56 protein-coding genes and 1 riboswitch (2 of these 57 cut by a window edge) are annotated in these 55302 nt (G+C 65.1%); of the genes, 20 read left to right on the top strand and 36 right to left on the bottom strand.

Features of this window, described 5'->3' with window-relative positions:
* A protein-coding gene (upp, locus tag ACP2WS_RS07780) for a uracil phosphoribosyltransferase (RefSeq protein ID WP_374492284.1) crosses the window boundary here: on the top strand, window positions 1–615 show its 3' portion. The gene continues 15 nt to the left of window position 1, outside the view; 615 of the gene's 630 nt are visible here — the last part of the coding sequence; its start codon lies off the left edge, out of view; it ends in the stop codon at window positions 613–615.
* A gap of 164 nt (window positions 616–779) precedes the next feature.
* On the opposite strand, the gene ACP2WS_RS07775 is transcribed toward upp, so the two are convergent.
* The 6 genes from ACP2WS_RS07775 to ACP2WS_RS07750 all read right to left on the bottom strand — a co-directional run bounded on the left by ACP2WS_RS07775 (window position 780) and on the right by ACP2WS_RS07750 (window position 6197).
* Window positions 780–1115 carry a signal protein gene (locus tag ACP2WS_RS07775; protein WP_374492283.1) on the bottom strand — a complete coding sequence of 112 codons (336 nt, stop codon included), beginning with the start codon at window positions 1113–1115 and terminating at the stop codon, window positions 780–782.
* A gap of 192 nt (window positions 1116–1307) precedes the next feature.
* Window positions 1308–2123, bottom strand: coding sequence for an ABC transporter permease (locus ACP2WS_RS07770; RefSeq protein ID WP_426460283.1), 816 nt, complete (start codon window positions 2121–2123; stop codon window positions 1308–1310).
* Complete coding sequence (locus tag ACP2WS_RS07765; RefSeq protein WP_426460282.1) at window positions 2120–2722, bottom strand: ABC transporter ATP-binding protein; 603 nt, start codon at window positions 2720–2722, stop codon at window positions 2120–2122. The genes ACP2WS_RS07770 and ACP2WS_RS07765 overlap by 4 nt, the downstream gene beginning before the upstream one ends.
* Before the next feature lie 205 nt (window positions 2723–2927).
* Complete coding sequence (gene clpA, locus ACP2WS_RS07760; protein ID WP_426460281.1) at window positions 2928–5273, bottom strand: ATP-dependent Clp protease ATP-binding subunit ClpA; 2346 nt, start codon at window positions 5271–5273, stop codon at window positions 2928–2930.
* Between the two features lie 113 nt (window positions 5274–5386).
* Entirely contained in the window at window positions 5387–5758 is a 372-nt protein-coding gene (gene clpS / locus ACP2WS_RS07755; protein WP_374492279.1) for an ATP-dependent Clp protease adapter ClpS, read from the bottom strand.
* 280 nt (window positions 5759–6038) lie between these two features.
* On the bottom strand, window positions 6039–6197 hold the full coding sequence (locus ACP2WS_RS07750) for a hypothetical protein (RefSeq protein WP_426460280.1): 159 nt from the start codon (window positions 6195–6197) through the stop codon (window positions 6039–6041).
* Between the two features lie 88 nt (window positions 6198–6285).
* Here ACP2WS_RS07750 and ACP2WS_RS07745 point away from each other — a divergent pair, with 88 nt between their 5' ends.
* Window positions 6286–6609, top strand: a complete 324-nt coding sequence (locus ACP2WS_RS07745; protein WP_374492278.1) for a cold shock domain-containing protein — start codon at window positions 6286–6288, stop codon at window positions 6607–6609.
* Between the two features lie 489 nt (window positions 6610–7098).
* Here the strand turns inward: ACP2WS_RS07745 and icd are convergent, their stop codons facing one another.
* On the bottom strand, window positions 7099–8352 hold the full coding sequence (gene icd / locus ACP2WS_RS07740; RefSeq protein ID WP_374492277.1) for an NADP-dependent isocitrate dehydrogenase: 1254 nt from the start codon (window positions 8350–8352) through the stop codon (window positions 7099–7101).
* A 372-nt stretch (window positions 8353–8724) separates the two neighbouring features.
* Between icd and ACP2WS_RS07735 the strand changes: the two genes are divergently transcribed.
* The 10 genes from ACP2WS_RS07735 (at window position 8725) to ACP2WS_RS07690 (ending at window position 17660) form a co-directional block, all read left to right on the top strand.
* A complete protein-coding gene (locus tag ACP2WS_RS07735) occupies window positions 8725–8916 on the top strand; it encodes a hypothetical protein (RefSeq protein ID WP_374492276.1) in 192 nt (63 codons plus the stop codon).
* 151 nt (window positions 8917–9067) lie between these two features.
* Window positions 9068–9577 carry a DUF192 domain-containing protein gene (locus tag ACP2WS_RS07730; protein ID WP_426460279.1) on the top strand — a complete coding sequence of 170 codons (510 nt, stop codon included), beginning with the start codon at window positions 9068–9070 and terminating at the stop codon, window positions 9575–9577.
* A 19-nt stretch (window positions 9578–9596) separates the two neighbouring features.
* Window positions 9597–10436: a tRNA pseudouridine(38-40) synthase TruA gene (gene truA, locus ACP2WS_RS07725; RefSeq protein ID WP_374492324.1), complete on the top strand. Its 840-nt coding sequence runs from the start codon at window positions 9597–9599 to the stop codon at window positions 10434–10436.
* A gap of 45 nt (window positions 10437–10481) precedes the next feature.
* Window positions 10482–11165 carry a phosphoribosylanthranilate isomerase gene (locus ACP2WS_RS07720; protein WP_374492274.1) on the top strand — a complete coding sequence of 228 codons (684 nt, stop codon included), beginning with the start codon at window positions 10482–10484 and terminating at the stop codon, window positions 11163–11165.
* A gap of 159 nt (window positions 11166–11324) precedes the next feature.
* Complete coding sequence (gene trpB / locus ACP2WS_RS07715; RefSeq protein WP_374492273.1) at window positions 11325–12569, top strand: tryptophan synthase subunit beta; 1245 nt, start codon at window positions 11325–11327, stop codon at window positions 12567–12569.
* Window positions 12570–12571: 2 nt separating this feature from the next.
* Window positions 12572–13402, top strand: coding sequence for a tryptophan synthase subunit alpha (gene trpA / locus ACP2WS_RS07710; protein WP_426460277.1), 831 nt, complete (start codon window positions 12572–12574; stop codon window positions 13400–13402).
* Between the two features lie 31 nt (window positions 13403–13433).
* Window positions 13434–14336 (top strand): acetyl-CoA carboxylase, carboxyltransferase subunit beta, encoded by a 903-nt coding sequence (gene accD / locus ACP2WS_RS07705; RefSeq protein ID WP_374492270.1) that lies wholly within the window; start codon window positions 13434–13436, stop codon window positions 14334–14336.
* A gap of 200 nt (window positions 14337–14536) precedes the next feature.
* Entirely contained in the window at window positions 14537–16093 is a 1557-nt protein-coding gene (gene lysS, locus ACP2WS_RS07700) for a lysine--tRNA ligase (protein ID WP_426460276.1), read from the top strand.
* Window positions 16094–16292: 199 nt separating this feature from the next.
* Entirely contained in the window at window positions 16293–16994 is a 702-nt protein-coding gene (gene serB / locus ACP2WS_RS07695; RefSeq protein ID WP_426460275.1) for a phosphoserine phosphatase SerB, read from the top strand.
* A gap of 75 nt (window positions 16995–17069) precedes the next feature.
* A complete protein-coding gene (locus ACP2WS_RS07690; RefSeq protein WP_426460274.1) occupies window positions 17070–17660 on the top strand; it encodes a protein disulfide oxidoreductase in 591 nt (196 codons plus the stop codon).
* A gap of 48 nt (window positions 17661–17708) precedes the next feature.
* On the opposite strand, the gene ACP2WS_RS07685 is transcribed toward ACP2WS_RS07690, so the two are convergent.
* A complete protein-coding gene (locus tag ACP2WS_RS07685; protein ID WP_374492266.1) occupies window positions 17709–18905 on the bottom strand; it encodes an aminotransferase-like domain-containing protein in 1197 nt (398 codons plus the stop codon).
* A gap of 124 nt (window positions 18906–19029) precedes the next feature.
* On the opposite strand from ACP2WS_RS07685, the gene nth reads away from it, so the two are divergent.
* A complete protein-coding gene (nth, locus tag ACP2WS_RS07680) occupies window positions 19030–19680 on the top strand; it encodes an endonuclease III (RefSeq protein ID WP_374492264.1) in 651 nt (216 codons plus the stop codon).
* A 103-nt stretch (window positions 19681–19783) separates the two neighbouring features.
* Here the strand turns inward: nth and ACP2WS_RS07675 are convergent, their stop codons facing one another.
* Entirely contained in the window at window positions 19784–20479 is a 696-nt protein-coding gene (locus ACP2WS_RS07675; RefSeq protein ID WP_374492263.1) for an FABP family protein, read from the bottom strand.
* Between the two features lie 128 nt (window positions 20480–20607).
* Here ACP2WS_RS07675 and ACP2WS_RS07670 point away from each other — a divergent pair, with 128 nt between their 5' ends.
* Both ACP2WS_RS07670 and ACP2WS_RS07665 read left to right on the top strand, forming a co-directional pair.
* Complete coding sequence (locus ACP2WS_RS07670; protein ID WP_374492262.1) at window positions 20608–21270, top strand: chromate transporter; 663 nt, start codon at window positions 20608–20610, stop codon at window positions 21268–21270.
* Window positions 21267–21866 carry a chromate transporter gene (locus ACP2WS_RS07665; RefSeq protein WP_426460272.1) on the top strand — a complete coding sequence of 200 codons (600 nt, stop codon included), beginning with the start codon at window positions 21267–21269 and terminating at the stop codon, window positions 21864–21866. The genes ACP2WS_RS07670 and ACP2WS_RS07665 overlap by 4 nt, the downstream gene beginning before the upstream one ends.
* A gap of 9 nt (window positions 21867–21875) precedes the next feature.
* Here ACP2WS_RS07665 and cobT read toward each other — a convergent pair whose 3' ends face one another.
* The 9 genes from cobT to ACP2WS_RS07620 all read right to left on the bottom strand — a co-directional run bounded on the left by cobT (window position 21876) and on the right by ACP2WS_RS07620 (window position 31561).
* Window positions 21876–22919 carry a nicotinate-nucleotide--dimethylbenzimidazole phosphoribosyltransferase gene (cobT, locus tag ACP2WS_RS07660; protein ID WP_426460271.1) on the bottom strand — a complete coding sequence of 348 codons (1044 nt, stop codon included), beginning with the start codon at window positions 22917–22919 and terminating at the stop codon, window positions 21876–21878.
* A gap of 45 nt (window positions 22920–22964) precedes the next feature.
* Window positions 22965–24587: a cobyric acid synthase gene (locus ACP2WS_RS07655; RefSeq protein ID WP_426460270.1), complete on the bottom strand. Its 1623-nt coding sequence runs from the start codon at window positions 24585–24587 to the stop codon at window positions 22965–22967.
* Window positions 24584–25633, bottom strand: a complete 1050-nt coding sequence (locus ACP2WS_RS07650) for an aminotransferase class I/II-fold pyridoxal phosphate-dependent enzyme (RefSeq protein ID WP_426460269.1) — start codon at window positions 25631–25633, stop codon at window positions 24584–24586. Before ACP2WS_RS07650 ends, ACP2WS_RS07655 begins: the two co-directional genes overlap by 4 nt.
* Complete coding sequence (gene cbiB, locus ACP2WS_RS07645; protein WP_426460303.1) at window positions 25630–26688, bottom strand: adenosylcobinamide-phosphate synthase CbiB; 1059 nt, start codon at window positions 26686–26688, stop codon at window positions 25630–25632. Before cbiB ends, ACP2WS_RS07650 begins: the two co-directional genes overlap by 4 nt.
* Before the next feature lie 99 nt (window positions 26689–26787).
* Window positions 26788–27843, bottom strand: a complete 1056-nt coding sequence (gene bioB / locus ACP2WS_RS07640; protein WP_426460267.1) for a biotin synthase BioB — start codon at window positions 27841–27843, stop codon at window positions 26788–26790.
* Window positions 27844–28062: 219 nt separating this feature from the next.
* Window positions 28063–28806, bottom strand: coding sequence for a 5,6-dimethylbenzimidazole synthase (bluB, locus tag ACP2WS_RS07635; protein ID WP_426460265.1), 744 nt, complete (start codon window positions 28804–28806; stop codon window positions 28063–28065).
* A 3-nt stretch (window positions 28807–28809) separates the two neighbouring features.
* Window positions 28810–29379 carry a cob(I)yrinic acid a,c-diamide adenosyltransferase gene (gene cobO / locus ACP2WS_RS07630; protein ID WP_374492254.1) on the bottom strand — a complete coding sequence of 190 codons (570 nt, stop codon included), beginning with the start codon at window positions 29377–29379 and terminating at the stop codon, window positions 28810–28812.
* A 95-nt stretch (window positions 29380–29474) separates the two neighbouring features.
* The gene (locus tag ACP2WS_RS07625; RefSeq protein ID WP_426460264.1) at window positions 29475–30092 is read right to left on the bottom strand and encodes a bifunctional adenosylcobinamide kinase/adenosylcobinamide-phosphate guanylyltransferase; all 618 of its coding nucleotides are present in this window, start codon (window positions 30090–30092) and stop codon (window positions 29475–29477) included.
* The gene (locus tag ACP2WS_RS07620; protein ID WP_426460263.1) at window positions 30089–31561 is read right to left on the bottom strand and encodes a cobyrinate a,c-diamide synthase; all 1473 of its coding nucleotides are present in this window, start codon (window positions 31559–31561) and stop codon (window positions 30089–30091) included. Before ACP2WS_RS07620 ends, ACP2WS_RS07625 begins: the two co-directional genes overlap by 4 nt.
* Before the next feature lie 113 nt (window positions 31562–31674).
* A riboswitch (cobalamin riboswitch) is annotated at window positions 31675–31919 on the bottom strand.
* A gap of 258 nt (window positions 31920–32177) precedes the next feature.
* Here ACP2WS_RS07620 and ACP2WS_RS07615 point away from each other — a divergent pair.
* From ACP2WS_RS07615 to ACP2WS_RS07605, 3 genes are all read left to right on the top strand, one after another.
* Window positions 32178–32522, top strand: a complete 345-nt coding sequence (locus tag ACP2WS_RS07615) for a cell division protein ZapB (protein WP_374492251.1) — start codon at window positions 32178–32180, stop codon at window positions 32520–32522.
* Window positions 32509–32916, top strand: a complete 408-nt coding sequence (locus ACP2WS_RS07610; RefSeq protein WP_426460262.1) for a cell division protein ZapA — start codon at window positions 32509–32511, stop codon at window positions 32914–32916. The genes ACP2WS_RS07615 and ACP2WS_RS07610 overlap by 14 nt, the downstream gene beginning before the upstream one ends.
* A gap of 332 nt (window positions 32917–33248) precedes the next feature.
* The gene (locus ACP2WS_RS07605) at window positions 33249–34079 is read left to right on the top strand and encodes a sulfite exporter TauE/SafE family protein (RefSeq protein WP_374492249.1); all 831 of its coding nucleotides are present in this window, start codon (window positions 33249–33251) and stop codon (window positions 34077–34079) included.
* Between the two features lie 97 nt (window positions 34080–34176).
* On the opposite strand, the gene ACP2WS_RS07600 is transcribed toward ACP2WS_RS07605, so the two are convergent.
* Both ACP2WS_RS07600 and hemN read right to left on the bottom strand, forming a co-directional pair.
* Window positions 34177–34875: a sulfite exporter TauE/SafE family protein gene (locus tag ACP2WS_RS07600; RefSeq protein WP_374492322.1), complete on the bottom strand. Its 699-nt coding sequence runs from the start codon at window positions 34873–34875 to the stop codon at window positions 34177–34179.
* Window positions 34876–34885: 10 nt separating this feature from the next.
* Window positions 34886–36283 carry an oxygen-independent coproporphyrinogen III oxidase gene (hemN, locus tag ACP2WS_RS07595; RefSeq protein WP_426460261.1) on the bottom strand — a complete coding sequence of 466 codons (1398 nt, stop codon included), beginning with the start codon at window positions 36281–36283 and terminating at the stop codon, window positions 34886–34888.
* Between the two features lie 333 nt (window positions 36284–36616).
* Here hemN and fnr point away from each other — a divergent pair, with 333 nt between their 5' ends.
* Window positions 36617–37354, top strand: coding sequence for a fumarate/nitrate reduction transcriptional regulator Fnr (gene fnr / locus ACP2WS_RS07590; RefSeq protein ID WP_374492247.1), 738 nt, complete (start codon window positions 36617–36619; stop codon window positions 37352–37354).
* Between the two features lie 136 nt (window positions 37355–37490).
* Here fnr and ACP2WS_RS07585 read toward each other — a convergent pair whose 3' ends face one another.
* The 15 genes from ACP2WS_RS07585 to ACP2WS_RS07515 all read right to left on the bottom strand — a co-directional run bounded on the left by ACP2WS_RS07585 (window position 37491) and on the right by ACP2WS_RS07515 (window position 50905).
* Window positions 37491–37778: a nitrogen fixation protein FixH gene (locus ACP2WS_RS07585; RefSeq protein ID WP_374492245.1), complete on the bottom strand. Its 288-nt coding sequence runs from the start codon at window positions 37776–37778 to the stop codon at window positions 37491–37493.
* A gap of 65 nt (window positions 37779–37843) precedes the next feature.
* Complete coding sequence (ccoG, locus tag ACP2WS_RS07580; protein ID WP_374492244.1) at window positions 37844–39307, bottom strand: cytochrome c oxidase accessory protein CcoG; 1464 nt, start codon at window positions 39305–39307, stop codon at window positions 37844–37846.
* A gap of 145 nt (window positions 39308–39452) precedes the next feature.
* Window positions 39453–40361, bottom strand: a complete 909-nt coding sequence (gene ccoP / locus ACP2WS_RS07575) for a cytochrome-c oxidase, cbb3-type subunit III (protein ID WP_374492243.1) — start codon at window positions 40359–40361, stop codon at window positions 39453–39455.
* Window positions 40358–40534, bottom strand: a complete 177-nt coding sequence (locus tag ACP2WS_RS07570) for a cbb3-type cytochrome oxidase subunit 3 (protein WP_374492242.1) — start codon at window positions 40532–40534, stop codon at window positions 40358–40360. The genes ccoP and ACP2WS_RS07570 overlap by 4 nt, the downstream gene beginning before the upstream one ends.
* A 27-nt stretch (window positions 40535–40561) precedes the next feature.
* Complete coding sequence (gene ccoO, locus ACP2WS_RS07565; protein ID WP_374492241.1) at window positions 40562–41242, bottom strand: cytochrome-c oxidase, cbb3-type subunit II; 681 nt, start codon at window positions 41240–41242, stop codon at window positions 40562–40564.
* A gap of 13 nt (window positions 41243–41255) precedes the next feature.
* A complete protein-coding gene (gene ccoN, locus ACP2WS_RS07560; RefSeq protein ID WP_374492239.1) occupies window positions 41256–42695 on the bottom strand; it encodes a cytochrome-c oxidase, cbb3-type subunit I in 1440 nt (479 codons plus the stop codon).
* 67 nt (window positions 42696–42762) lie between these two features.
* Window positions 42763–42900: a cbb3-type cytochrome oxidase assembly protein CcoS gene (gene ccoS, locus ACP2WS_RS07555; RefSeq protein ID WP_374492238.1), complete on the bottom strand. Its 138-nt coding sequence runs from the start codon at window positions 42898–42900 to the stop codon at window positions 42763–42765.
* 49 nt (window positions 42901–42949) lie between these two features.
* The gene (locus ACP2WS_RS07550; protein ID WP_426460259.1) at window positions 42950–45238 is read right to left on the bottom strand and encodes a heavy metal translocating P-type ATPase; all 2289 of its coding nucleotides are present in this window, start codon (window positions 45236–45238) and stop codon (window positions 42950–42952) included.
* A gap of 196 nt (window positions 45239–45434) precedes the next feature.
* Complete coding sequence (locus ACP2WS_RS07545; RefSeq protein ID WP_374492236.1) at window positions 45435–46235, bottom strand: enoyl-CoA hydratase/isomerase family protein; 801 nt, start codon at window positions 46233–46235, stop codon at window positions 45435–45437.
* Window positions 46232–47086 carry a prolipoprotein diacylglyceryl transferase gene (gene lgt, locus ACP2WS_RS07540; RefSeq protein WP_426460258.1) on the bottom strand — a complete coding sequence of 285 codons (855 nt, stop codon included), beginning with the start codon at window positions 47084–47086 and terminating at the stop codon, window positions 46232–46234. Before lgt ends, ACP2WS_RS07545 begins: the two co-directional genes overlap by 4 nt.
* A 154-nt stretch (window positions 47087–47240) precedes the next feature.
* Window positions 47241–47489, bottom strand: a complete 249-nt coding sequence (locus ACP2WS_RS07535; protein ID WP_374492234.1) for a TIGR04438 family Trp-rich protein — start codon at window positions 47487–47489, stop codon at window positions 47241–47243.
* A gap of 50 nt (window positions 47490–47539) precedes the next feature.
* A complete protein-coding gene (locus ACP2WS_RS07530) occupies window positions 47540–48511 on the bottom strand; it encodes a S49 family peptidase (protein WP_426460256.1) in 972 nt (323 codons plus the stop codon).
* Window positions 48512–48580: 69 nt separating this feature from the next.
* Window positions 48581–48961 (bottom strand): Rieske (2Fe-2S) protein, encoded by a 381-nt coding sequence (locus ACP2WS_RS07525; RefSeq protein WP_426460255.1) that lies wholly within the window; start codon window positions 48959–48961, stop codon window positions 48581–48583.
* Window positions 48962–49000: 39 nt separating this feature from the next.
* Window positions 49001–49696 (bottom strand): HAD family hydrolase, encoded by a 696-nt coding sequence (locus ACP2WS_RS07520; protein WP_426460253.1) that lies wholly within the window; start codon window positions 49694–49696, stop codon window positions 49001–49003.
* Window positions 49697–49888: 192 nt separating this feature from the next.
* Window positions 49889–50905: an RluA family pseudouridine synthase gene (locus tag ACP2WS_RS07515; RefSeq protein ID WP_426460252.1), complete on the bottom strand. Its 1017-nt coding sequence runs from the start codon at window positions 50903–50905 to the stop codon at window positions 49889–49891.
* 695 nt (window positions 50906–51600) lie between these two features.
* Between ACP2WS_RS07515 and ACP2WS_RS07510 the strand changes: the two genes are divergently transcribed.
* A complete protein-coding gene (locus tag ACP2WS_RS07510; RefSeq protein WP_426460251.1) occupies window positions 51601–54651 on the top strand; it encodes an Rne/Rng family ribonuclease in 3051 nt (1016 codons plus the stop codon).
* Window positions 54652–55074: 423 nt separating this feature from the next.
* On the opposite strand, the gene ACP2WS_RS07505 is transcribed toward ACP2WS_RS07510, so the two are convergent.
* Window positions 55075–55302, bottom strand: the end of a protein-coding gene (locus ACP2WS_RS07505) for a uroporphyrinogen-III C-methyltransferase (protein ID WP_426460250.1). The gene runs 828 nt beyond the window's last position; only the last 228 of its 1056 coding nucleotides appear in the window; its start codon lies beyond the right edge, outside the window; the stop codon is at window positions 55075–55077.

Genomic DNA, 55302 nt, shown 5'->3' with positions numbered 1-55302 from the left:
CACATCACCCACCCCCTCGTGCAGCACAAGCTCACCCTCATGCGCAACAAGGAAGCCAGCACCAACAGCTTCCGGCGCCTGCTCGGCGAGCTCAGCACGCTCATGGCCTATGAAATCACCCGGCACATGCCCCTGCAGGAGGTTCCCGTCGAAACCCCGCTGGAGCGCACCACCGGACACGTCATCGACGGCAAGAAACTCGTGCTCGTCAGCATCCTGCGAGCCGGCAACGGCCTGCTCGACGGCATGCTGAGCGTCGTTCCAGGCGCCCGTGTCGGCCATATCGGGCTCTACCGCGATCCCGACACCCTGCACCCGGTCGAGTACTACTTCAAGATGCCCTCACAGATGGAGGAACGCGACGTCATCGTGGTCGACCCGATGCTCGCCACAGGCAACTCGGCCGTGGCAGCCATTGACCGAATCAAGAAGCTGCGCCCCCGCTCCATCCGATTCATGTGTCTGCTCACCTGCCCGGAAGGCCTGGCCACCCTGCAGCAGGCCCATCCCGATGTGGACATCTATACGGCAGCCATCGACCGCGGCCTCAATGCCCACGGCTACATCGTGCCCGGCCTCGGCGATGCCGGCGACCGCATCTTCGGCACGACCTGAGCCGTCATTTTCTCTGCCCCCTTCCGCTTCGCGCCATGTGCCCATGGATGCGGGGGGCACCAAGGCTCCAGAAACAGAAACGCCCGCTGCATGCGGGCGTTTCTGTTTCTGCTGATTCTGGGGCGGCTGCCGTCTCAGCGACGGGAACCGCCTGCAGCGTCAGCTCACTTGGAGCAGGACTTGCCGTGGTTGGCGTGAGCACCGGCAGCCTGGGCAGCGGCCTCGGTCATGTACTGACCCTTCTTGGTCTTGCCGAAATACTTGGTGCCCGGGCAGTGATAGACCTTGCCGTTCACCCACACCTGACCCGGTGCCGCTGCGGCAGCCGGCGTCACGGGTGCCGGCTTGACTGCCGGAGCAGGCTTGGCAGCAGGTGCCATCTTGACGGCAGCAGGCGCTGCAGCCGGCACGCCAGAAGCGGACACAGCCGCAGGAGCCTTGGCAAAGGCACTGCCAGCCAGCAGACCAGCCACCAGAAGCACACTCAGGGATTTCTTCATGATCGATATCCTTTCAGCATAAAAACCGGAGACCGCACCCGCAGCCCCCTTCTGAAAACCAGATTGGTTAACCAATCTTGACGGAACACTGACTAGTGTAGCCACGCGGCTCTGTCTGCGCACACCAACTTGTATCCGTGTGTACAAACAACTCTCCGCTCCGCCACTTCCGCGGGGGGCCACACCACGTCTTCAGGCCGCATCGTCCTGTGCCGGACTTTCGAGCCGATCCAGCCGCAGCCGGTCCCGCTCGTCACTGACACGCTGCGCCATCCACCCGCTCACCGCGATGGCTCCGAGCGCGGCACCGCCCCCGATCAGGAACAGCACCAGAATCTGGTACTTGGCAGCTTCGAAGGGCGACATGCCCGCCAGAATCTGGCCCGTCATCATCCCCGGCAGCGTGATGATGCCCGCCGCACTCATCTGGTTGAGGGCCGGGATCACGCCCGCATGCACCGCCCGGCGCTGCAGGCTGCCCAGCGCCTGCTGACGGGTAGCCCCGAGCGCCAGCCGCGCCTCGATCGCGGAACGCTCGCGCACCAGCCCGGAAGAAAACGCATTGAGCGTCAGACTCACGCCGTTCATGATGTTGCCCAGAACCAGCCCCACCAGAGGAATCAGCACCTCCGCGCTCCACCACGGGTGCGGCCGCAGCACCAGCAACCCCAGAAAGGTGGCCAGCACCATGGCCACCATGGTGGTCCCCGCTCCGATGCCGAAGCCCCACAGCCCCTTGAGCTTGCGCTGCTGGCGCGCATACACCTCGCGGCTCGCCGATGCGAACATGAACAGCGCCACCAGCCCGATGAGCCAGGGCGACTGCAGGGCAAACACCGTGCGCAGCACCATGCCCACCAGCAGAAGCTGCACCAGCGCCCGGACAGCGGCCACGAGCAGCGATCGCGCCACCCCCAGACGCAGCGCCAGCGAAATGCCGGCATTGGCGAGCAGCAGCGCCGAGCTGATGGCCAGGTCCGTTGTGGAAATCAGCGCTTCGCCCGTCATGCCCGCACCTCCGTGATCTGTCCGTTCTCAATCCGAAACTGCCGCTGCGCCATGCGGTCGGCCTGCCGCTGGTCATGGGTCACCATGACAATGGCACCCCCCTGCGCCAGATGGCTGCGCAACAGCCCCTCCACCCGTTCGATCGAATCCGGGTCCAGTCCCGAAGTCGGTTCATCGAGCAGCAGCACCCGAACTCCCGGCCGCAGCGCCCGCAGCAGGGCCATGCGCTGGCGCTCGCCAGTGGACAGCCGCGCCACAGGCCAGGCACTCGCCTCTGCGCTGATGCCCACTGCAGGCAGCATGGCCGCAAAGTCATAATCCGCTGCAAAATGGGGCGCCACCGTCTCCTCCCACCAGCCCGAATCGGCCGCCACATAGGTCACCTGTCGGCGCCAATGTGGCGCCGGCATGGCCGAACAGGCCTCTCCGGCCAGTGCCGCATCCCCGCCATGGGGATCCAGATCGGCCACCATGCGCAGAAACACACTCTTGCCCGCCCCGGAATGCCCCATGAGCGACACGCACTCCCCGCCCTGCACCTGCAGGTGCACCGGGCCCACCTGCATGCGCTGCAGACCGCGCACATCAAGCAGGGGCATGGAGGAAGAAGGGGATGAGTCCCTGTCGGAGTGAGGCACCGGAACGTGCGCTGCCTGCGTCGCCTGCACGGATTCCGTGTGCACCGGCGCAGCAGAAGGGGATGAAATCTCGGCTTGCATCTGCGCAGTATGCCTGAATGAAACATGAAAAAAGGCCAGCCGCACAAAGCGGCTGGCCTGGGCAGGAGACCCGAAGCGGCGCGCGTCAGTCTGCCGGCACCTGCTCCTCGGGCTCGGCCTTGCCTGGACGGGTGCTTTCCTTGCGCGGCAGGGGCTGGATATCGAGCATGATGCCGTTGTTGTCGGCCTGCTTCTCGTCGTAGTCCACGGTGACACGCCCCCCGTCGGTGAGCCGGCCAAAGAGCAACTCGTCGGCCAGTGCCTTGCGGATGGTGTCCTGGATCAGCCGCTGCATGGGACGTGCCCCCATGAGGGGATCGAATCCCTTCTTGGCCAGATGCTTGCGCAACGCATCGGTGAAGGTGGCTTCCACCTTCTTTTCCATGAGCTGGTGCTCGAGCTGGAGCAGGAACTTGTCCACCACCCGCAGGATGACCTGCTCATCAAGCGGCTTGAAGCTCACGATGGCATCGAGCCGGTTGCGGAACTCGGGCGTGAACAGCCGCTTGATGTCGGCCATCTCGTCTCCGCTCTCGCGCTTGGTGGTGAAGCCTATCGTCGACTTGTTCATGGTCTCGGCTCCCGCATTGGTCGTCATGATGATGACCACGTTGCGGAAGTCGGCCTTGCGCCCGTTGTTGTCCGTGAGCGTGCCGTGGTCCATGACCTGCAGCAGCACATTGAAGATGTCGGGATGCGCCTTCTCGATCTCGTCGAGCAGCAGCACGCAGTGCGGCTTCTTGCTGATCTGTTCGGTCAGCAGCCCCCCCTGGTCAAATCCCACATATCCGGGAGGTGCACCGATCAGGCGGCTCACCGCATGGCGCTCCATGTACTCCGACATGTCGAAGCGCACGAGATCCACGCCCAGAATGTAGGCCAGCTGGCGTGCTGCCTCGGTCTTTCCGACCCCGGTGGGACCGCTGAACAGGAAGGCCCCGATGGGCTTGTCGCGGCGTCCCAGCCCGGAGCGCGCCATCTTGACGGCTCCCGCCAGCACTTCCAGCGCCTTGTCCTGCCCGAACACCACGCTCTTGAGGTCGCGTTCGAGCGTCTGGAGCTTGCCCCGGTCGTCGCTGCTCACGCTGGCCGGCGGAATGCGCGCGATCTTGGCCACGATGTCCTCGATCTCGCCCTTGCCGATGGTCTTCTTGCGCTTGCTCGGCGCCAGAATGCGCTGCGCAGCACCCGCTTCGTCGATCACATCGATGGCTTTGTCGGGCAGCTGGCGATCATTGATGTAGCGCGCACTCAGCTCGGCAGCTGCCTGCAGCGCAGCATTGGCGTACCTGACGTTGTGGTGCTCCTCGAACCGGGACTTGAGCCCCTTGAGAATGTCCACGGTCTGCTCGACGCTGGGCTCGGCCACATCGACCTTCTGGAACCGACGAGAAAGCGCAGCGTCCTTCTCGAAGATGCCACGGTATTCGTTGAACGTGGTGGCGCCGATGCACTTGAGCTGTCCGCTCGACAGGGCGGGCTTGAGCAGGTTGCTCGCATCCATGGTCCCACCCGATGCAGCACCTGCGCCGATGAGGGTATGAATCTCGTCGATGAACAGCACGGCCTCGGGTTTTTCCTTGAGTGCCTTGAGCACGGCCTTGAGCCGCTGCTCGAAGTCGCCCCGGTACTTGGTGCCGGCCAGGAGTGCCCCCATGTCGAGCGCATAGACCTCGGCCTGTGCCAGGACTTCCGGCACACTTCCCTGAGTGATGCGCCACGCCAGCCCCTCGGCAATGGCCGTCTTGCCCACGCCTGCCTCGCCGACCAAGAGCGGGTTGTTCTTGCGCCGGCGGCAGAGAATCTGGATCACGCGCTCCACCTCGGCATCGCGACCGATGAGCGGATCGACCTTGCCCTCCCGCGCAGCCTGGTTCAGGTTGTGGGTGAACTGTTCGAGCACCGAGCCCTTCTCGGCACGCTCGCCCGGCCCTTCCTCGCCGCTGTCTGCGGCAGCGCCTTCCTCGGGCTTGGCAGGCTCCTCGCCTTCGCCGGATTTGCGAATGCCGTGCGCGATGTAGTTGACCACATCGAGACGGGTCACGCCCTGCTGGTGCAGGTAGTACACGGCATGGGAATCCTTTTCGCCGAAGATCGCCACGAGCACGTTGGCGCCGGTGACTTCCTTCTTGCCATTGCCGGTGCTCTGCACGTGCATGATGGCGCGCTGGATCACGCGCTGAAAGCCCAGCGTCGGCTGGGTATCCACCTCTTCGGTGCCAGGCAGCTGAGGACTGTGGTCCTTGATGAAATTGGTGAGGGACGTGCGCAGATCATCCACGTTGGCCGCGCAGGCATGCAGAACCTCACTGGCCGTGGGGTTGTCCAGCAAGGCGAGCAGCAGATGCTCCACGGTCAGGAACTCATGGCGCTGCTGACGAGCCTCGACAAACGCCATGTGCAGGGTAACTTCAAGCTCTTGTGCAATCATTTCTTTCCTTTCGCCCAAGGGGACATGGCTGACCGGCACCCCCATATTACAGGGATTGCAGCCGGGGGTTGGAAACCCTCGCGCCCTGGTAGAGATATGGGTGTCCGCAATCCTTATTCAACGGGCTCGCACACACACTGCAACGGATGTCCGGCCGCCCGGGCCGCCTCCATGACCTGCCCCGTTTTGGTTTCCGCGATGTCGCGCGTGAACACGCCACAGATTCCCCGCCCCTCGGTATGGACCTTGAGCATGATGCTCGTGGCCGCCTGGCGATCCTTGCCGAAGAAGTCCTGCAGAATCAGCACGACAAACTCCATGGGCGTGAAGTCGTCGTTGAGCAGCACCACCTGGAACATCGACGGAGGCTGCACCTCCAGCCGGCGTGGACGCACGGCAACTGCATCCCCATCCTCGACCAGCGGGGTGGTCTTGGCCGGAGATGCGGGACGAAAGGGAGCTTGGGCAAGAACGATGTCAGACATGGAAAAGGCGGCAACACACGTCCAGGGCAGCAGAAAATTTCCGAAGACCCCCATGGCCTTCGGATGCACTTCCACCACTCGACGTGGATGCATGAAACAGAGATGGCGCCATTGTCCCGTGATTCAATCCCGCGTGCCCGCCTGACACCGGCGCCCCCTTCGCCCAGCGCCCCCCTCTGCCCATTCGTCCCTGTTTGTTGCGATAAAGAGACGTCCTTCTCCTCTTCTCCCCCCCTTGTCTGGAAACCCTCAGCATGCCCGTCTTTACGGGCCTCGCCCCTCAAAATTTCGCATCATGACAAACAGGCACCCCAAATGCATGTAACGCCTCCCTGTTTGTCATGGATATGACAAATTTCTCTCTGGCGAACACAGGCAGCGCCTGACGCGGAAGGACGGAGCATTCCATGACCTCGCGCAAGCTTTCCGCGATGGTCATTTGCCGCCACTGCTTTCATTCTTTTTACTGATAGCATCTCGCATGTAACAAGGTTCTTCCCAAATGCCATACGTGACAGGAGAAAATCGTGAGCATTGGCACGGTCAAATGGTTCAGTGATGCAAAAGGATATGGATTCATCCAGGCGGATGACGGAGGCGATGATATCTTTGCGCATTTCACCGCCATCCTGATGGATGGATACAAAAGTCTCAAGCCGGGCATGCGTGTCCAATATGAATTGCACGAAGGCCCCAAAGGAGTGCATGCTCGGGATATTCAACCCGTGGAAGAAAAAACGCACCAGCACGATGCTTTTTCGAGCACTTCTGGTGAATCTGCGCCCCATTCCGATGCTTCGGTAAATACCGATACGTATTTTCCCCCTGCTTTCCCCGCTCCGGCATATTGATGCCAAAGCCGATGATGATAGGCTGACCGGGAAACAGAAAATTTCTCCACGCAGTTTCACGTGAACATTCAGAAAAGAGCGCCAGAGAACACGGAATTCTCTGACCCGACTTTCTCTGCCCCAACTGCATGACAAGGGCTGTTTGCCCATCGGTTCCTGGTCCGCCCTCGCGGCGCTCCTCCACCCCCTCCTCTCTACGCGCCACGATAGACAAAGAGGCACCTCCTTCGCCGGGAGCAGTGCCTCTTGTGCTGCGCGCTGCCTGCGAACTGCAGATGTCGGAGGCAAGTGTCCTGACCATGGTCCCGCGTTCGACCGGTCACGCCCCACAGGCCCCTCTGGCGCTGCACGACTGGCGGCAAGCACACAGGCATAAAAAAACCCGGACAGGCTGCTGCCTCTCCGGGTACAGGGAAGACACGCAGAATGCCATGCCTTCCCGGGGAAATGCCCCACGCCGCCACAGAGCAGGCGCGGAGAAGGTCCGTCTTACATGTGGTCGATCATGACCTGACCGAACCCAGAGCAGCTGACCTGGGTAGCGCCTTCCATCAGGCGTGCAAAGTCATAGGTGACCTTCTTGCTCTTGATGGACTTGCCCATGCTGCTGATGATGAGGTCGGCTGCTTCGGTCCAGCCCATGTGGCGGAGCATCATTTCTGCGGAGAGGATTTCGGAACCGGGGTTCACGTAATCCTTGCCGGCGTACTTGGGAGCCGTGCCATGGGTGGCCTCGAACATGGCCACGTTGTCGCTCAGGTTGGCGCCCGGGGCAATGCCGATGCCGCCCACCTGGGCTGCCAGTGCGTCAGACACATAGTCGCCATTGAGGTTGAGCGTGGCAATGACGCTGTACTCGGCCGGGCGCAGCAGTATCTGCTGCAGGAAGGCGTCGGCGATGCTGTCCTTGACGACGATATCCTTGCCCGTCTTGGGGTTCTTGATCTTCATCCAGGGGCCGCCGTCGATGAGCTCGCCGCCGAATTCGTTCTGGGCCAGGGCATAACCCCAGTCACGGAAGCCACCTTCGGTGAACTTCATGATGTTGCCCTTGTGCACCAGGGTCACGCTGGGCTTGTCGTTGTCGATTGCGTACTGGATGGCCTTGCGCACCAAGCGCTCGGTGCCTTCGCGGGACACGGGCTTAATGCCGATGCCGGAGGTTTCCGGGAAGCGGATCTTGGTGACGCCGAAATCCTCGCGCAGGATGCTGATGAGCTTGCGGGCCTTTTCGGAGCCGGCTTCGAATTCGATGCCGGCGTAGATGTCTTCGCTGTTTTCACGGAAGATGACCATGTTGGTCTTCTGCGGTTCCTTGACGGGAGAGGGCACGCCGTCGAAATACTGGATCGGGCGCAGGCACACATACAGGTCGAGTTCCTGACGCAGAGCCACGTTCAGCGAACGGATGCCACCGCCCACGGGCGTGGTCAGCGGGCCCTTGATGGACACGACATAATCGCGCACGGCGTCCAGGGTTTCCTGGGGCAGCCACACGTCGGGGCCGTACACCTTGGTGGACTTTTCCCCTGCATACACTTCCATCCAGTGGATCTTGCGCTCGCCGCCGTAGGCCTTGGCGACGGCAGCGTCCACCACCTTGAGCATCACCGGAGTAATGTCGAAGCCCGTTCCGTCTCCCTCGATGTAGGGAATGATCGGATTGTTGGGGACATTCAGCGTCATATCGGTGTTGACGGTGATTTTCTGGCCCTCTGCGGGCACTTTGATATGCTGATACATGGTTGCTCCGGTGTGGTTATTAGCAGACTTGTGTGCAAACGGCATGCTGCAGCCCCGGTCAGGCCGCGCATCCAACCGGGAATTCTATCGACAAAAGCCTTGCTCACCCTTACAGAGCCGGGTAATCCCGCCCCTGGCAGTCGGATGCCCCTCGCACGGATTGCACCCCGGGGTTTCTCGCGTTTGCGATCGAGACACACAGCCCCTGATTCGCATGGACTGGAACGGCTGCGGGTGTGGCTACAAAACACCGCCCCGGCGTTTTTTCGCAAAAAAAAAGGGGGGGCCTGTCAATTTCCTGACTGTAGGCGTACACTCCGATCTGCCCTGTAACAAGGGCACCGTTTACAACCCCACTCAAGGATGAATGAAATGAAAAAGATCGTTGCTGCTCTGATCGCTGCTGGTTTCACCGCTGGTGCCTTTGCTGCTGCTTCCGCTCCGGTTGCTGCTGCTTCCAAGGCTGCTCCCGCCAAGGCTGCCAAGAAGGCTCCTGCTAAGAAGGTTGCCAAGAAGGCTGTGGCCAAGAAGGCTCCTGCTGCCAAGGCTGCTGCTTCCAAGTAAGCACACCGGCTTCTTCATGAAAAGACCCGTCTGCGCTCGCGCGCAGGCGGGTTTTTTCATGTCTGACGGCTGGGAGAGGCACGCCTACAATGCAGGCACCCTGACTGATGCAGCCCTGCTGCAGCAGTCCGTCCCCATTTTCCTGTCTGCCATGAAAACCATCCGCTCTTTCGTCTCCTCGGTGCTGCTGACGCTTGCCACGGCCGCATGCGCCCAGATTCCCGTCTCTCCGGTGGGCACGCCCCAGATGCACCTGCCCCGGGCCACCATGCAGGTAGGCCGGCAGTCTTTCAGTGTGCAGCTCGCGCGCACCGAGCCCGAGAAAGAAACCGGTCTCATGTACCGCACCCGCATGCCGGCCAACGAAGGCATGCTGTTTCTGTTTGACCGCCCCGGCATTCAGTGCTTCTGGATGCGCAACACGCGTCTGCCGCTGACGGCCGCGTTCGTGGCCGATGACGGCACCATCGTGAACCTGGAAGACATGCAGCCCATGACCGAGACCAACCATTGTTCGGCCCGCCCGGTGCGCTATGTGCTGGAGATGAACCAGGGCTGGTTCGCCCACCACCATGTGCGTGCCGGCATGCGGATCCGCCATGCGCTGTTCCGCCCGGCTGCGGCAGCTCGCACTCCCGCTCGCACAGCGCACGGCGCCTAAGCCCAGGTCGCTCGTCCCCATGCGCATCGCCCTGGGAATCAGCTATCTCGGCACCGCCTATGCCGGCTGGCAGAGTCAGCCGGATGGCCGTACCGTGCAGGACCGGCTGCAGCAGGCGCTGCAGCGCTTCACGGATGGCCCCCCTGTCCATACGCTGTGCGCCGGCCGCACCGATGCAGGGGTACACGGACTGATGCAGGTCGTGCATTTCGACACCCTCCTGCAGCGCCCGGCAATGTCGTGGGTGCGCGGCACCAACACCTTTCTGCCGCCCGACATCGCAGTGCAGTGGGCCGCCGAGGTCCCAGTGGATTTCCATGCGCGGGCCTGTGCCACGGGGCGGCGGTACATCTACATTCTCATGGAAGCTGCCGTGCGTCCGAGCCTGGAGGCCGGCCGAGTGGGCTGGGTGTTCCGGCCGCTGGATGCCGCAGCCATGCGCGCCGCAGCGGACAAGCTGCTCGGCGAACACGATTTTTCGTCTTTCCGCGCAGCGGCCTGCCAGGCCCTGAGCCCGATCAAGACGCTGCGCCGCATCGGCATCAGCCGCCATGGCGCCTACTGGCGCTTCGAGTTCGAGGGCAACGCCTTTCTGCATCACATGATCCGCAACATCATGGGGTGCCTGATCGCGGTGGGACAGGGCAACCGCCCGCCCGAATGGATCGAGGACGTTCTGGCCGCACGCAGCCGCGATGCCGCCGCCCCCACCTTCGCCCCCGATGGCCTGTACTTTGCGGGCCCCCTCTATGATGCACACTGGCAGCTGCCCGCGCGCACGGCGGCCTTCGACTGGCTGCCAGGCGGACAGGAACAGGAAGCACCGCCTACCGGTGGTGCAGCGCATTCCGCCGCCTGATCCCTGCCTGGCTTCGTGCCCCTCTTCTTTTCTTCAGGAGCCTCCATGCGTACCCGCGTCAAGATCTGTGGACTCACCCGCGAAGCGGACGTGGATGCCGTGGTGCAGGCCGGTGCGGATGCCGTGGGCTTTGTGCTGTATGCACCCAGCCCCCGAGCCGTCACGGTGAATCGTGCGGCCGAACTGGCCCGAAGACTCCCGGCTTTCGTGACACCGGTGCTGCTGTTCGTGAATGCCGACGATGCTCTGCTGGAGGCCGCTGCACAGGCGATTCCGCACGCCACCTGGCAGTTTCACGGCGACGAAACCCCGGAGCGGTGCGATGCCGTGACGCACCATGGGCGGCGCGCCTATCTGCGCGCTGCGCGTATTCCGCTCGTGCCGGCCGATGGCGCGCCGCCATTCGACTTGCTAGAATTTCGACAGCGCTATTCTCATGCCCAGGCCATCCTGCTCGACGCACAGGTCGAGGGGTATGGCGGTGGCGGCAAGGCATTCAATTGGTCACAGCTTCCAACAAACGTCAACGCTCCCCTCGTCTTGAGTGGTGGACTGACGCCTGCAAACGTGGGCGATGGCATCCGTTTGCTGCGTGAGCGCTGTCAGGCTCCCGCGGTGGATGTGAGCTCCGGCGTGGAAAAGGCCAAGGGCATCAAGGATGCCGACAGGATCCGCGCCTTCATGGCTGCTGTCCGCGCAGCCGATCACGCTCACACTCCTTCTGCGTGAATGTGGCGGCCTTGGCCGCTGTGCATGCATCGCCCATGGAGGCCTGCGTGCGACTGCGATCTGGCACTCCCCCCACCTTTTCGATGCACCGGCCGCTGGCCCGGAGCCTGTTGCCTTCGGTCATCGCATCGCCCCGTATTTTTTTTCGAGCATCTTTTCATGTCCAGCTATTCCCAACCCGACGCCCACGGCCACTTTGGCCCTTACGGTGGCGCCTTCATCTCCGAAACCCTGACCCATGCCATCGAGGAGCTGCGCGCGGCCTATGCGCACTACCGCGAGGACCCCGAGTTCATCGCCGAGTTCCAGCGCGAGCTCAAGTACTTCGTGGGGCGCCCCTCGCCCATTTACCATGCTGCACGCATGAGCCGCGAAATGGGGGGGGCACGCATCTATCTGAAGCGCGAAGACCTCAACCACACGGGCGCGCACAAGATCAACAACACCATCGGGCAGGCCCTGCTGGCTCGCCGCATGGGCAAGCCCCGGATCATTGCCGAGACGGGGGCCGGCCAGCACGGGGTGGCAACCGCCACGATCTGTGCCCGCTATGGCCTGGAATGCGTGGTGTACATGGGCGCCGAGGACGTGAAGCGCCAGTCCCCCAACGTGTACCGCATGAACCTGCTGGGCGCCACCGTGGTGCCGGTCGAATCCGGCAGTCGCACGCTCAAGGATGCCCTTAACGAAGCCATGCGCGACTGGGTGACCAACGTGGACAACACCTTCTACATCATCGGCACGGTCGCAGGGCCGCATCCGTATCCGGCCATGGTGCGGGACTTCCAAAGCGTGATCGGGCAGGAGTGCCTGGAGCAGATGCCCGAGCAGAACGAGGGCCGCCAGCCCGATGCGGTGGTGGCTTGCGTGGGCGGCGGCAGCAATGCCATGGGCATCTTCTACCCCTACATAGACCATGCGCAGACCCGTCTCATCGGGGTGGAGGCGGCTGGTCAGGGACTCGACAGCGGCAAGCATGCCGCCTCGCTGCAGAAGGGCGAGCCGGGTGTGCTGCACGGCAACCGCACCTATGTGCTGCAGGATGCCAATGGTCAGATCACCGAAACGCACAGCATCAGTGCCGGCCTCGACTATCCCGGCGTGGGTCCCGAGCATGCCTGGCTGCGGGATACCGGCCGTGCCGAATACGTGGGCATCACGGACCGCGAGGCCCTCGACGCCTTCCACTATCTCTGCCGCACCGAGGGCATCATCCCGGCCCTCGAATCCAGCCACGCCATTGCCTACGCCATGAAGCTTGCGCCGACCATGCGCCCCGACCAGAGCATTCTGGTGAACCTGTCGGGCCGCGGCGACAAGGACATCGGCACCGTCGCCGACCTGTCCGGCGTCGACTTCTACGACCGCCCCTCGATGCGCGGTCTCACCGTCAAGGGAGCCTGATCATGAGTCGCATCCAGACCACTTTTGCCCACCTGCAGGCCCAGGGCCGCAAGGCCCTCATTCCCTATGTGATGTCCGGCTTTCCCGAAGCGGGCTGCACGCCCGACCTCATGCACGCACTGGTGCGAGGCGGGGCAGACATCATCGAGCTGGGGATTCCCTTCTCCGACCCCATGGCCGATGGCCCCGTGATCCAGGCTGCCGGCGAGAAGGCCATTGCCAACGACACAGGCCTCGCGCAGGTGCTCGACGCCGTGCGCATCTTCCGCGAGGGAAATGGGCACACGCCCGTCGTGCTCATGGGCTATGCCAATTCAATCGAGGCCTACAACCTCCATCACGGTGCCCGTGAGGGGGAGCCGGCACACGGCCCGTTCGTGCGCGCAGCCTCCGCTGCGGGAGTCGATGGGGTGCTGGTGGTGGACTACCCGCCCGAAGAGTGCGCCACCTTTGCCCAGGACCTGCGGGAGCACGGCATGGACCTCATCTTCCTGCTGGCCCCCACGTCCACCGATGCCCGCATGGAGCAGATTGCCCGGCTGGCGACCGGCTATGTGTACTACGTCTCGCTCAAGGGCGTGACGGGCTCGGGCGCGCTCGACACCTCGGCAGTGGCCCGCGCCATCCCGCATATCCGCCAGCATGTGTCCATTCCCGTGGGAGTGGGCTTCGGCATCCGGGATGCGGCCACGGCCCGCGCCATTGCCGAACACGCCGATGCCGTGGTGATCGGCAGCCGCATCCTGCAGCTCATCGGCGACCAGAGCGGAGCTGCCATTGCCGAGAAGGCCGCCAGTTTTCTGCAAGGCATCCGCGAAGCGGTCGATGCATAATGCGCCATCCTTTCGAGAAAGTACGTCATCCATGAGTTGGCTGGAAAAACTGTTGCCTCCCAAGGCCACCAAGACCCCCACGTCCGGCGAGCGTCGCACCACGATGCCCGAAGGGCTGTGGATCAAGTGCCCGAGCTGCGAGTCCGTGCTCTACCGCAGCGATCTGGAAAAGAACCAGAACGTCTGCCCCCACTGCGGCCACCATCACCGCATCGGCTCCCGGGCCCGCCTCGATGCCTTCCTGGACCCCGAAGGTCGCTACGAGCTTGGCCAGGAAGTGGTGCCGGTCGATGCGCTCAAGTTCAAGGACAGCCGCAAGTACCCCGACCGCCTCAAGGAAGCGCAGAAATCCACCCATGAGACCGATGCCCTCATCGTCATGGGAGGCAGCATCTGCGGCGTGAATGCCGTGGTGGCCTGCTTCTCCTTCGACTTCATGGGCGGCAGCATGGGCAGCGTGGTGGGCGAGCGCTTCGTGCGGGGCGTGGAACACGCCATCGCCCAGAAGGTTCCCTTCATCTGCTTCACCGCCACGGGCGGCGCACGCATGCAGGAGGGCCTGCTGTCGCTCATGCAGATGGCCAAGACCAATGCCGCGCTCACGCGGCTGGCCAAGCAGCGTCTGCCCTATATCAGCGTGCTGACCGATCCAACCATGGGCGGCGTGAGTGCGGGCTTTGCCTTTGTGAGCGATGTCGTGATCGCCGAGCCCAAGGCGCTGATCGGCTTTGCGGGGCCGCGCGTGATCGAGAATACCGTGCGCGTCAAGCTCCCCGAAGGCTTCCAGCGCGCAGAGTTCCTGCTCCAGAAGGGCGCGATCGACATGATCTGCGACCGGCGCGAGCTGCGCCCCACCATTGCCCGCACGCTGGCCATGCTGCAGCGCATGCCGGCCGATGCCGTGGTGACGGACAGCGTCGAAACCGCAGCCTGATTCTGCCTTCTGCCCTGCAGGCCCGCCCCGAGACCTCCTGGCGGGCTTTTTCATGCCCTGGCGCGACAGGTGGCTGCCCCTGGCGATGCAACATGCCCGCGCCCGAGCGGTTGCAGCGGGCTCACAGGCTCTAAAATAGCTCTTTTGCCCCATTTTCAGGCGGCCCTGATCTTCTTGCATGGCCGCCTGTCGTCTTTTCCATGACCCAGAACAGCCTCCCCCCCTCCACTCCTGCCGTCGACGAAAACCAACTGATTGCCGAACGCCGCGAAAAACTCAAGGCTTTGCGTGCAGCACAGGCAGAAGGCAAGGGAGTGGCCTTCCCGAACGACTTCAAGCCCAGCGACCGTGCCGCTGACCTGATCGTGGCACTCGACGGCAAGAGCAAGGAAGAGTTCGAGGCCGAGATCGAGGCAGGCAAGAAGATCCCTGCCAGCATTGCAGGCCGCATGATGCTCAAGCGCGTCATGGGCAAGGCCAGCTTCGCCACCCTGCAGGACGCCACGGGCCGCTTCCAGATCTACGTCACCCGCGACGCAGTGGGCGAAGGCGTGTACGCCGAATTCAAGCGCTGGGATCTGGGCGACATCCTGGCCGCAGAGGGCTATCTGTTCAAGACGCGCACCGGCGAGCTGTCGCTGCATGCCACCTCGATCCGCCTGCTCACCAAGAGCCTGCGCCCGCTGCCGGACAAGTTCCACGGCGTGGCCGATCAGGAAGTCAAGTACCGCCAGCGCTATGTCGACCTGATCATGGACGAGGCGGCGCGCCAGCGCTTCACTGCCCGCAGCAAGGCCATTTCGGGGCTGCGCGAATTCATGACGCGCCACGGCTTTCTGGAAGTCGAGACCCCCATGCTCCACCCCATTCCGGGGGGGGCCAATGCCAAGCCCTTTGTCACGCACCACAATGCGCTCGACCAGGACATGTTCCTGCGCATCGCGCCCGAGCTGTACCTCAAGCGTCTGATCGTCGGCGGCTTCGAGCGCGTGTTCGAGATCAACCGCAGCTTCCGCAACGAAGGCATCAGTGTCCGGCACAACCCGGAATTCACCATGATGGAGTTCTACTCGGCCTTCTGGAACTACCGCGACCTCATGGACTACACCGAGGAGCTGATCCGCGACACGGCACGCCATGCCTGCGGCACGCTGGCCCTTACCTACCAGGGACGCGAGGTCGATCTCGCCAAGCCCTTTGCCCGCATGACCATCCGCGAGGCGATCCATGCCTACACCGAGGCCGGTGCGCACGTGGACGATCCGGCATGGCTCATCAGCGCCCTCAAGCGCCTGGGCATGAGCGAGGAGAAGGATCGCCTGAGCCAGCGCAGCCTGCCGTCCCTGCAGGTCATGTACTTCGAGGAAGCCGTGGAAGAGCAGCTCTGGGAACCCACTTTCATCATGGAGCATCCCACCGAGATCAGTCCGCTCGCCCGTGCCAACGACGCCAACCCCGACGTGACCGAACGCTTCGAGCTCTACATCACCGGCCGTGAAATGGCCAACGGCTTCTCCGAGCTCAACGACGCAGAGGACCAGGCTGCCCGCTTCCAGGCCCAGGTGGCCGCCAAGGAAAGCGGCGACGACGAGGCCATGTACTACGACGCCGACTTCGTGCGCGCGCTCGAATACGGCATGCCCCCCACGGGCGGCTGCGGGGTGGGCATCGACCGGCTCATGATGCTGCTCACCGACAGCCCCAGCATCCGGGACGTGATCCTGTTCCCCGCACTGCGCCGCGAAGCCAACGCCTGACGCCCACGCCGCGCACCACACACGGCAAGCGGTCCTTCCAGCAGGCCGGTCCCGACGGGGCCGGCCTGTTTTGCATGCGCCTCTCCCCATGCGCTCCGCATGGGTCGATCCGCCAGAAGGCATGCGCCCGCTCCTCTGCATGCTTCTACAATCAGGCCAGCATCCATTCCTTCTGTCTGACCTTTCAGAGACTGCCCCCATGAGTACCGAACCCACCCTCGTCGTCCGCGAACAACCGCCCCATGCCCGCCTGTCGGACTACCGTCTGATTGCCTTTGACATGGACTCCACCCTCATCAACATCGAGTGCGTGGACGAGATTGCCGCGGCCGTGGGCAAGAAGGAGGAAGTGGCTGCCATCACCGAGGCCGCCATGCAGGGCATCATCAGCGACTACAAGGAAAGCCTGCGCCAGCGCGTGGCCCTGCTCGCAGGCGTGCCCGAGGCAGCCCTGCAGAAAATCTACGACGAGCGTCTGCGCCTCAATCCCGGCGCCGAGGCGCTGGTGCGTGCCTGCCAGCAGGCGGGGCTCAAGACCCTGCTGGTGTCGGGTGGCTTCACCTTCTTCACCGAGCGCATTCGCCAGCGGCTGGGACTGGATTTCACCCGCTCGAACCTGCTCGAAGTGGTCGACGGCCACCTTACCGGCCGGATGATCGACCAGCCCTGGGGGGACATCTGTGACGGGAACGAGAAGGCCCGTACGCTGCTGGAAGTCGCCACCCTGATGGGACTGCCTGCCGACCGCACCATCGCCATCGGCGACGGTGCCAACGACCTGCGCATGATGGGCGAGGCCGGGCTCTCGGTGGCCTTCCACGCCAAGCCCGCCGTGCGCCGGCAGGCCATGGTGGCCATCAACGAAGGCGGACTCGATCGCCTGCTCGAAGTGGTTCACTGACGCAGCAAGGCCCATGCCCCTCCTCCGCACGCAACAGCCTGCGTGGTGGGGGATACCGGTTGCTGCTGCATGCCCATGCCGCCTCCTTCCCCACAGACTCCCGAGTCCGCTCCCGCTGCGGTGCGTGTCGAGCCGCCTGCCGGCTTCTGGCGCCGCCGTGGCAGGCGCTGGCTGGTGGAGCTGCTGCTGATTGTCGCGGTCCTGGGTGCCATGCAGGTCTGGCAGACGCGGCACATGCGCACCGGGCAGGCGCCGGATGCGGTCCTGGTCCGCGCGGGAATGGCGTCCTCCCCGAGCACGCTGGGTGCCTGGCGTGCCAGCCACCGGGGGGAGGCCGTGGTGCTGTATTTCTGGGCCACCTGGTGCCCGGTGTGCAAGGCCGAAGAACCCCTCATGGACGGGCTGATCCAGCGCTTCCCTGTACTGCCCATTGCCCTGCAGTCGGGCAGCGCAGCCGATGTGGCCCGCTTCGAGTCCCGGCAGGGGCTGCGCTGGCAGAGCGTGGCGGATGCCGATGGCGGTCTGGCCCGGCTCTACGGGGTGCAGGCCACGCCCAGCTTCGTCATCATCGGGCCGGATGGACGGATCGTCTCCCGGACCGTCGGACTCACCTCCCCCTGGGGGCTGCGCCTGCGGCTGTGGTGGGCCAGGCTCGCCAGCCTCTGAGCCACCACCACCCGCCCCCCCTCTGCGCCCTGCGTGCAGCAGGCTGCTTCAGGCCGATTGCAGCGCCTGGGCCATGCGGTGAATACCCTCCTCGATGCGCGCCTCGTCACAGGTGGCAAAACTCATGCGCAGGCAGGAGGGATCGGGGTGTTCGGCAAAGAACGGAGCCCCGGGCACAAAGGCCACCAGCCGCTCAATGGCGCGCTGGGCCAGCACACCCGCATCGCGCTCCCGGCCCTGGGCGCCGGTGAGCCGCACCCAGAAGAACATGCCGCCTCCGGGCGCCGTGAAGCTCACCGCATCGCCCAGCTCGCGCTGCAGGGCCTCGGCCATGCAGCGTGCCCGTGCGGCATAGGTCTGGCGCACTCGGGTGACGGCCTGCGGCAGGCGGTTGCTCTGCAGGTAGGCGGCTGCCGTGGCCTGGGCGTAGGTGCTGGTGTTGGCGTCGCTGAACTGCTTGCACATGACTGCGCGGGCCAGCAGCTCGGGCGGCGCCACCAGCCAGCCGAGCCGCAGGCCCGGCGACATGATCTTGCTCAGGCTGCCGCAGTGGGCCAGCCAGTCCCGGCTGCCCGGCACCCGGTCGCTGAGCGCGAGCAGGCTGGGCGGCGGCGGAGCATCGAAGTACAGGTCGCCATAGGGATCGTCCTCGACCACCAGGGTCTCGTACTGGGCTGCGAGCTCCAGCACGCGCAGCCGGCGCTCCAGCGTGAGGGTGGCTCCGCTGGGGTTGCCGAAGGTCGGAATCAGGTAGACCAGCCGGGGACGATGCTCGGCAATGAGGGCTTCGAGCCGGTCGGTGCAGACGCCGTCGGCATCGATGGGGGCGCTGATGACCTCCGCACCATACAGGCGGAACGCCTGGATGACGGCCAGAAAGGTCGGCCCCTCGACGATGACCTTGTCACCGGGATTGATCATGCACTTGCCGATGAGGTCAATGGCCTGCTGGCTGCCGGTGGTGATGATGAAGTCGTCGGGCTGGAGGGGGGCACTCTTGCGGTCGGAGTAGTCGGCGATCTGCTCCTTGAGCGGGGCGAACCCCTCGGTGGCACCATACTGCAGCGCAGCTCCGGGCCACTGGGCCAGCGCGTCCGTGGCAGCTGCCCGGAACCCGTCGACATCGAACAGGGCGGGGTCGGGAAATCCGCCGGCAAAGCTGATCACCCCGGGCTTGCCGAGCAGCTTGAACAGTTCACGGATGGCAGAGGTCTCGCAGTGGAGCAGACGGTTGGCAAATTGCATGGAAACTCCTGTGGGCATGGCGAACAGGCGCACCCGCAGCAGCCATGCCACAATCGTCTGTCCGGCAAAGGAGCACTATAGCGCCAACCGCCCTCTCCCGCGACCTCCGCGCCCCTCACCCACCATGACCAAAGACCAGATCGTCCGCTTCTTCTCCACCCTCCAGGCCGCCAACCCGGAGCCCCGCACCGAGCTCGAATACCATTCGGCCTTCGAGCTGCTGATGGCCGTGCTGCTCTCTGCCCAGGCGACCGACGTGGGGGTGAACAAGGCCACGCGCGGGCTGTTTGCCGTGGCACGCACGCCGCAGGAGATGCTCGATCTGGGTCTGGAGGGGCTGGAGGCACACATCTGCACGATTGGCCTCTACCACAGCAAGGCGCGGCACATGCTGGCCACCTGCCGCATTCTGGTGGAACAGTATGGAGGACAGGTCCCCGAAGACCGCGAGGCGCTGGAATCCCTGCCCGGCGTGGGCCGCAAGACCGCCAACGTGGTGCTGAACGTGGCGTTTGGGGAGCCCACCATCGCGGTGGATACCCACATTTTCCGCGTGAGCAACCGCACCGGACTGGCCCCGGGCAAGACACCACTCGCGGTGGAGCAGAAGCTGCTCAAGCGGGTGCCCGATGCCTACCGCCAGCATGCCCACCACTGGCTGATCCTGCTGGGGCGCTACGTCTGCAAGGCCCGCACGCCCGAATGCTGGCGCTGCGCAGTGGCCGATTGCTGCGACTACCGGCCCAAGACGCCAGCCCCCACCCGCCGCTCCTGAGGCGGCATCTGCCCCGGTTCCGTGGGCAGCCGCTCTGTGCGCGAAGGCTGTGTGGAACCTCCACGCGTCGGCCTGCACAAAGGCAGCCCGGCGTGCGGCTGCGTCAGCTGCGGGGAGCCGTCGGGCCTGCCGCAGCCGTGGCGGCAGGATCGACCAGGGGATTGAGGCCAGGCTCGCCCACCTTGTGGAGCAGATTGCGGTCGGTGTGGTGAAAGAGCTCGTCCTGCCCCGCGATCTGCATGAGGGTGTCCTCGTCGTAGCCCCAGGTGCCGTCGGAGTTGAAGGTCACCCGCACCTTGAACTCCAGCGTGCGAAAGGCGCTGTCGAGGAAGGGATTGGAGCAGATGCCCCAGACCGGATCGCCCAGCCGTGCCCGCAGCTCGAAGGTGTCGGCATCAGGATCGACCGTGCCACCGGCCATGACCACCTGCCCGCGCGGAATGGTGAGCGTGTGCATCACGGTGCTGGTGGCAGGCTCCCAGAGCCAGTAGCCGACCTGGTCGTGATAGGTCTTGACCTGGTTGGGCTTGGTGATGAAGACGTGGTAGCGCAGCCCGAAGAGCAGCTGAGGGCCGTTGGTCTGCGGATCGATCGGCTGCAGCTCCATGTGCTCGGTGAATACCTGCTTGCGCGGCCCGTCGGCCTTGGGCTTCACGTCCAGCCCGCGGGTGCCCTCCCACACCCCGGCCATGCGGCGCAGCGGCCCGAGCTGCGCGAGCGTGGCGGGATCGCAGGCCGGCTCGGTATAGAGGTCACGGGAAGGGGAACGCAGGGCGATGGGATCGGAGGAATCGGTCATGGTGCAGGGGGATTCGGTAGTCGAGAAAAAGAAACACGTGTCTGTCTGCATTATGGACTACAGGGGCATACCCGTTTCTTTCCACCTCCGCGCAGGAAGCCCCCAGAGTCCGGCACGATAATGCCGCCATGTCCGACTTCCACGCTGATTCCCTGACGTCCGCTCCGTCCGCCGATGCCTCTCCGCCGGACGACGCACCGGCACGTCCGGCCACTCCCCGGGCCCTGTTCATGGCCTGCACGGCGCTGTCGCTGCAGGGATTCGGCGGGGTGATGGCGATCGTGCAGCGCGAGCTGGTGGAACGGCACCGCTGGTACACGCCGGCACAGTTCGTAGAGGAATGGGCCGTAGCACAGATTCTGCCCGGGCCGAATTCGCTCAATCTGACGATGGCGCTGGGAGAGCGCTACTTCGGCTGGCGGGGCGCACTGGCGGCGGTGGCTGGCATGCTGCTGGCGCCCATGCTGGCGCTGCTGGCCATGGCGGTGCTGTATGCGCGTCTGGCGGATCTGCCGGCGGTGCAGGGTGCCCTGCGCGGCATGGGGGCCGTGGCGGCCGGGCTCATCACGGCCACGGGGCTCAAGCTCGTGCCGGCGCTGCGCACCAATGCCATGGGACAGATGGCCTGTGCGGTGGTGGGAGCGGCGACGTTCGTGGCAGTGGTAGTGCTGCACCTGCCGCTGCTGGGCATTCTGCTCACGGTGGGGTGCAGTGCGTGGGGCTGGGCATGGTGGCGTCTGTGGCGCACGGCGCAGGCACGGCGCAGCGCATCATCGGGAGCGCAGCCATGATCCTGCACCTCACACTGGCGGACTGGCTCGCCTTTGCCTGGCATCTGCTGTCGATTTCGCTGCTGGCCGTGGGCGGCCCCATGACACTCGCCCCGGACATGCACCGCTTCTTCGTCATGCAGCACCACTGGCTCACGGATGCCCAGTTCAGCAGCTCGATCGCGATTGCGCAGGCTGCCCCCGGACCCAACCTGCTGTTCGTCGGCATGCTGGGCTGGAATGTGGGGCTCAATGCCGCCGGAGGCCTGGCAGCCGGCGGGCTCACCGCCTTTGCGCTGGGGGTGGGCGGCATGGTGCTGGCGCTGGCGAGCCTGCTGCTGCCGAGTGGGGTGCTGGTGTACTTTGCCTCGCGCTGGGCCCAGCGCAACCGCCACCTCACCGGGGTGCGGGCCTTCAAGACCGGTCTGGCCCCCATGGTGGTGGCGCTGCTGCTGTCGACGGGCTGGCTGCTCGCGTCGGTGTATGACCAGCCGACCCGCGACTGGCGGCTGTGGCTCCTGATTGCGGCCTCCACCCTGCTGGTGCTGCGCACGCGCGTGCACCTGCTGTGGCTGATTGCGGCCGGAGCGGTGCTGGGGGCGGCAGGGCTGGTCTGAAGGGGGTTGTCAGGCGCTCTTGTCCGATACGCCGGCGCTGTCGAAGCTGGCCATGTCGCGCAGCACGGTGCAGGCCGACTGCAGCAGGGGCCAGGCCACGGCGGCGCCGGAGCCTTCGCCGAGCCGCATGCCCCAGTCGAGGAGCGGCTTGGCTCCCAGGGCATCGAGCATGAACTGGTGGCCCGGCTCTCCGGAGCGGTGGGCAAAGATGCAGCGCTGCAGCACCCGGGGCTCGACACGGGCCGCCACCATCAGGGCGGCGGTGACGATGAAGCCATCGACCAGGATCACGCGGTTTTCGGCCGCTGCCTGCAGCATGGCGCCGACCATGGTGGCCATTTCGAATCCCCCGAACGCGGCCAGCACGTCGAGCGGCGCAGTGGCCTCGGGGTGGGCGGCCAGGGCCTGCCGCAGGATATTGGTCTTGCGCAGCACGCCTGCGTTGTTGAGCCCGGTGCCTGCGCCGGTGCAGGCGGCGATGTCGATCTGGCACAGGCGCGCCAGAATGAGCGAGGCGGCCGAGGTGTTGCCGATGCCCATTTCGCCCAGCATGAGGGCATTGCCCGGCAGCGCCTGCACGAGGGTCTGCCCGTTGCGGATGGCCAGTGCGCACTGGTCGTCGGTCATGGCGGGGCCCTGGGTGCAGTCGGCCGTGCCGTAGCCGACTTTGCGCACGAGCAGCTGGTCGCGCGGCGCAAAGTCGTGCGCGACGCCGCAGTCCGCCACCGACAGGGCAATGCCGTTCTGACGGGCGATCACCGAGACGGCTGCCCCGCCGGCGAGATAGTTCTCCACCATCTGCCAGGTCACGTCCTGCGGGTAGGCAGAGACGCCACGCTTGACGAGGCCATGGTCGCCGGCGCACACGAGCATCTGGGGAGATTCCAGCACAGGCGCTGCGGTGCGCAGGATCAGCCCGATGCGCAGTGCGATGCCTTCGAGCCGTCCGAGCGAGCCGACGGGCTTGGTCTTGCGGTCCAGGGTGGTCTGGAGCGTGTCGCGCAGCGCGGGATCGTCCAGATCGGAAACGGGAGCAAATTCGATGTCTTGCATGATGCGGATATCCATCCTCGAAAAAAAGAAGGGGGAGCAGCAGCGTCAGGGCTGCACGAGGGCGTGCAGGGTCTCGGCGCCGAAATGGGTTTCGACGAAGGCGGCCATGCGCTCGAAAGTCTCTTCCAGCGGCGGCGGGGCAGCGCCCCACAGCGCCTGCAGGATGTGCGGATGCTCCAGCATGCCGTGCAGGTACAGGCCGAGCACGTTGCCGACATGCGGATTGGCGGCGGTGGCCGCGCCGTTGATCCACCCCAGGGGAGCGGCGCCGTCGGCAGCCGAGGCCAGCACCGGCAGTGCCCGATGCCCTGCGCGCAGCATGGCCGGATGCGGCGCGGTCTGCCCCATGTGAATCTCGTACCCCGACAGCGGCTGGCCCGCGAGAGCGGACCAGGCCCCAGGCCAGGCCGGAGCCTCGCTGCTTGCGCCTTCGGTCGGCCGGGTGCCAAAGGCACCGGACCAGTGGCGTACCGTCTTGCGTGCCGTGAACAGGGTGACCAGCGGCAGCAGCCCGAGTCCCGGCGCATTGGCATGGCGGGCTCCGGGGCCCCCTTCGAGCCCGTCGGTATCGATCACTGCCTCGCCCAGCATCTGCAGACCGCCACAGATGCCGAGCACCCGCCCGCCGCGCGCAGCATGGGCACAGATGGCCGCATCGAGCCGGCGTTCACGCAGCCACTGGAGATCGGCCGCGGTGTGCTTGCTGCCCGGCAGGATGAGCGTGTCATGGGGCTGCAGGTCACCCAGGGCGGCCGGATCACGCACCCAGCGCAGGCGCACGCCGCTGCCCGGCAGGGCGGCCAGCTGGCGCAGCGGCTCGAATTCGTCGAGGTTGCTCAGGTGCGGATAGGCCACGATGGCGATGATCCGGGTGGCCTCGCCCTGGGCCTGTCCCACACCGGCATCGTCGAAGACTCCATCCTCCTCCGGCAGGCCATGTCCGCGCCACAGGGGCAGCGTGGCGAGCGTCGGCACGCCAGTGCGCTCGCGCAGCATCTCAGGGGCGGGTGCGAGCAGCCGGGCATCGCCCCGGAACTTGTTGAGCACGAAGCCCCGAATCAGGGCGCGGTCCGACTCGGGCAGCAGGGCCCAGGTTCCGTAGAGGTGCGCAAAGGCACCTCCGCGGTCGATGTCGGCCACCAGCAGGCAGCGGGCCTGCGCATGACGCGCCACGCGCATGTTGACCACGTCGCTGGCGTAGAGATTGATTTCGGCGGGCGATCCCGCGCCCTCGATGAGCACCAGGTCGTGGCTCGCCTGCAGCGCGTCGAGTGCTTCGGCCACGGCAGGCCAGGTGTGGCGGGGACGTTCACGCCAGGCCATGGCGGTGAGCCCGGGATGCACCTGCCCGAGCAGCACGACCTGGCTGCGCGTGTCTGCCTCGGGCTTGAGCAGCAGCGGGTTCATGCGCACGTCAGGTTGCGTGCGCGCAGCAAGCGCCTGGAAATACTGGGCGCTGCCGATCTCGCCCCCATCGGGATGCTGCGCGGTTCCGCCCACTACCCGGGCGTTGTTGCTCATGTTCTGCGCCTTGAAGGGGGCCACACGCAGGCCCTGGTTGGCATACCAGCGACACAGGGCCGTGGTGAGCCAGCTCTTGCCGGCGTTGCTGGTGCAGCCCAGCACCATCAGGCAGCGTGCCGGACGGTGTCCGGTGGAAGTGCTCATGGATTTCCATCCTCCAGAATGTTCTGCCAGGCCTGTGCGAGTGCCTCCCGGGCCTCCGGGGTGTGCACACACAGCCGCACTTCGCCGGGCAGACCAAAGCTCGTGCAGTCCCGCAGCTTGATGCCACATCGACGCAGCGCCCCCAGCACCGCCTGCGGAGAGTGCCCTGCCGGCCAGGGGGGCCGCGCCACCAGAAAGGAGGCGATGCTGGGCCGCACCTGCCAGCCGGCCTGTTCGAGCTGAGCCACCTGGGCCTCTTTCCATGTGCGCAGCATGGTGCGGGCCTGCTGCAGCCAGCGCTGGGTGTCGTCCCGCGTCCAGGCATCGAGCAGGGCCACCCCATGCGCTCCCAGCGGCCACGAGGGCGCCAGATCCACCAGCTCTGCCAGTGCCGACGCTTGCAGCCCGCGAGGTGCCACGGCATAGGCTGCACGCAGTCCGCACAGCCCCAGGGCCTTGTTGGGCGTCCAGAGCTGCCAGACGGCGTCGCGGTCGAGTCCCGGCGCTGCCTCCTCGTCAGTGAGGGTCAGCGGGGCATAGGCCCCGTCGAGCACGACCACAGCGTTCGGGTCGCGGGCCTCCCAGTGCGCGGGCAGCACGAGCGCCTGCCCCAGCGGGCTGGAAGGCGCACACAGCCACACCAGGGCGGCGGCACGCACATCGTCCACAGGCAATGCCCCCTGCAGGGCCGCCTGCCGGGCGTAATCGACATAGTGATGCGGCGGCAGCCACACAGTGGGCATGCCCTGCGGAGCCCGGAGCCGCGCCTGTCGACAGGCCCACTGCGTGAGCCGGGCGATGAGCTCGCTGCCGCTCGCCCCGATGACGATGCGCGACTCATCCACCGCGTGAAACCGCGCCATCCGGGCACGCAGGGCCGCATAGGCCGGATCGGGATAGCGGGTCGGATCCACGGCCGCCAGTCGCTCCCGCACGCCGGGGCAGGGACCTGCGGCATTGCTGTTGGTCGAGAAGTCCCACGGGGCCGCCCCCTGGGCATCCGTGCCGCCATGGCAGCGCACGTCCATCGGCAGGGATGCCGTCATGCGCGAGCTCCCCACTGGCAGGCCAGCGCCGTCAGGAGTGCCATCACGCTGAGCACCGCAGTGCCGCCATACACCACATGCCGTGCCAGCCGCACGGCCACGGCAATGTCGCCCGGCAAAGGTGCCCTGCCCTGCGGATGCAGGATGTAGACCCCCGGCTTGCGCAGATGCACATCGAGCACCAGGGCCGCAGCCGCCATGGGCCAGCCACTGTTGGGCGAGGGCGTGCGTCCTGCCTCCCGCACCAGCGCTCCCAGCGCGCGGTGCCAGCAGGCCGGCACCGACAGCACCCAGACCAGGGCCGTCAGCCGCGCAGGCACCCAGGCCAGCACATCGTCGATGCGTGCCGCCCACTTGCCTGCCCATTCCCAGACCTGACCTCGGTGCACCCCGCGATAGCCCCACATGGAATCGGCCGTGTCCGCATAGCGCCACAGCGCCGCACCGGGCAAACCCGCCACCAGAAACCAGAACAGAGGAGCCACCACCGAGTCATTGAGATTCTCGGACAGGCTCTCGATCGCGCTTTCGCGCACCGCTGCGGCATCGAGCTCCTGCACGTCGCGGCTCACGATGCGTGCCAGCTGGGCCCGCCCCTCGGGCAGCGACCGCGCCAGCGCCGCATCGACCGCTCCGACTTCGTCCGTCAGCATGCGACAGGCCAGCAGCGGCTTGAGCAGCACACCAGCCAGCACGGCGCCCCATGCCCAGGGCAGCTGCGCCAGTCCCCACTGCAGCAGGCCGGCACAGGCCAGCACGAGCAGCGCTCCGGCCCACCAGGCCAGGCTGCCGCGCCACAGCGACGGCCCATCGCGCGGGACGGCCTCCGCTCCCCCTCCTGCGCCGAGGACAGGCCGGCGCACCTGCGCCTGCAGCCAGGCACCTGCGCGCGTGAGGTAGCGCCCCATCCACACCACCGGATGCCAGCGGGGTGGCGGCTCGCCGATCCAGGCATCGATGACCAGTGCCAGCCACACAGCCGCCACCAGGGCCACCAGTCCCTGAGCCAGGACGCCCGGAGCCGGGGCGTTCCAGAACCATCCGATCAGGCCCATCATGCCCGTCTCCGTGCAGCAAGCCGCCCGAGGCCAGCTCCGCGCCTGCAGTCACCCCATGTGGTGCGGCTGATCCTGTTCACGGCGCGCGTCCACGCCTCAGGCGTGCTCGGTCTGTCGACGGGGCTGCATGCCCAGCCGCTCGATGAGCTGCAGGTCGGCCTCGACGTCGGGGTTGCCGGTGGTGAGCAGCTTGTCGCCATAGAAAATCGAATTGGCCCCGGCCATGAAGCACAGTGCCTGCGTGGTGTCATGCATCTGGCGGCGACCGGCCGACAGGCGCACCCGTGCCTCGGGCATGGTGATGCGCGCCACGGCGATCATGCGCACGAATTCGAGCGGGTCGATGTCCTCGGCATCGGCCAGCGGCGTGCCCTCGACCTTGACCAGATTGTTGATCGGCACGCTCTCGGGATAGCGCGGATGCAGGTTGGCCAGCTGACCGATCAGCTCGGCCCGCTGGCGACGGTTCTCGCCCATGCCGATGATGCCGCCGCTGCACACGCTCACGCCCACGTTGCGCACGTTCTCCAGCGTGTCGAGCCGGTCCTGGTAGTCGCGCGTGCTGATGATGTTGCCGTAGTTCTCGGGGGCGGTGTCGAGGTTGTGGTTGTAGTAGTCCAGACCTGCCTCACGCAGGCGCTCGGCGTGATCCTGCGTCAGCATGCCCAGAGTGCAGCAGGCTTCCAGCCCCACATCCTTGACGGTCCTGATGAGCGTGACCACCTGCTCGATGTCGCGATCCTTGGGCGAGCGCCAGGCCGCTCCCATGCAGAAGCGGGTGGCCCCTGCGGCCTTGGCCGCCTCGGCCGCCTCGCGCACCACATCCGCGCCCATGAGCTTGCTGGCATCCACGCCGGTGTCATAGTGCGACGACTGGGGGCAGTAGCCACAGTCCTCGGGGCAGCCGCCGGTCTTGATCGACAGCAGCGTGGCCAGCTCCACCTCGGTGGGATCGAAATGTTCGCGGTGCACCTGCTGGGCACGGAACATCAGCTCGGGGAAAGGCAGCTCGAACAGCTCCTCGATGTCCTCCACGCGCCAGCGCCGCGTGCTCTGGGGCTGGGCCGCGCCCTTCTTGGGAACGCAGAAATGGATGGACTGCTCTGCGTCGCCATGGCATGCAGAGGGGTTGAAGGTCGTGGATTCGGACATGGATCACTCTCTCTCAATGCGGCTCCCTCCGGGGAGCCCGTAAACAAATCAAATCATCGCAGCGGCTGCAAAGGGACGCCGCACCACGGCGGCGCCCATTCTCTGCGGCTCCGGCTGCAGCAGGTGGCGCGCCGGGCAAGGGCCGGATTGTGCCCCAGTTGGCCGGGCCAGACCTGACATCTGGCTTGCGGCGCATCCCTGATGCGAACTGCTGCCGGCTCAGTCTGCCTCTGGTCCTCCGCGGGTATCGTGCCCTTCCAGGAAGGGCGCAGACTCGCCCCAGCGATTCTCGTACACCACGTCGGACAGCGGCATGCGCCGCGCCCAGCGCTCACGCTGCAGCATGGGCTCCTCGTAGAACGCGGGCACCGGGCCGATGCACAGCAGCGCCAGGGGCGTGGCGCCTTCGGGCAAGCCCAGGAGCTCCGACATGTCGACCGGATCGAAGATCGACACCCAGCCCACGCCCAGCCCCTCGGCCCGCGCGGCCAGCCACAGATTCTCCAGCGCACAGCCCACCGAGGCAATGTCCATGTAGGGCATGGTCCGGCGTCCAAACACGTGCCGCTCGCGCCCGTCCATGAGACACACCGCCAGCAGCTCGGCTGCCTCCCGCAGCCCCTCGACCTTCAGCCGCATGAAATCCGCCTGCCGTTCACCGAGCGCTGCCGCCGTGGCCAGCCGCTCGCGCTCCACACAGGCATGGAGCCGCTCGCGCAGGGCCGCATCGGTGATGCGCATGAAGCGCCACGGCTGCATGAACCCCACGCTCGGCCCCCAGTGCGCCGCCTTGAGCAGACGCTCCAGCACCTCGGGCTCCACCTGGGCGCCTGAGACAAAGTGCCGCATGTCGCGCCGCTCGACGATCGCCCGGTACAGCCCCGCCCGCTCGGCCCGGCTGTAGCGCACCTCGTCGCCAGACTGGTCTGGCGCTTCCCCTTGCCGGAATTGGCTCTGTTCCACGACTCAGTCCTCGATGCCGCGCTGAGCGGGAATGCCTGCCTCGAAGGCATGCTTGATCTGGCGCATTTCCGTGACCGTGTCGGCCAGCGCCACGATCTCGTCCGGGCAGCGACGCCCGGTCAGGCACACATGCACATGGCGCGGACGGGTCCGCAGCGTCTCCAGCACATCCTGCAGATCGAGCCAGCCGTACACCAGCGGATAGGTGATCTCGTCGCATACCACCAGGAAATGCTCCCCTCCCAGAATCGCCGCCTTGGCCCGCTGCCAGCCGTCGCGCGCGAGCTGTGCCGACTTCTCCAGATCCTGGCTCTTCCAGCTGAAGCCATCCCCCAGCCCCTCGACCGGCACGCCGAGCTGCTCGAACATGCGGTGCTCCCCGAAGCGGGCACTCGGCACCTTCATGAACTGGTAGATGATGACTTTCTTGCCGCGTCCCGTGGCCCGCAGCGCCAGCCCGAAGGCGGCCGTGCTCTTGCCCTTGCCGTCGCCGGTATGGACGATCACGATGCCGCGCCGTTCACCCTCGGGCTTGTCATAGGGCTTCTCGGTGGGGGGTTGCTCGATCTGCATGTGCTGCACTCCTCAAAAAACATCCAAAAAATGTCGCGGGCTCTGTCTGCCTGTGCCGACACGCGCCCGCAGTCTCTGCATGGGTCCCGTGGCGCTCAGGGCCCTGTGGGCGCCTTGAGCACCAGCGGCAATCCTGCCGCCATCAGGGTCACATGGCTGCACGCAACGGCCATGCGCTGGTTGAGCCGCCCCAGTGCGTCCACGAAGGCACGCACCTCCGCGCCCAGCGGAATCACTCCGAGACCGATCTCGTTGCTCACCACATAGACCGGCCCCGGGCAGGCGGCCACCGCACGCACCAGATCGTCTTCTGCCGCGCGCATGTCCTGCGCTGTCTCCTCACCCCCTTCGCCGCCACGCAGGCGTGCGGCATCCGGCGCCTCGCTGAGCTGCTGGGTGAGCCACAGGGTCAGGCAATCCAGCACGATCGCCGTATCGGCCGCACCATGCGCCCGCAGCAGGGCCGGGACATCCAGCGGCCGCCCGTCCTCGCCTGCCTGCAGCGTCGCCATGCCCGGCACCCGCCGGGCCCGATCCTGCTGATGCCGCGCAATGCGCCGGCGCATTTCCTCGTCCCAGGGCATCGCGGTGGCCAGATACAGAGCGCGATGGCCCGGACCACGCGCCAGCCAGGCAGCCGCAAGGGTTTCTGCCCGGGCCGTCTTGCCGGACTTCTGCCCTCCCAGAATCAGCTCGTGGTGCACCGGATTCATGCCCCAGTCTCCACATGGTCAGGCAAAAACAGCGCTGCTGCCGCCTGCGGACTGCTGGCAAACCAGGGGTGGAAATAACTCGCCCGCACATTGCCCTGCGGCCCTGTCCGGTAGAACGCCTCGCCAGCCTTGCTGCGACTCGTCACGCGCGGACTGACCGTGCGGGCCGCTTCGGCCTCCGGCGTGTCCAGGGTCGAATAGTGAAAGGTATGCCCCCGCAGCGGCGGCGCATCGCATCCGGGCACCGCCAGCGCCTGCGGCCCCAGCCCCTGAAGCCGTCCATGCATGCGCACCGTCCCGGGCAGCACACCCCACAGTGGCACGGCAGCTTCCGGTTCCGCGCCCGCTGGAACCAGACCCTCGGCAAGCGCCATCATGCCGCCGCATTCGGCCCACACCGGCCGCCCCGACTGCACATGGCGTCGAATGCTCTCGCGCATGCCGGTCTGGGCCTGCAGCGCCTCCAGATGCAGCTCCGGATAACCGCCCGGCAGCCACAGCGCATCGCACGCCGGCAGCGCCGCATCCTCCAGGGGAGAAAAAAACACCAGCTCGGCACCCAGCGCCTGCAGGGTACGCACATTGGCCTCGTACAGAAAGCAGAACGCCGCATCCCGGGCCACTGCGATGCGCACGCCCTCCAGGCTGCGCGGCTCCGCGTGCAGCCAGGCGTCCAGAGGCGATGCGCCCTCCTCTGTGCAGCGCAAGCCCACGGGGCTCTCCAAGGCCTCTGGCTCCGAAGGCTCCAGCGCCGACGGGAACTCCGTCATCCAGCGACTCGGCACAGACTGCCCCTCATCGGCCACCAGCGGCATGTCCGCGAGTGCATCGGCGGCCAGATCGAGCCGTGCCAGGGCATCGGCCATCTCGGGAGCCAGCATCAGCCCCAGATGCCGCTCGGGCAGAGAAAAATCGGCGTTGCGCATGATCGCGCCCATCCAGTCGTGTGGCTCCCGGAGCCCTCGGCGCAGCATGTCGGCATGGCCACTGCTTGCCACCCGGTTCGCCACCACGCCCGCCCAGCGCACCCCTTCGCGGTAATGCGCCAGTCCATGTGCCAGGGCCCCGAACGTGCCCGCCATGGCATGGGCATCGATCACCGCCAGCACCGGCAGGCCCAGCCGCACCGCCAGATCCGCACTGCTCGGCTCGCCATCGTAGAGACCCATGACGCCCTCGATGAGAATCAGGTCATTGCAGGCAGCCGCCTCGCGGAGCATGCTTCGGCACGCCGCCTCGCCCACCATCCACAGATCGAGCTGATACACCGGCTGGCCGCTTGCGAGCGCATGCCAGCCCGGATCAATGAAATCAGGTCCACACTTGAACACCTGTACCCGCAGGCCACGCCGCGTCCACCAGCGTGCCAGCGCCGCGACGAGCGTGGTCTTGCCCTGCCCCGAGGCCGCAGCACCTACCAGCAGGGCCGGACACGCCACCGTGCCCGCCTGCGCAGAGGATTTCGCCATGATTCGCACATATCCATCCTGCAGCCACACCCATCGCACATGGGCATGCCGCCTCCCACGCCACCAGCCACCCCGCCGGCGCGTGCGCACGAACACCCTCCCTGCCGGGGCTTGGGTGTCCTCCCATGCTGGCCGGTCTCCGGGCTGACGGCGAACCGACGGCACCTTCCCGGGCGAGTGGGCGCTCTCCCAGTGGCATGTGGCCGTGGCTGCAGATCGCGCTCCCCAAGGCATGCGATCCGCACCGTTTTACCGTTGCGGGGGCAGCGCAGGCCGGGACAACGCGCACACCCGCTCTTCGGTGGCGTTCTCCTCCTGCTTCCCGTTTCACCCACGAACCCGTCTGCATGACCGATTCTCGGAATGCCTGCCGACATCGTCTGCTGCGACAGACACCACGCGCGCGATGCGCATGCTTCTACAGGCAGAGCGCCGGCCCGGGGAGATGCATTTCTCTCCAGATTCCTGTGGGCACCAGCAAATCGGCATTCTAGCCTGCCCATCACGGCCCCTGCTCCCTCCCCTGCGGATCAGGGCGCATGGACTACAATGACAGGCATTCAGAGGCCCTCTCCTTCAGCCTGCGGCGGCATGCGCAGGCTGCCTCTTCGCCGCCATGACATCTCCGCACACATCCCCTCTTCTCGATCAGGTTGCCGACCGTGTCGAGCAGCTGCTCACGCGCCATCATGCGCTGCAGCAGGCGCACGACCTCCTGCAGCAACAGGTCATCGAACTTGGACAGGAACGCGATTCGCTCAAGTCCCGGCTGGCAGCTGCACGCGCGCGCATCGACTCCCTCCTCGACCGCATCCCGGTGGATGCCTCCCCCATGCATGCGCCCGTCCTCCCGCCGACGGCCTGGGGAACCCCCGACTCGGTGGATGCGCCGCTCCCCTCCCCCACCGACTCGGCAGCCCCATCCGAGTCCGCCAAGGAACGCCCCGATGAAACAGCTTGAAGTGCACATCATGGGACTGGCCTACATGCTGGGCTGCCCCGATGGCTCCGAGAGCCTGATGCTCGAAGCCGTCCAGAAGGTCGATACCGCCATGTGCCGCATCCGCGATGCCGGCAAGATTCGGGCCCGTGACCGCATTGCCGTGCTGGCCGCGCTCAACGTCGCCTATGACCTCCTCGAACGCGAACAGCTCGCCGCCCGGGAAGCCGCACAGGCCGCAGCAGCCAGTGCCGAAGAAACAGAGTCCACACTCTCTGATGACGCCCCCACCAGCGAGGCCCCAGCCACGCATCCACGCCTGCAGCACCTGCTCGGCGAAATGGAGACCGTGCTCGGCGCCCCTCCCACAGAGCCCGCCGCCGAGGCACTGCCTTCTTCCTCCGGCACCGACTGACCCCTGCATGCCCCCAGCGATGGCTGGCACACAAATTACATGTTCCGCCTGTCTCCAAGGCCGCAACCTTGCCCTACAATGGGGGCGTCTGCACCGGTTCCGGCTTTATAGTTCCTTGAACCAATGCTCTTTGAGCTCGGGCTTGGTATATTGCCCGGCCAGCGTGACCATCTCGCGTAGATGGACCCACGGCCAGTGCTGCCCTCGCCCCCCTGAACCCTCGGTTCAGGATGCGGTCGGTTCCCGTGCAGACACCTCATTCCTCACACCGCTCGCGGTGTTTTTTTACGCCCATCGTTCTGCGGCGCCATGGCGGTGTGCCGCCTCTTGCCATGATTCTCGAACCCCTCACCATCGTTGAACTGGCCGGTCTCGGCCTCATGGGAGGCTTCATGGCAGGGCTCCTGGGCATCGGCGGCGGCATGGTGCTCGTGCCCTTCATCAGCTGGATCATCGTCGCCCACGGTGTGGAGCAGGGTCTGGCCGTCAAGATGGCCATCGCCACGTCCATGGCCACCATCTTCTTCACCTCGATGTCGAGCGTGCGCGCCCATCACCGCCGCGGCATGGTGCGCTGGGATCTGGTCAAGGGCATCGCGCCCGGCATCATGATCGGCGCACTCATCGTCAGCATCGGCATCTTCTCGCTGCTCAAGGGCGCCTGGCTCTCCCTCATGTTCGGCGTGCTGGTCACCGTCGCTGCCCTGCAGATGCTGCTCGACCGCAAGCCCAAGCCCACCCGCCAGATGCCTGGCCCCGGAGGCCAGGCTGCTGCGGGCGGCATGATCGGTTTTCTCTCCGGCCTGCTCGGGGCTGGTGGCGGCTTCATCAGCGTGCCCTTCATGACCTGGTGCAACGTGCCCATCCACAACGCAGTAGCCACCAGCGCTGCACTCGGCTTTCCCATTGCAGTCTTCAACGTGGTGGGATACATCGTCAGTGGCTGGCAGGTGGCCGGGCGCCCCCCCTACTCGCTGGGCTATGTCTGGATTCCGGCCGTGCTGGCCGTCGCCAGCTGCAGCGTGCTCATGGCTCCGGTGGGGGCACGCACGGCCCATGCGCTGCCCGTCAAGGCCCTCAAGCGCATCTTTGCCTGCCTGCTCATCGTGCTCGCGGCCAGCATGACCCGCGAAGGGCTGCGCACGCTCGGGATACAGATCTGACGTCCGAACCGCACGTGGCGCTCTACACCGAGAGCGCTCCATGCCATCGCGCCCGCAGCCTCGGACTGGCGCGATGCAGAAGATCCGGTTTGCGCCACTAGAGTGCCGGAGTGGCACACCACGGGGCCTGCTGATGCATGAGCCCCATCCACAGCGCCACCCCCGCAGTGACAGCCAGCGCCAGACCCGCCAGCCGGATGCCCCACTGACCCTGCGTGCCACCAAGGTGAGGCACCCGCAGCAGCAGCCAGGGCCCTGCCATCAGCGACACGCTGGTTCCCAGCACAAACAGCACCATCACGGCAGCCCCCTGCCAGACCTCGCCGGTCAGGGCTGCCACCATGAGCGCCGAATACAGCAGGCCACAGGGCAGCAGGGCCCACATCATGCCGATCAGCACGGGCCCTGCCAGTCCACGACGCTGCTGAAGCCGCTTGAGACGCTCCCACACCCTGCGTGCGGAGCGATCCAGCCACAGCGGTTGCCTCCCCTGCACCAGCAGCACCAGCCCCAGCAGCAGGGCTGCCACGTGCAGCATGCTCCAGAACGGACGCAGGGCTGCACTGTGCACGGTCATCCATCCCAGCCCCTGCATCGAGGCGGCCGCGACTGCGCCCAGCGCGCCGTAGCCGATCACCCTTCCTACCTGGAACAGGCCCATGGCCAGCGTCTGGCGTCCGCGAACCGGCCCAGCCGCATGACCGATCCCGGCGCAGGCCGCACCGCACATGGCAATGCAGTGTGGCCCTCCGGCCAGCCCCATCAGAAATGCCGTGGCGGCAAGCGAGAGCTGCATCGACACGCCGTCAGATGATCTTGGAAAACCGCGTGCGCGACAGATTGGCCTGCAGGTACTTGTCGAACACCATGGCCACGCCGCGAACGAAATACCAGCCCTGATCCGTCACCTGCAGACGCTGTGCATCCACCTCGACCATCCCTTCTCCCTGCAGCCGTTTCAGATCTTCCAGCTCGCGGGCGAAATACTGACGGAAATCGATCATGTATGCGAGATTGATGGTTTCGTACTCCACCTCTCCCTGACACATGATGGCCATGATCACCGTGCGGCGGATCAGGTCGTCGCGCGTCAGCGCCAGCCCGCGCACCACGGGGAAATGCCCACGATCCAGACAGTCGTAGTACTCCTCTAGTGTCTTGGCATTCTGGCTGTAGGTCGAACCGATGCGCCCGATGGCCGACACCCCCAGCCCGATGAGGTCGCAGTCAGGCTGCGTGCTGTAGCCCTGGAAATTGCGATGCAGGCTGCCCTGACGCTTGGACACTGCAAGCGCGTCATCCGGCAGGGCAAAGTGATCCATGCCCACATACACATAGCCCGCCTGGCTGAAGGCCTGCAGCGACTGCGACAGCATCTGGATCTTCTCGCCGCCACTGGGCAGCGTATAGGCGTCGATGCGCCGCTGGGGCTTGAAGCGCTCCGGCAGATGCGCGTAGGCATAGAGTGCGATGCGGTCGGGCCGCAGCGTGCACACCTGCTCCAGCGTGCGCGCAAAGGATGCAGCCGTCTGCTGCGGCAGGCCATAGATCAGATCCACATTCACCGATTCAAACCCGATCTTGCGGGCAGCCTCGACGAGCGCGAACACCTGCGATGCCGGCTGAATGCGGTGCACCGCCTTCTGCACCTCGGGGTCGAAGTCCTGTACCCCGAAGCTCAGTCGGTTGAAACCGAGCCGAGCCAGCGTGCGCAGTCGCGTTTCGTCGACCGTGCGGGGATCCACCTCGATCGAATACTCACCGCCCGGCACCAGCGTGAATGCGCCCCGGATCATGCCCATGAGCTCCGTGAGCTCGGCGTCGTTCAGGAAAGTGGGCGTGCCGCCTCCAAAGTGCAGCTGCGACACCGTCTGTCCGCGTCCCAGCCGTCCCACATGCAGATCGATCTCGCGCTGCAGATAGCGCAGATACTCGGCACCCCGCTCATGGTGCTTGGTGATGATCTTGTTGCAGGCGCAGTAGTAACACAGCGACTCACAGAACGGCACATGCACGTACAGCGACAGCGGGAGCACCTGCCCCGCGCGGCCATTGCTGCGCTGCTCGAGCGCTGCCACATAGTCGTTCTCGCCAAAGGCTTCGACAAAACGGTCGGCCGTGGGGTAAGAGGTGTAGCGTGGACCGGCAATGTCATACCGTGCCAGCAATTCGGGGGTGATGTGGGAAAGTGCCTGACTGCTCATGTTCCGTGCATTGTAAGATCGTCGACCCGGCTCCCGGCAGTTCTCTCCCATGCGACCATGACGGCGCATGGCCATGCCCTGCGGATTCCGGCCTCTGCTGCGTGCATGCCCCTTGCTCCTGCCGCTCCAGGCCGCAGAAATGGACATGGCCTCGGGGACATACATCCCCTTTCGGCTGCAGGACTTTTCATCTCTCTAATGTGCCCATCCTCCCGCAGGACCACATTGACTTGCATCAACGGCAAGTTGCCCCATGCGATAATGGTTCTCACCTGTGTGCAACCCAATCCCCATCGGGGCAGCGTTCTTTCTTCTGTCCCTCGCTTTTCCACCATGCCCACCCATTCGCTGGCCCAAGGCTACAAGGTAGCCTGCTCGAACTGCAATCTGCGTGAACTGTGCATGCCCATGGGACTGACGCCCTCCGAGCTGGAGTACATCGACGACGTGGTAGCCACACGGCGCAAGATCAAGCGGGGGCAGGCACTCTTCAATGCCGGAGAAACCTTTGCCGCCCTCTTTGCCGTGCGCACGGGGGTGTTCAAGACGACCATCACCACCCAGGATGGACGCGACCAGGTCACTGGCTTCCAGATGGCCGGCGAGATCATCGGCCTTGATGGCATCGTGCAGGATGCCCATACCTGCAATGCCATAGCCCTCGAAGACGCCGAAGTGTGTGTCATGCCATTCGAGCGGTTTGAAGCCCTGGCCCGCCAGGTCCCGGCCCTGCAGAGCCATCTCCACAAGATCATGAGCCGCGAAATCGTGCGCGACCATGGCGTGATGCTGCTGCTCGGCAGCATGCGGGCCGAGGAACGTCTGGCAGCCTTCCTGCTCAACCTGGTGCAGCGCATGCATGCACGGGGGTTCTCCCAGTCCGAGATCATCCTGCGCATGACGCGCGAGGAGATCGGGAGCTACCTGGGACTCAAGCTCGAAACCGTGAGCCGCATGTTCTCCCGCTTTGCAGAGGAAGGCATCGTCGAGGTCAGGCAGCGCCACGTCCGCATTCTCGACATCGAGGCCCTGCAGCGTCTGGTCAACCAGCACACGCACACGGAAGACTGAGCGCAACGTCCCTGCACCAGACGGCGCCTGCACACTCTCGCCACTCCGATCCCCTGGCAGATCCCTGCTCCAGAAACAGGACAGCCGGCTTAAGGCCGGCTGCTGTCATGGAGCAGACAGGGCAACCTCTGCCCCGTCAGTGGTCATCCACCGGAACCCCAGTGGCTGCATGGTTGCGCGCCTTTTCGGCAGGAGCATAGTTCACCCCCTTTGCACGTACCATCTGATCGGTGTTGGGCTCATCTTCCGATCGCGTCAGAACCTGCTCGGGGGCCTGCATGATGAAATACCAGGTCACGAGACAGGCCAGTACCACCGACAGAGGCCCCCCCACGACCATCCAGACCACGGGGTATTTCCACCAGGGACGCCCGTCCTCGGGATGGGCCTTGGACAGGCCCGGCAGTGTGGTATTTGCTTCCATGCGTACAACTCCTTTGCGAAGGCGAGAGCCCTCGAACCGCAGGGCTCTCACTATATCGCACGAACTTACTTGGGTACAGAGAAAGCGCCCTTTTCGGTCACCGAGACATCGGTGCCAGCCTGCTCGATCTGGAAGTTGATCGCATGCGATCCTGGTTCCAGCGTGCCGTAGGGCACCCGCACGCTCACGGCCTTCTGCTCCACCTGAGCGGGACCGATGGTCACGGTCGAGCCCTCGACCACTTCCGCCCCCGTCACTCCCTCGACAGAAATGTTGTAGGTCTGCGCATTCTCGGTCGTGTTCATGATGCGCACCAGATAGGTGTTCTCGATCTTGTTGCCAGCCACGATACGGGACATGACTCCCCGGTCGCGAATGATGTCGACCTTCATGGGAGAACGCATCGAGAGGCTCACGACGAGCGCCGTGGCGATCAGCATCAGAATGCCGGTGTACACCAGAATCCGGGGCCGCATGACGCGGTGGATGATGTCGCTCTTGGTCCAGCCATTCTTCATGGCATTTTCTGTGGAGTACTTGATGAGCCCGTGCGGGTAGTTCATCTTGTCCATGACCTCATCGCAGGCATCCACGCAGGCACCACAGCCGATGCATTCGTACTGCAGCCCATTGCGAATGTCGATGCCAGTCGGGCAGACCTGCACACACATGGTGCAGTCGATGCAGTCGCCCAGCGCCACTTCGGAACGATCCACCTTCTTGGAGCGCGGACCGCGCGGCTCGCCCCGCTTGTCGTCGTAGGTCACGATCAGCGTGTCGGCATCGAACATCGCGCTCTGGAAGCGGGCATACGGGCACATGTACTTGCACACCTGCTCGCGCATGTAGCCAGCGTTGCCGTAGGTGGCAAAGCCATAGAAGAAGATCCAGAAGGTCTCCCAGTTGCCCAGATGCCACTGTGCAAAGTTGCTCACCAGATCACGGATGGGCGAAAAATACCCCACGAGCGTCAACCCCGTCCACAGGGCGATGAGCAGCCAGATCACATGCTTGCCGCCGCGCCGCCAGATTTTTTCGAGATTCCAGGGGCTCTTGTCGAGGCGAATGCGCGCGCTGCGATCCCCTTCCATCTTGGCTTCCACCCAGAGGAAGATCTCGGTGTAGACGGTCTGCGGGCAGGAATACCCGCACCACAGCCGCCCCGCCACGGCGGTGAAGAGGAACAGCGACAGGGCCGAAATCACCAGAATGCCGGTGAGGTAGATGAAATCCTGCGGATACAGAACCAATCCGAAGATATAGAACTTGCGTGCCTCCAGATCGAAGAGTATCGCCTGTCGGCCACTCCATTCCAGCCAGGGCAGTCCGTAGAACACCAGCTGCGTCAATCCGACGAAGATCCAGCGCCAGGTCTGGAAGATGCCGGAAACCGTGCGGGGATGGATGGTCTTGGCCGCAGCAAACAGCGACGTCGTCGCGGGCGCTGCATCGATCGGAATGACCTTCTTGGGAGTCGCTTTGGGCTCGGAATGCGAGCCCGAGTCGTGTTCGGGCGTTTCTTGAGACATACGCGTGACCTTTTATTACAAATCAGACTTTCACTTGCATGAATATGATAGCGTCTATTGTTTCACAAAAGAAAAACCGCCATGACTTGCATCAAGTTCATGGCGGTAAGAAGATCAGCTTGGAGCGCCACGAGGGCGCAGAAGATCACTTGTTGTTGGAAAGGCTCCAGACATACGATGCCAGCAAGCGGATCTGCTCGGGCGAGAAGCGCTTGCCCCAGGCCGGCATGATGTTGACCTTGCCGTTGGTGATCTGCTTGACGATGCCTTCCTCGCTCGGCACGCCCATCAGCCACACGTTGTCCGTGAGGTTGGGTGCGCCCAGGGCCTGGTTGCCCTTGCCATCTGCACCGTGGCAGGCTGCGCAGGCCGCGAACTTGGGCTTGCCCACCGCAGCCAGAGCTGCATCGTGCGGCTGACCGGACAGGCTCAGCACGTAGTTGGCCACTGCCTTGGCATCATCCGGCTTGCCACCGATGGCTCCGATCATGGGAGGCATCTGGCCATGACGTCCGTTGGTGATCGTCTGGATGATGGTGTCGGGCTTGCCGCCCCACAGCCAGTCATTGTCGGACAGATCCGGGAAGCCGTTGCCGCCCTTGGCATTGGAACCATGGCACTGCGCACAGTTGTTCAGGAACAGACGCTGTCCCATGCCCACGGCCTTGGGATCCTTGGCAATCTCCTCGACGGGCATGTTGGCGTACTTGGCGAACAGAGGTGCCACCTGCGCATCGCCCTTGGCCATTTCGGTGTTGTACTGCCCATGGGAAGTCCAGCCCAGAATGCCCTTGAACGTGCCGAAGCCCGGATAGAGCACCAGATAGGTGATGGCAAAGAAGATGGTGATCCAGAACAGACCCACCCACCACTTGGGCAGCGGGTTGTTGATTTCGCGCAGATCGCCATCCCATACATGGCCGGTGGTGTTGTCGGCGGCCGTGTGCGCGCGCGCCGTGGCACCGATCAGCAGAATGGCCACGCAGAACAGGATGCCGAACGCCACGATCGCCATCACGTACACGGACCAGAAAGAGTTGATGAAGTCACTCATTTTGTTTCCTCGGATTTTTGCGCCACAGGAGGATGGTCTTCGTGCATGAACGGGAGCTGTGCCGCTTCATCGAAGTGATGCCGGTTGCGATGGGAATAGGCCCAGCGCATGATCACGATGAACATGACAAAACTCGCCACCGTGGCCAAACTGCGCCAATCGTTGATATCCATGAGAAGGTTCCTCCTGGGAATGCGGTTTTATTGCGGAGCGGAGGCGCCGGCAGCCGGAGCGGCTGTCTTGCCCTCGCTGGCAGCAGCGAAGGCGGTGCCCAGAGACTGCAGGTAGGCAATCACGGCCTGCTGCTCGGTCTTGCCCTTCACAGCGGCAGCTGCTCCGGCAATATCGGCATCGGTATAGGGAACCCCTACCCGACGCAGTGCACGCATGTGGTCAGCAATGGTGGTGTCGTCGACCGTGTTCTTTTCCAGCCAGGGATAGGCCGGCATGTTGGACTCGGGCACCACATCGCGAGGATTGTGCAGATGCTGGGAGTGCCAGTCATCGCTGTAGCGTCCACCCACACGGGCCAGATCGGGACCGGTCCGCTTGGAACCCCACTGGAAGGGGTGATCGTAGACAGACTCGCCAGCCACGGAATAGTGACCATAGCGCAGCGTCTCGGCACGGAACGGACGGATCATCTGCGAGTGGCAGTTGTAGCAGCCTTCGCGCTGATAGATGTCACGGCCAGCAAGCTGGAGCGCCGTGTAGGGCTTGAGCCCCTCGATCGGCTGGGTGGTCGACTTCTGGAAGAACAGGGGAACGATTTCCACCAGTCCACCGATTGCCACCACCAGCAGGGTCAGCACGATCATGAGGAAGTTGCTGGTCTCGACTTTCTCGTGGGTGATACCACCCGCAGCAGGTTGATTTGCCATGTTGTTCAACTCCTTAGGCGTGTGCAGGGGCAACGGCGGGAATCTGGATGGTCACGGAACGGCCCTTGGAGGCAGTCATCAGCGTGTTCCAGAGCATGACGATCATGCCGCCCAGGTACAGGACACCACCGGTCAGACGGATCACGTAGAAGGGGAAGGTGGCCTTGACGCTTTCCACGAAGGTGTAGGTCAGGGTACCGTCGGGGTTGATGGCACGCCACATCAGGCCCTGCATCACACCGGCAATCCACATGGCAGCGATGTACAGCACGATGCCGATGGTGGCGACCCAGAAGTGCACTTCGATGGCCTTGACGCTGTACATTTCCTTCTTGCCGAAGAGCTTGGGAATCAGGTGGTACATGGAGCCCATGGTCACCAGACCCACCCAGCCCAGGGCGCCGGAGTGCACGTGGCCCACGGTCCAGTCGGTGTAGTGGGAGAGCGCGTTGACGGTCTTGATGGACATCATCGGGCCTTCGAAGGTGGACATGCCGTAGAAGGACAGGGACACGATCAGGAAGCGCAGGATGGGGTCGTCACGCAGCTTGTGCCATGCGCCGGACAGGGTCATGATGCCGTTGATCATGCCGCCCCAGCTCGGAGCCAGCAGGATGAGGGAGAAGATCATGCCGACGGATTGCGTCCAGTCCGGCAGGGCCGTGTAGTGCAGGTGGTGAGGACCGGCCCACATGTAGGTGAAGATCAGGGCCCAGAAGTGGACGATCGACAGGCGATAGGAATACACCGGACGGCCAGCCTGCTTCGGCACGAAGTAGTACATCATGCCCAGGAAGCCTGCGGTCAGGAAGAAGCCCACGGCATTGTGCCCGTACCACCACTGCACCATGGCATCCTGCACGCCTGCATAGGCGGAATAGGACTTGAGGAAGCCGGCGGGAATGAAGGCGCTGTTGACGATGTGCAGCAGGGCAATGGTGATGATGAAGGCACCATAGAACCAGTTGGCCACATAGATGTGACGCACCTTGCGGGTTCCGACGGTACCGAAGAACACGATGGCATAGACCACCCACACCACGGCAATGGCCAGCTTGATCGGCCATTCCATTTCGGCATATTCCTTGGAGAAGGTGTAGCCCAGGGGATACGTGATGGCAACGGCCAGGATGATGGCCTGCCAGCCCCAGAAGGTGAAGGCAGCCAGCTTGTCGCTGAACAGGCGCACCTGGCAGGTCCGCTGAACGACGTAGTAGGACGTCCCGATCAGGCCGCATCCGCCAAAGGCGAAGATCACGGCATTGGTGTGCAGGGGACGCAGACGGCCGTAGGACAGCCACGGAATACCGAAGTTGAGCTCAGGCCAGGTGAGCTCGGCGGCGATGAACACGCCGACCAGCATCCCGACCACACCCCAGACGACGGTCATGATGGCAAACTGACGTACAACCCTATCGTTGTACGTGGTTGCCTGAGCGTTTGGAAAACTCATTTTCACCTCTTTTTCAAAAAAACCCCGATCAGCGTAATGTTAAACGCAAATCACAACTTGATACACATCAATCCTGTTTGAAGATTCGCTGCCCTTCGGCCTCGATATCCTCGAACTGCCCGGTGTGGATGGCCCACCACAGCCCGGCAAGCACGGCGAGGACCAACACCACCGACAGGGGAATCAACAGATAGAGAATTTCCATGCATGCTCCTTTCCATTAAGGGCAGCCCTTGCCGGAGGCCGCTGGCCGTTCACTCGGTTCTGCGCACGAGGCGCAGGGCATTGAGCACCACCAGCAGCGAACTGCTGGCCATGCCCAGTCCGGCCAGCCAGGCGGGCACCATGCCCATGGCGGCCAGGGGAATGCAGATCAGGTTGTACCCTGCTGCCCAGACCAGGTTCTCGCGCACGACACGCATGGTGGCGCGCGCGAGCCGGATGGAGCCGAACACGGCCATGAGGCTGTTGCCCAGCACCACGAAGTCAGACTGTGCCTGGGCCAGCGGAACTGCCTTGCCCAGTGCAAAGGACACGTGGGCTCCGGCAAGCACCGGCCCATCGTTGATGCCGTCTCCCACCATGGCCACATGATGCCCCTGCACCTGTTCTGCGCGCAGGCAGGCGAGTTTATCCGATGCGGAGCAGCCTCCCTGCGCATGCTCGATGCCAAGCAGATCGGCCACACGCCGCACCGCCTGGGGTCGATCGCCCGAAAGCACCTGCACACGCACCCCGAGTGCCTGCAGCCGACGGACGGTTTCCTCCGCATCGGCGCGCAATTCTTCCTTGAGTACAAAGGTGGCCAGCCAGCCGTTCTCGTCGCTGAGGTTGGCGTGCAGGCTTTCCGGCGGCAGCTCCTCGATGGTCTGCGGGGCCACCTGACAGAAACGGTCCGACCCCAGCCGCATGACCTGGGCCGATGTGCCGTGCTCGTCAACGACCTGTCCTTCCACCCCTCCTCCGGGCTGTTCGCGCACGTCCCGCGCAAGCCAGGGCTGGTGCAACAGGGCCATGCCCTCAAGCCCCGCCGCTTCGACGAGTGCCCGGGAAACGGGGTGCAGTGAATGGCGTGCCAGTGCCGCGGCCTGTTCCAGGACCTGCCGGCGGTCCGCTCCGGGCCGCAGCAGAATGCGTTCGAGGGAGATGGCATCGGAAGTCAGCGTACCGGTCTTGTCGAAGACGACGGTATCGACCTCGGAAAGGGTCTGAAGGGCCTGCAGGTGGCGCACGAGTACCCCGCGACGTGCCAGTCCACCAGCGGCTGCCAGCATGGCGGCGGGGGTCGCCAGCGACAGGGCACACGGGCAGGTGACGATGAGCACCGACACGGCCACCATGACGGCACGTTCGGGGCTCAGGCGCCACCAGTACAGGCACGCCGCAGCCGCAGCCAGCAGCACGACGAGCAGGAAGGGCTTGGCAAATCGGTCGGCCAGTGCGGCGAGCCGGGGTTTTTCGACGGACGCCTGTTCCATCATGGACACGATGGCGGCGTAGCGCGTGGCCCCCCCCAGCTTGTCGATGCGCACCTGGACCGGGGACTGGATGTTGTGGCTGCCCGCAATGACTGCGGCACCCACGTCCCGTGACAGGGGGCGCGATTCCCCCGTGAGCAGGGCTTCATCGACCATGGTGCGCCCCTCCAGCACCACTCCGTCGCCCGGGAACGATTCGCCGGGCAGAACGCGCACGGTGTCCCCCGGCTTGAGCTTGCGCAGGGTGACCCGTTCGAAGACATGGGTCTTGCGGTTGAGCCGCTCTACACTGTCGGGCAGGCGATTCATCAGGGCTTCGAGGGCGCCTGCCGTGCGATCGCGCAGGCGCACCTCCAGCCACCGGCCGGTGAGGAGGAAGAAGACGAACATGGTCAGGGAGTCGAAATAGACTTCCCTGCCGAACAGGCCCTGGGGCTGAAAGGTCCCCAGCGTGCTCACGACGAAGGTGACCACCATGCCGATGGCCACCGGAAGGTCCATGCTGACGCGACGATGCCGCACGTCCTGCCAGGCACGCTGCAGGAAAGGCCGGCACGAGAACAGCATGACGGGCACCGCGATGAGCCATGAGCCCCAGCGCAGCAGATGCTGCAGGTCGGGCCGGATGTGGTGCGAAACGTATTCGGGCAACGCATACATCATGACCTGCATCATGGCGATGCCGGCTACGGTCAGCTGCCAGATGATCTCGCGTCCTTCCTTCTTGCGGCGCTCGATGGCCGATGCATTGCTTGCAGGCACGGCGCGGTAGCCGGCCACCTCGACCGCATGCATCCACTGGGACGGCCGCACCATGTCGGGCTGCCACACCACGCGGGCCCGGTGGCTGCCGGGGCTCACCTGGGCATCGCGCACGCCGGGAACGCCCTTGAGGGCGTCCTCGATGGTGAGGGCACAGGCAGCGCAGTACATGCCCTCGATGGCGACGTTCGACTCCCAGACGCCGTCCTGCAGGGCATGGCGGTGGCTGAACCCCTCCCATTCATCGGGGTCATCCAGCAACTCGATGGCGCCGGAGGCAGGAAACGTGGCGGCTGTGGACATGGAAAAGGAACCTGGAACTGCGATGCCCCCTGCAACCGGCAAGCGGGAAGGGACTCCTGTATGTGTGCCGGATTGTAAGGAAGCCGTCGGGGCAAGGGCATTTTTTTACACATTGCCTCCTCTGCATGCACCCTGCACACCCCCCTGTCGCCTGTGCGGTCAGGGGCAGGGAGCAGCCCTTGCGCCGCAGGGAGCGTCAGAATCGTGCCGGTCGCTTGTCGAGAAAGGCCTGAATGCCCTCGCGGTGTTCGGGGTGATCCGCGTAGTCGAAGGCTGTGGCGCTCTGCCGCTCCAGCACAGGCTGATGCACGGCCGACCACTCCCGCATCATCTGCTTGTGCAGGCGTGCGGCGGAGGGGGACAGACGCAGGATGCGTTCCACGGTGCGGGACACTTCGCTTTCCAATGCTGCGGCATCGGGCACGGTACGGGTAAGAAATCCGCGCTGGAGCAGGACATCGGCCGGATAGATGCCGGCTTCGAGCAGCATGGAGCGCGCCAGGGTGGCTCCCAGCGTGCCAGCCACCAGCACCGCCTCCTGGGGTGCCATGGGGAAGCCGAGCTTGGCAATGGGCGCTCCGTAGCGACTGGAGACCGTGGCGATGCGGATATCGCAGCAGCTCGATATCTCGACCCCAGCGCCCATGCAGTTGCCGTCGATGGCAGCGATCAGCGGGGCATCGCAGGCCAGCATGGCCGAAAGCCCGCCCCAGACCTCCTCTTCGTGGAACAGACGCAGGCTGTCGGGGTCGAACCGGAAGGACTGGTATTCGGAAATGTCACCGCCCGCACAGAAATGCCCGTCGACGCCCTGCACCATCACGCAGCGCAGCGGATCCGGCACAGTGGTTTCCTGCTGCAGCTGCAGGAAGACGGTGCGCAGTTCGCGCCACATGGCGCGCGACATGGCATTGAGCTTGCCGTCATGGCGAATCTGGACGATGGCATGGCGGGCGCCGGACGTGCCGGCATAGTGACAGGAAATGGATGCAGTCATGAGATGGTTCCGGAATTCGGAGGCGTGGCGGCAGGGGCAGCCGAGGCGAAGTGCCGGTCCGACCAGACCCACAGGGCAATGCCCCCCAGGATCATCGGAATGCACAGCCATTGCCCCATGCTCAGACCGAAGTCGAGCAGGCCGAGAAAATCGTCCGGTTCCCGGAAGTACTCGGCGATGAAGCGGAACGCGCCATATCCCAGCAGGAACATGGCAGCGACCTGCCCGGGCTTGTGCTGTCTGCGCGCATACACCCAGAGAAGGATGAAGAGCAGGACGCCCTCCATGAGGAACTGGTAGATCTGGGAGGGATGGCGCGGCATGAGACTGCCGCTTTGCGGAAAGACCATGGCCCACGGCAGGGAGGGATCGGCGAAGCGTCCCCAGAGCTCTCCGTTGATGAAGTTGCCGATGCGGCCGGCGGCCAGTCCCGGCGGCACGCAGGGGGCCACGAAGTCAGCCACCTGAAGCCAGGGTTTGTGGCGCGACCATGCGAACCAGCTGAAGGCCAGGATGACGCCCAACAGCCCTCCGTGGAAACTCATGCCGCCCTGCCATACCTTGAAGATGTCAAGTGGATGGCTGACATAGAAGCCGGGCTTGTAGAACAGGCAGTACCCGATCCGCCCCCCGAGAATCACGCCCATGACCCCGAGAAAGAGAATGTCTTCCACATCCCGGCGGGTCCAGGCCCCGGCTCCCCGGATTCCGGCAAACGGCGGCTGCCGCAGCCGCAGGGTGCCGAGCAGCAGAAACATGGCAAAGGCGGCCAGATAGGTCAGGCCATACCAGTGCACGGCCAGGGGACCGAGGTGCACGGCCACGGGATCGATATGGGGATACATCAGCATGGCGCATATGGTACCAGCGGCACCAGCAGTGCCAGCGCCCTTCGCTGAACGACAAGCCCCCCTTGCACAGGGAGCCGGATGGAATGCTTCTGCTGCGTGGCAGGCAGACCGGGCGATGGCGGACAGCCCGGCCGCTCATCGCCACGCCCGAGCGTCAGCGACGGCGCTCGTTGCCGGGCTGGCGCTTGAGGGCATCGCGCTGCGCCAGGAGGCGCTTGCGCTTGATGTCGTCCATTTTTTCCATTTCCTTGCGCTTGGTGTAGCCGCTCCAGTCTGCCCACTGCCACCATGCGGCAGCCAGGGCGAAGGGCGTCAGCACGATCCACCAGCTCCATTCGGCCACTGCGCCGAACTCCAGCAGCTTGAGCACCACCAGCAACAGACCGAGTCCGAGAAAATACATGTTGCGTATCCTTGGGAAAAATACTCGCGATGGCAGATCCTGCTGTGCGCTCAGCGCAGCATCATGGATTCCTGCATGGCATGCATGGCGCCGGCGCCCACTGCGGCTCCGAATTTCTTGGCCAGTTTTTCGGCCACGTTGTCGCGCCGGGTGTAGTCGACGATGCGTTCCTGCTTGACGACGTCACGGGCCACGGAGTCGGCATTGCCGAACTTGTCGGCCAGCCCCATGCTGACAGCCTGCTCGCCCGTCCAGACGAGCCCGCTGAAGATGCCGGGAGTTTCCTTGAGGCGCGCACCACGCCCCTTGCGCACGACGCCGATGAACTGCTGATGGATCTGTCCGAGCATGGCCTGCGCATGAGCCTTCTGCCCCGGATTGAGCGGACTGAAGGGATCAAGGAAGCCCTTGTTCTCGCCCGCCGTGATGAGCCGGCGCTCCACCCCCAGCTTCTGCATGGTGCCCGTGAAGCCGAACCCGTCCATGAGCACCCCCACGCTGCCGATGAGGCTGGCCTTGTCCACGTAGATCTGATCGGCAGCCACGGCGATGTAATAGGCGCCGGAAGCGCAGGTGTCGGTGACCACGGCATACAGGGGCTTCTTGTAGCGGGTCTTCATGCGGACGAGCTCGTCGTTGATGATGCCGGCCTGCACAGGGCTGCCTCCGCCCGAGTTGATGAGCAGGATGACGGCCGTGGAGCCCCCATCCTCGAAGGCTGCCTTGGCTGCAGCCAGGATGTTGCTGGCGCTGGCATCGGTGCCATCGGCGATTTCGCCCCGGATTTCGACCAGTGCCGTATGGGGAGCCGTGAGGGTACGCGCATCCGTGGTAGAGCGCTGGAGCAGCACCCAGGCCAGCACGGCAAAAAAGGCGAGCCAGGCCATGCGCACGAAGGTCTTCCACTGCCGCGCCGCGCGCTGCTCCCGAATGGAGGCCAGCGCCACCTTTTCGAGCATGAGACGCTCCCATTCGGCGGGGGTACTGGAGGACGACAGAGGGTCGTCGGAAGGACTCGGCATGGTGTCAGGACCAGGAGGAAGGAAAGAGGACGGGAGCCGTCATTGTAGAGAAGTGCGATGGCGAAGGGATCAGTCGGCAGACGGCTGGGTGTGGGCGTCGGGAATCCAGTACACCTGGCCGTCCTCCTCTTCCACCTGCAGCCGGACCAGTCCTCCGTGGCAGGGGCCTCCCATGCACTCCCCGGATTCCGGATGGTAGACCGCCCCATGGCTGGCACACAGCAGCCACTGCCCGCTGTCGTCGAAGATGCGGTTGGGCTGGAAGTCCAGCTCCATGGCGACATGGGTGCATCGGTTGAGAAAAGCGGACACCCGGCCTTCGAACCGTGCGGCGAAGGCACGGCTCTCCTCGCCATCGTGCACGACATCGAAAGGCATGACCTCACCTCCTTCCTCGATGGCGTCGGAAGAACAGAGCAGGATGCGGGAAAAGTGGACAGAGTCAGTCATGAACGGAAGGCGCAGGACACAGAGAAACGGAAGACAGAATCACAGACCGGCATGGGAACGGTCGGCGGGAATCGCACCCGGCAGCAGCCAGCGCCGTAGCTCGGGCACGCTGCCGGCGGTAAACAGCGGATCGAGCTGCGCCAGGCTGACGGAATCATGCGCGCCATAGGTGACGGCCACGCCCGGGCAGCCGGCCTGGCGGGCCATGAGCAGATCGTGGCTGGTATCCCCCACCATCAGGGTCTGTGCGGCAGAAACATCCAGCTCCTCCATCAGCTCGAACAGCATCAGGGGATCGGGTTTGCTGGCGGTTTCATCGGCAGTGCGGGTGGCATCGAAAAGGTGCTGCAGCTGCACGGCCCGCAGGGCTTCGTCGAGCCCCCGGCGACTCTTGCCGGTGGCAACCGCCAGCAGGTAGCCCGCCCGGTGCAGGTCATGCAGCAGCTCGGGCACTCCCTTGAACAGCAGAATGTCGTCCATATGACGGGCGTAGTGGTACCGATAACGCTCGGTGAGCACGCGATAGCGCTCGGGGGGCACATCGGGAGCTGCCTGCTGGAGCGCTTCCTGCAGCCCCAGACCGATCACGTGCCGCGCCCGATCATCGCTGGGACGCGCTCCCCCCACATCCACCACGGCCTCCTGCAGGCACAGCGCAATGAGCGCCGTGGAATCGAACAGGGTGCCATCCCAGTCGAATGCAATGAGCCGGATGGAATCAGGAAGAGTGAACATGGGCAACAGGCTGAAAAACGGAACCGGATGAACCGGGAATGAAAGAAGTCCTCTGAAGAACCCCGCGCTTTTTGGGGTACCTGAATTGTGCGGGAAGGAAGATATCCCCGGCGCAAGCTCCGACTCCGGAAGTGCCCCGAGGCCATTGTGCAGGAATCTCCTGCCCCCCTCAGCCCCATCTCATTCATGACGTCATGACGCGCGAGAAGACTCCAGAAAGCGCTGCAGCGCCTCCTCGGGAGGCTGCTCCAGCGATACGGATTCTCCTGTCACCGGATGGGTGAAACGCAGCCGCCAGGCATGGAGAAACATGCGGCGCAGGCCCGCCTTCTGGAGTGCCTTGTTGCGCTCGAAATCACCGTACTTCTCGTCGCCCGCAATGGGATGCCCCTCGGACGCCAGATGCACCCGGATCTGATGGGTGCGCCCTGTCTTGATCGTGACCTCCAGCAGGGTCATCTCCCCAAGAGGATGGGGAATGCGGCGTGCCACGCGCACCAGGCTCACGGCCTTCATGCCCTCCGGGTCATCGCGCCGCGTCGTGCACACCCGCCGCTCGCCGTCCTGTCCTCCTGCTGCCGGCAGCAGAAACTTGCGCAGAGGCGTATCGATGACCTTGCGGCTGTCGGGCCAGGCTCCGAGCACCAGTGCCAGATAGGTCTTGCCGGTTTCCCTGTGCCGGAACTGGTCCTGCAGGGCCGTGAGCGCCGAGCGCTTCTTGGCCACCAGCAGGATGCCGCTGGTTTCCCGGTCCAGGCGATGCACCAGCTCCAGGAAACGGGCCTGCGGCCGTGCGCGCCGCAGCTGCTCGATCACGCCGAAGCTCACGCCGCTTCCTCCATGCACGGCCACTCCGGCCGGCTTGTTGACCGCGAGGAGAGCATCGTCGTCGATCAGGGTGGGGAACTCCCGCGCTGGCGCATCGGGCATCGTGTCGGCAGCCGGTCGCTGGGGCAAGCGCAGCGGCGGCACCCGCACCACGTCCCCTGCACGCACACGGCTGTCGGCCGACACGCGCCCCTTGTTGATGCGGACCTCCCCGCTGCGGATGATGCGGTAGACATGGGTCTTGGGAACCCCCTTGAGATGCCGCATGAGAAAGTTGTCCAGCCGCTGCCCGTCGGACTCTCCATCTACGGTCAGAAATTTGGCAGCCACGGGCGCGGCTGTGGACAAATGGCGGGCATTCGCCCCTATAATGTTTTTCACTGTCTGGCCAGTACTTGCAAGTGCTTGATTTCAATAAGTTTAAGCCACAAGCTGGAGTTTTGCCGAGCTGGCCTCACAGTAACGAGCCTATGCCGCTGGTCTTTGACGGGCAGGCCCGCCGATGACGCAAGAGATGCACGGTGGCCTTTCCGATGTCGCCAGCAGAGGCAGACGCCCCAGAAACCCCGATACGGAATACCCCCAGCCTGTCAGACCACGCATGCCGTGCCGGACAGGCGGATCACTGCAGGCACCATGCTGCTGCTTCTCATGACCCTCGCCTCGCACCTGCTGCAGCCCCGCCGTGTCCGGCGGGCATCTGCTCGCGTGCGCCTGGCCAGGACGAGAAATCCCGCGCACTTCCACGCCTTTCCCTCCTTGTCACGGCCACTCGGTGCCCGGCAGGCAGTGGATGGCAGCGGATGGCGCGCACCGGAGACGCTCCCCCTCCCGGGTGGACGTTTCCTGCGCCTGCAGCACTGATCCAACCGCCACCCTGCCCCCCGCTCGCCCCCAGTGGCCGATGCGCGGGCAACCGGTCCGTGGCGGACCATTCCCTTCGTTTCCGGCGTCTTCCCGGCATGACCATGCCGCGCCAACCGCGCTCCGGGGCCTTGTAGACCCCATGCACCGGCCACGGTTGGCGCCTGTGATGAATTGCATCGGGCTTCCATGCCCAGGAAAGGAAACGCATCATGAAACGGATGCTGATCAATGGCACCCAGGCTGAAGAACGCCGCCTGGCCATCGTCGACGGACAGAAACTGCTCGACTACGAAATCGAGATCGAAGGGCGCGAACAGCGCAAGGGCAACATCTACAAGGCGGTGGTGACGCGCGTCGAGCCCAGCCTGGAGGCCTGCTTCGTCGACTATGGCGAGGAACGCCACGGCTTCCTGCCGTTCAAGGAAATCTCCCGCCAGTACTTTGCCGAGGGCGTGCCGGTCAGCCAGGCGCGCATCCAGGACGTGATCCGCGAGGGGCAGGAACTGCTCGTGCAGGTCGAGAAGGAAGAGCGTGGCAACAAGGGCGCTGCGCTGACGACCTTCATCAGCCTGGCCGGCCGCTATGTGGTGCTGATGCCCAACAACCCGCGCGGAGGCGGCGTGTCGCGCCGCATCGAGGGCGAGGACCGTGCCGAGCTCAAGGAGGCCATGGACCAGCTCGAATACCCCAAGGGCATGAGCATCATTGCGCGCACGGCCGGCATCGGGCGCACCGCTCCCGAGCTGCAATGGGACCTGAACTACCTGCTCAAGCTGTGGGAAGCCATCGTGGGAGCGGCCCAGTCTGCCAAGGGCGCCTTCCTGATCTACCAGGAGTCCAACCTGGTGGTGCGCGCCCTGCGCGACTACTTCAGCCCCGAGATCGGTGACATTCTGATCGACACGGATGACATCTACGAGCAGGCGCTCCAGTTCATGAACCACGTGATGCCGGAGCATGCCGCCAAGGTCAAGCGCTACAGCGACGACGCTCCGCTGTTCTCGCGCTTCCAGATCGAGCACCAGATCGAGTCGGCCTATGCCCGCATCGTCACCCTGCCGAGCGGAGGGTCGATCGTGATCGACCATACCGAGGCCCTGGTTTCGATCGATGTCAACTCCGCCCGCGCCATCAAGGGCGCCGACATCGAGGAAACCGCCACGCGCACCAACCTCGAAGCAGCCGATGAAGTGGCCCGCCAGATGCGCCTGCGCGACCTGGGTGGCCTGATCGTGATCGACTTCATCGACATGGACGAGCAGAAGAACCGCCGTGAGGTCGAGAACCGCCTGCGCGACGCGCTGCGCCAGGACCGTGCCCGCGTGCAGTTCGGCACCATCAGCAAGTTCGGCCTCATGGAGATGAGCCGCCAGCGCCTGCGCCCGGCCCTCTCCGAAGGCGCATCCATCCCCTGCCCGCGCTGCGGCGGCTCCGGCCACATCCGCGACACCGAGTCGAGCGCGCTGCAGATCCTGCGCATCATCCAAGAAGAGGCCATGAAGGACAGCACCGCTGCCGTGCACGCGCAGGTGCCGGTGGAAGTGGCCTCCTTCCTGCTCAACGAAAAACGCTCCGAGATTGCCAAGATCGAGCTCAAGCAGCGGGTGCATGTCCTGCTCGTGCCCAACAAGGGCCTGGACACCCCCCACTACAAGCTCGAACGGCTCAAGCACGACGATCCCCGCCTCGACAGCCTGGAGGTCAGCTACAAGCTCGCCGAGGAGATCGAGGATCCCACGGCAGTCACGCGCCGCAGCCAGGAACCCACCAACCGTCAGACGCCCGTGATCAAGGGCGTGCTGCCGGACGGCCCTGCTCCCGTGGCTCCTCCGAAACCCGAACCGGCCGCCCCTGCGCCCACAGCAGCCGCGACTCCCGCGCCTGTCATGGCCCCTGCTCCGGTTCCGGCTCCGTCCGGCCTGGCAGCTCTGTGGCTGCGCATCAAGCAGTGGCTGGGTCTGGCTCCATCGGCTGCCCCGGTCGCCATCGCCCCGGTGACGCCCCCATCCACCCCGGCTGCCGGTGCCCGCGAGGACAACCGTCGCACGGGCAACAGCGGCAATCGCCGTGGCAATGGCAACCGTGGCCCGCGCGGCAATGGCAGCGACCGTGGCGAACGCTCTGTCGAAGGCACACGCCGCGCTCGCAGCCAGGAACCCGGTGCCTCCGCATCGGGCGAAGAGCTGCGCACGGGAGACCGTGGCACTGCAGCCTCTGAGTTCGAGGGACGCAGCGACCGTGCGGCACGTCCGCGCCGCGAACGCACCACTGCCGGCGAACAGAACGGCACCGGATCCCGTGCTCCGCGCGGCGAGCGGGGTGAGCGTTCTGAACGCGCCGACCGCCCCGAACGCGGGGAGCGCAATGACCGCCGCAGCGGCAATGGCAATCGTCAGCCCGGTGGAGAATTCGCTCCCCAGGCCGATGCGCAGCCGAACCTGCCCGTGATGGCCCAGGATGCCGCCGCGACGACTCCGGTCGACACGGGCGCTCCTGCCACACCCGAAACGGGAGGACAGCCCACGGAAGGCCGTGAACGCCGTGAACGCCGTGAACGCCGCTCGCGTGACCGCTATGGTCGCGACCGTCGGGGCAATCGGGGAGATCGCGCCGAGCGCGCGCCGCAGGATGAGGCCAGCGAGTCGGCTTCCGCACCGGCTGGCACGGAAGCCCCAGGAGAAGAAGCTCCCCGCAGCTACTTTTCGGCCCAGGCCAACACGCCGGTGCCCAGTCTGACGCTCGACCCCGTGGCGGGTGCCCTGCCTGCTCCCGAGACGGACGCTCCGGTGGAATCGTCTGCCCCCAGCGAGGCCGCAGCCGCCACGTCGGAAGTTCCGGCACCGGCTCCCGTGACGCATGCTGCGCCCGAAGTACCGCCTGCGCCGGCCGCGCAGCCTGCTCCTGCCAAGGCGGTGCCTGCGGAAACGGCTCCCGTGGAGACAGAAGTGCCCCCGGCACCGGAAGTTGCCTCTGGGTTGCCAGCGGTGCGGGCCTACAGCCTGCCCGAAGAGCGTCTGCATCGCATCGCCGAAGAGGCTGGTCTGCAGTGGATCAATTCCGATCCCGAAAAGGTGGCGGTGGTGCATGCTGCCATTGCTGCCGAACCGCGCCCGGTGCATATCCCGCGCGAACGCCCCCCGATGGTGGAGGCCGATGAAGGCCCGCTGGTGCTGGTCGAGACCCGCAAGGACCTGATGGCGATGCCGTTGCCCTTTGAGGTGGTGGGCGGTGCCTCGGGTGCTGCGGCCGCACAGGGCTGACCCCCTCGCCCCCAACGGGGCGCGCTCCGGGGCTGCGTCACCGCCAAGCGGCGGCAGCCCCTGGAGAGGCCGCTCTTCTCTTCCACGGTGCCCTGCATCGTGCCAAGCCCATGTGCCCCAGGCCATGGGCTTTTTCTCGCCTGTGTCTCACGCGGGGCTGCTGCGCCCGGAGGGCACCGGAATGCAGCCCTCCGTTTTTCTGTGACATCCCATCCGCCTTTGCCCCATGGCAGGCCCCTGGCAACTTCCGTGTCATGCGATGGATGTGCAATCTGTCCACCATGGTGGACCACCAGAACGCGGGACGGTCTCCAGATCGGAGAACAGAACCTTGTCATCGCCTGCCAGGGTCGGAACGTGGGCACCTCGTCATCGCTGGATGATCCACGCACCCCACGGCGTCCTGCATCGACCGATTCCGTGTCAGGGACGTTGTGCGCCGGCGCGGGAGGATGAAGGCAACAGACTCGGGCTGGCGGCAGCAGCTGCCCGTGCGGCGTGCAGGGCGTCGAGGGTGCTGGAAATCGAAGGGACGCCCACCGCGTGGACTTCGCTGCCTATGTCGTGGATGTCCCTGCGTGCGGTCTGCACGAGCGGGGAGGCCCCATCGAAATACGTCCGCAGCATCTGCCCCGCGTCGGTCAGGTCGTC

The organism is Brachymonas moutaii (nom. illeg.) (assembly GCF_049977365.1).
In the GTDB taxonomy this organism is placed as follows: domain Bacteria; phylum Pseudomonadota; class Gammaproteobacteria; order Burkholderiales; family Burkholderiaceae_C; genus Brachymonas.
The sequence above is the reverse complement of the archived record's forward strand: the minus strand, read 5'-3'. Positions and strand labels throughout refer to the sequence as shown.

Coding starts and splice junctions, on each gene's coding strand:
- accD (WP_374492270.1), top strand. CDS start 13,434: ATGAGTTGGCTGGAAAAACTGTTGCCTCCCAAGGCCACCAAGACCCCC.
- ACP2WS_RS07735 (WP_374492276.1), top strand. CDS start 8,725: ATGAAAAAGATCGTTGCTGCTCTGATCGCTGCTGGTTTCACCGCTGGT.
- bioB (WP_426460267.1), bottom strand. CDS start 27,843: ATGTCCGAATCCACGACCTTCAACCCCTCTGCATGCCATGGCGACGCA.
- clpS (WP_374492279.1), bottom strand. CDS start 5,758: ATGTCTGACATCGTTCTTGCCCAAGCTCCCTTTCGTCCCGCATCTCCG.
- ACP2WS_RS07585 (WP_374492245.1), bottom strand. CDS start 37,778: ATGGAAGCAAATACCACACTGCCGGGCCTGTCCAAGGCCCATCCCGAG.
- cobO (WP_374492254.1), bottom strand. CDS start 29,379: ATGCAGATCGAGCAACCCCCCACCGAGAAGCCCTATGACAAGCCCGAG.
- ACP2WS_RS07620 (WP_426460263.1), bottom strand. CDS start 31,561: ATGGCGAAATCCTCTGCGCAGGCGGGCACGGTGGCGTGTCCGGCCCTG.
- ACP2WS_RS07720 (WP_374492274.1), top strand. CDS start 10,482: ATGCGTACCCGCGTCAAGATCTGTGGACTCACCCGCGAAGCGGACGTG.
- serB (WP_426460275.1), top strand. CDS start 16,293: ATGAGTACCGAACCCACCCTCGTCGTCCGCGAACAACCGCCCCATGCC.
- ACP2WS_RS07750 (WP_426460280.1), bottom strand. CDS start 6,197: ATGACCATCGCGGAAAGCTTGCGCGAGGTCATGGAATGCTCCGTCCTT.
- ACP2WS_RS07530 (WP_426460256.1), bottom strand. CDS start 48,511: ATGCCGAGTCCTTCCGACGACCCTCTGTCGTCCTCCAGTACCCCCGCC.
- lysS (WP_426460276.1), top strand. CDS start 14,537: ATGACCCAGAACAGCCTCCCCCCCTCCACTCCTGCCGTCGACGAAAAC.
- fnr (WP_374492247.1), top strand. CDS start 36,617: ATGCCCACCCATTCGCTGGCCCAAGGCTACAAGGTAGCCTGCTCGAAC.
- nth (WP_374492264.1), top strand. CDS start 19,030: ATGACCAAAGACCAGATCGTCCGCTTCTTCTCCACCCTCCAGGCCGCC.
- ACP2WS_RS07600 (WP_374492322.1), bottom strand. CDS start 34,875: ATGCAGCTCTCGCTTGCCGCCACGGCATTTCTGATGGGGCTGGCCGGA.
- ACP2WS_RS07670 (WP_374492262.1), top strand. CDS start 20,608: ATGTCCGACTTCCACGCTGATTCCCTGACGTCCGCTCCGTCCGCCGAT.
- ACP2WS_RS07535 (WP_374492234.1), bottom strand. CDS start 47,489: ATGTATTTTCTCGGACTCGGTCTGTTGCTGGTGGTGCTCAAGCTGCTG.
- ACP2WS_RS07545 (WP_374492236.1), bottom strand. CDS start 46,235: ATGACTGCATCCATTTCCTGTCACTATGCCGGCACGTCCGGCGCCCGC.
- ACP2WS_RS07610 (WP_426460262.1), top strand. CDS start 32,509: ATGAAACAGCTTGAAGTGCACATCATGGGACTGGCCTACATGCTGGGC.
- ACP2WS_RS07730 (WP_426460279.1), top strand. CDS start 9,068: ATGAAAACCATCCGCTCTTTCGTCTCCTCGGTGCTGCTGACGCTTGCC.
- icd (WP_374492277.1), bottom strand. CDS start 8,352: ATGTATCAGCATATCAAAGTGCCCGCAGAGGGCCAGAAAATCACCGTC.
- cobT (WP_426460271.1), bottom strand. CDS start 22,919: ATGCAAGACATCGAATTTGCTCCCGTTTCCGATCTGGACGATCCCGCG.
- ccoG (WP_374492244.1), bottom strand. CDS start 39,307: ATGTCTCAAGAAACGCCCGAACACGACTCGGGCTCGCATTCCGAGCCC.
- ACP2WS_RS07625 (WP_426460264.1), bottom strand. CDS start 30,092: ATGAATCCGGTGCACCACGAGCTGATTCTGGGAGGGCAGAAGTCCGGC.
- clpA (WP_426460281.1), bottom strand. CDS start 5,273: ATGATTGCACAAGAGCTTGAAGTTACCCTGCACATGGCGTTTGTCGAG.
- ACP2WS_RS07770 (WP_426460283.1), bottom strand. CDS start 2,123: ATGACGGGCGAAGCGCTGATTTCCACAACGGACCTGGCCATCAGCTCG.
- ACP2WS_RS07550 (WP_426460259.1), bottom strand. CDS start 45,238: ATGTCCACAGCCGCCACGTTTCCTGCCTCCGGCGCCATCGAGTTGCTG.
- ACP2WS_RS07690 (WP_426460274.1), top strand. CDS start 17,070: ATGCCGCCTCCTTCCCCACAGACTCCCGAGTCCGCTCCCGCTGCGGTG.
- ACP2WS_RS07685 (WP_374492266.1), bottom strand. CDS start 18,905: ATGCAATTTGCCAACCGTCTGCTCCACTGCGAGACCTCTGCCATCCGT.
- ccoS (WP_374492238.1), bottom strand. CDS start 42,900: ATGGAAATTCTCTATCTGTTGATTCCCCTGTCGGTGGTGTTGGTCCTC.
- ACP2WS_RS07605 (WP_374492249.1), top strand. CDS start 33,249: ATGATTCTCGAACCCCTCACCATCGTTGAACTGGCCGGTCTCGGCCTC.
- ACP2WS_RS07525 (WP_426460255.1), bottom strand. CDS start 48,961: ATGACTGACTCTGTCCACTTTTCCCGCATCCTGCTCTGTTCTTCCGAC.
- ACP2WS_RS07510 (WP_426460251.1), top strand. CDS start 51,601: ATGAAACGGATGCTGATCAATGGCACCCAGGCTGAAGAACGCCGCCTG.
- lgt (WP_426460258.1), bottom strand. CDS start 47,086: ATGCTGATGTATCCCCATATCGATCCCGTGGCCGTGCACCTCGGTCCC.
- ACP2WS_RS07665 (WP_426460272.1), top strand. CDS start 21,267: ATGATCCTGCACCTCACACTGGCGGACTGGCTCGCCTTTGCCTGGCAT.
- ACP2WS_RS07775 (WP_374492283.1), bottom strand. CDS start 1,115: ATGAAGAAATCCCTGAGTGTGCTTCTGGTGGCTGGTCTGCTGGCTGGC.
- ACP2WS_RS07520 (WP_426460253.1), bottom strand. CDS start 49,696: ATGTTCACTCTTCCTGATTCCATCCGGCTCATTGCATTCGACTGGGAT.
- hemN (WP_426460261.1), bottom strand. CDS start 36,283: ATGAGCAGTCAGGCACTTTCCCACATCACCCCCGAATTGCTGGCACGG.
- ccoN (WP_374492239.1), bottom strand. CDS start 42,695: ATGAGTTTTCCAAACGCTCAGGCAACCACGTACAACGATAGGGTTGTA.
- truA (WP_374492324.1), top strand. CDS start 9,597: ATGCGCATCGCCCTGGGAATCAGCTATCTCGGCACCGCCTATGCCGGC.
- ACP2WS_RS07650 (WP_426460269.1), bottom strand. CDS start 25,633: ATGACGGCATCCCTGCCGATGGACGTGCGCTGCCATGGCGGCACGGAT.
- ccoO (WP_374492241.1), bottom strand. CDS start 41,242: ATGGCAAATCAACCTGCTGCGGGTGGTATCACCCACGAGAAAGTCGAG.
- ACP2WS_RS07675 (WP_374492263.1), bottom strand. CDS start 20,479: ATGACCGATTCCTCCGATCCCATCGCCCTGCGTTCCCCTTCCCGTGAC.
- ccoP (WP_374492243.1), bottom strand. CDS start 40,361: ATGAGTGACTTCATCAACTCTTTCTGGTCCGTGTACGTGATGGCGATC.
- ACP2WS_RS07765 (WP_426460282.1), bottom strand. CDS start 2,722: ATGCCCCTGCTTGATGTGCGCGGTCTGCAGCGCATGCAGGTGGGCCCG.
- trpB (WP_374492273.1), top strand. CDS start 11,325: ATGTCCAGCTATTCCCAACCCGACGCCCACGGCCACTTTGGCCCTTAC.
- ACP2WS_RS07570 (WP_374492242.1), bottom strand. CDS start 40,534: ATGGATATCAACGATTGGCGCAGTTTGGCCACGGTGGCGAGTTTTGTC.
- trpA (WP_426460277.1), top strand. CDS start 12,572: ATGAGTCGCATCCAGACCACTTTTGCCCACCTGCAGGCCCAGGGCCGC.
- ACP2WS_RS07615 (WP_374492251.1), top strand. CDS start 32,178: ATGACATCTCCGCACACATCCCCTCTTCTCGATCAGGTTGCCGACCGT.
- cbiB (WP_426460303.1), bottom strand. CDS start 26,688: ATGGGCCTGATCGGATGGTTCTGGAACGCCCCGGCTCCGGGCGTCCTG.
- ACP2WS_RS07655 (WP_426460270.1), bottom strand. CDS start 24,587: ATGAGCACTTCCACCGGACACCGTCCGGCACGCTGCCTGATGGTGCTG.